Below are 51,714 nucleotides of genomic sequence, written 5' to 3'. Positions count from 1 at the left end.
TTCTTATATCCCTTATATGGTTCAATTTTTTAAATCCTATAAGGCATGTAAGTGCACATAAGTATTTTCGCGCACCCTTCCATGTTCTTATATCCCTTATATGGTTCAATTTTTTAAATCCTATAAGGCATGTAAGTGCACATAAGTATTTTCGCGCACCCTTCCATGTTCTTATATCCCTTATATGGTTCAATTTTTTAAATCCTATAAGGCATGTAAGTGCACATAAGTATTTTCGCGCACCCTTCCATGTTCTTATATCCCTTATATGGTTCAATATTTTAAATCCTATAAGGCATGTAAGTGCACATAAGTATTTTCGCGCACCCTTCCATGTTCTTATATCCCTTATATGGTTCAATATTTTAAATCCTATAAGGCATGTAAGTGCACATAGGTATTTTCGTGCTCCCTTCCATGTCCTTATGTCCCTTATGTGGTTCAATTTTTTAAACCTTTTAAGTGCGTGTAAGCTGTTTATACCCTACCTTCACCTCCATGTTATGGGTTACCTGTGCGGTCATCCGCAATTCACAACATCAAATTCTGGCGGTGCAACGGTCCGAAAAGATGCGCATGCCCCTCAAATGGGAATTTCCCGGTGGAAAAGTGGAAGCGGGAGAGACCGAGGAAGAAGCCCTGATCCGGGAAATTCAGGAGGAACTGGGGCTGAACATCCAAGTGGAAAAAAGAATGCAGCCCGTGCACCACGATTACGGAGACCTTGCCATTTGCCTGGTGCCCTTTTGGGCAAGAACCCGTGCCGTAGCTCCCATCCTGATGGAACATACCGCTTATCGCTGGATGCCGCCAGAGCTCCTGCCGGACCTGGACTGGGCAGCAGCAGATATACCAATAGTAAGACAGATTCAGGAAGCAAAGGCTTGGCTTTTTTAAGGAAAAATAGGTAACTTTTACATCGGTACCAACAAACCTCAACCAAACCCCCTTCCCATGGATCCCTACACCTCTTTCCAAATTCCTTCCGGAGATCGACCCAAATACACGGGCAAAAAACTGGTCATGCTTTCCCCTGACACCAATATGAAAAAGATCGATGAGGAAGCCACAGGAGCGGCCCTTCGGCTGGCCCCCTCCAGTGCCTATCGTAGCCATGAGGAAGATTATCAGAAAGCCTTTACAGAAGGAGACGGAATCGTATTCGAGAAGTTCAGGGTAGCCGTAATCAACGCCAACCACGACGAGCAGATCAAATCCCTGCTCTACTCTCAAAGAAGTTTTCAATACGAGGAACCCGAACGCTATTTGTATGCCCTGGAAAGAGCGCGCAGCAGTAGCTTATTGTGGCAATTTATATGCCGAATCTTTGGGATAAAGAAAGATCCACCCGTTGCTGACCCCGGTCCCATACCCAAAGACCCGCCTCCGGAGCCGCCTCCGATTTTTGAAAATACAGGAGAAGCTTATTGGGGTTTAAATGCCCTCGGGGCCTTGCCTGGTTCCTTTACCGGCAAAGGGGTAAAGGTAGCGGTGCTGGATACCGGCATGTACCTGGCCCACCCGGACTTTGCGGGAAGAGAGGTCGTGGCGAAATCCTTTATACAGGGAGAAACAGTGGATGATGCGCATGGCCACGGGACCCACTGCGCCGGTATCTCTGTCGGAGGAGTTCGGGGCAATAGCGGCATCCGCTACGGGACCGCCTCGGATGCTGGCTTGTACGTAGGGAAGGTGCTTTCCAATGAGGGGGTAGGCAGTGATAGCGGTATCCTGGCAGGAATGGAATGGGCGGTGTCAGAGGGCTGCAGCGTGATCTCCATGTCTCTGGGTGCTTCGGTAGAGGAAGACAGCCGTTATTCCAATATTTACAACGAGCTTGCTGGTATAGCCATGGATATGGGTACCCTGATTATTGCCGCTGCCGGAAACGACAGCCGCCGCAGTCAGGGACTGATCCGGGCTGTCAATCATCCGGGCAACTGTCCCAATATCATGGCCGTAGGGGCCTTGGACCGCCGTTCGAATGTAGCCGATTTTTCCTGTGGGGGCCTGAACCCCGATGGAGGGCTGGTGGATATTGCCGGGCCCGGAGTAGAAATATTCAGTTCCTGGAAACTTCCCCAGGAATATGCCATTATTAGCGGTACCAGCATGGCCACCCCCTTTGTTGCGGGTGTGGCGGCGCAGTTGCGGGAGGCCTTTCCCGAAGCTACTGCCCGGGAGATATGGGACAAGCTGGTAAGCCAGGCCAGGCCTTTGCCCTTACCCGGACGTGATGTAGGGGCCGGTCTGGTACAGTCTCCCCTGCAAAATGAGGAACAGCCATGAAGCGAAACTTTATCGCATCTATCGAGCGCGGATCGGAGTCACAAATAGAGCAGATCGCAAAAAGCCTGCAGGATAGGGGCTGCACCATCCATCGCATTTTGAAGCTGGCGGGTATCATCAGCGGCTGCAGTTCCGGAATGGAAAAAGACCTACAGGAACTCAAAATCCAGGGCATCCGCCATATCGAAGAAGACCGGCAGGTCCGGGCTTTGGGAGGGGAGGAGTAATCCCGGCGATGTTTTTTTGGCTATTTCTTACCGAAATGGATGCCCTGGGCCATATCGCTTTTCTGCCGGCAGTTTCATGGCTACCTGGAGCGGTAATCATTTTAGCATCCCACCGTATCCAGGTGGTGCTGGTTGCCATAGGATGGATGCTACACGCGAAAAAGGGACCCTCCCTTATCCTGAAATACCTTAGTAAAGGAAAATGAAAATAGTAGTTGGCCTCCTCTGGATTTTATTTATATTTAGGGAGTTTCGGTATAGATCCATAAGGAAACTAACCGCAATGGCTCCGATTAGCCACTAGTGATGTGGCATTTAAAACCAATAAAATTGACAAGACTATCAAAAACATTTTTCATTTTCATTTTAGTGACCCTAGCGACTGCTTGCGGAAATTCAGAAACTGAATCGAATGAACCACAGAATTCAGAAACCACAAACATAGAGATTCCGGATCGTCTGGGTTTCACCTTTTCTCCAGACAGGTCACCAATTTGGATTTACGATCATAACAAAAGTCTTCCACAACAAAACAGAAAAGTTGACTCCGATACGCTTCAACCACAGGTACTGATCGACCTAATCAATTCAACAAAAGGAGGTGATACAGTCCGACTTGAACTTAAAGGAATTTCGAACGATACGGTGTTTCTAAAAATCCATAATAGCGAAATACTGACTCAACAAATGGGATCAGCAGGGGCAGACGATTATCTTTCTACGGCCACATTCACCTTGACCGAATTAGAAAAGGTGAAATATGTGAACTTCGACTTTGAGGTTGGTGATCATGCTTCACCAGGAACCTACAGTAGAGAATACTATATTGATCGACATGAAAGAAATGAAAAATTAAAAACGCCACAACAAATAAACGCAAGTCGGCACTAACCCTGCTCTGGTAGACGGAGAAACTTTTCGTTTCTTTGCAACACCAAGGACGAAGCCGCTCTAAGTCTTATTCAAACTGTTGACAACAAGCAAAAAAAGAATAAATAGGTATAATTTTAAAAGGAACGATGAAAATCAACGTAAGACACACAATTTTGGTACTATTCTCAGCAGTACTTTTTAGTTGTGAAAATGAAGAAATTCCTTCAAATACACTTTTTGTGAAGGAGATAAGTGATCCTACATTTTATAAAGATTTGTTCGAATATGAAAATGGCTACCTGGTAAAATTCAACAGACTTTTTGGTGAACGGATTGAAACCACTACTCAGTTTCAATATTCAGGCCACCAGTTATCGAGAGTTGAAATAAAAAGAGATCAAGGCTTGGAACAGATTATTGAGTTATCTTATGGAGAGAATGGTTTCAGAAAAGAAGAAAAGGCGACGACGAAGCAAAATGGTGATATCACAGAAATCAGAGTTGGGTTATTTAGCTATAAAGATGGAATGATTAAGTCAATCAAGTATTCTTATGAGGGTGTCGATCATAAAGCAACAGAAACCGTATTCGAGTGGATCAATGGCAATATTACTCAGATGGATTTTTATTTAATTGATGGTGAATACACTTATCTGACGAGCAGTAGAACGATGACTTATGATGATAAAAGGAATTTTTCTAACCAAGATATAGGCTTTATTTACAGGGTAATGAGCGGGGAGGAAACCATTGTTTCAAAAAATAATGTAATAGAGGAATTTGAAGATGTCGGGGATTTAATTATTAACAGAGGAAGATACAACTTCACGTATAACAATGAAGGATATCCGATTGGATATATCCAGACAGTTGGTTCGCAAGAATATAACCCTGTTCAAATAAACTATAAATGATTAAGCCTGATAGTGGTGAATGGCAATTGTTTTGCACCATTTGGACATAAGCTGACGGGTAGTCATAATTTTGCTTCCTGGTTTTGTTGAACCAGTTTGCTGGTGGCCCCTTTTAGTCAAAATATATCCCCCTACTGATCCGCAACACTCACGGTTGCCTAACCAAACATTTTTCTCCTTACCCGCCCTTTCCTGATGACATTTTACGCGCTTTTCGATGACTAAGTAAAGTTGTTCTAATTCGCTGAAATGATGATAAAAATGGCAACAAAATTACAATGGAAATGGAAAGGCCTTGTGCTGGCCAGCCTGATAAGTGTTAGCTGTGATACCGAAGATAGGGACCCTGAGCATCAGGGCGAGGTGACGCTCTCTTCGCCTACGGTCGAACCGGACGGAAGTCTCTCGCTCAATGCCACTGCAGGGTTTGAAGCGGAAATTACCGGCCTGGAGGGCAGCCCATCTCTTCGTTACGAATGGTCCCTGGCAGCCGGCAGGAGCACATTGATCGTGGAAAATCAAGAAATGGGCCACCAATGAAATTTACCGGCCATCAGATTACCGTTTTGAAAAGTGAAAATAAGGCGGCATATTCAGGATCAAAATACCAGCAATATGAACCCAATACCTCTCTTTCTCTTCCTTGTACTGATTTCTCTGCCCTGTTTTAGCCAAAACCCCCTTGTTATCGACGATACCCACAAGACCGAAACGATCGTCGAGACCATCCCCATTGATTCCGTTTGGGCAGGGCATCCGGTAGGCTTTTCCCTGCTTACCCATAAGGACAGGCAGTATATCGCCTACTACAATGCCAACCGCAACATGGTCGTAGGTCAGCGAAACCTCAGCGATCCGGAATTTGACCTGCACGAGATGCCGGCCACCTCCCGGAAAACGCATGGAGGTACCAGTACCGTGCTGGGCTGGGATAGTCATAATTCGGTGACCCTCGGCATCGACAAGGAGGGATTCATCCACTTGTCGGGAAACATGCACGTCCATCCCATCACCTATTTCCGCAGCACTAAGCCAAACGATATTTCCACTCTGCAGCAACACATGGAGATGGTGGGCGAAAATGAAAAAAGGGCCACCTACCCGCATTTTATGAACACCAAAGAGGGCGAGTTACTTTTTCATTACCGGGATGGAGGCAGTGGTAACGGCAACGAGATCTACAATATTTACAACTGCGGCACCAAAGAATGGACGCGTTTACTGGACACCCCGCTAACGGACGGGCAGGGAGACATGAACGCCTACCAGAGCCAGCCCACCTTGCTGAAGGACGGTTGGTACCATGTCTACTGGGTCTGGCGCGACACCCCCGATTGCTCCACCAATCATGACCTTTCCTATATGAAAAGCCCGGACCTGAAAAACTGGTACAACGCTTTCGGGGAACAGATCGCTATGCCTGCCACCCTTGATAACAAGTCCCTGATTGTGGATCCCATTCCGGTGAAAGGGGGGATCATTAACCTGGCCGCCCGGATGGTGCTGGATGAAAACAACCTGCCCGTTTTCGCCTATCACAAATACGATACCCAAGGTAACCTGCAGTTTTACACGGCCCAACTAAAAGCAAATGGCTGGAATTACCGGCAGATTACCGAATGGGATTACCGCTGGGAATTTTCCGGGAACGGTAGCATCAATAGCGAAGTGCGTATCAAGGACTTTAAGAAGCGTGCCGATGGGTATTACGAATTGGGATACTGGCATATCAAGCACGGTCATGGTACGATCTTGTTAAACGATAATTTTGAAAATGTGGGGAAGGTACTGAAACCCGCACCGTTTGACGAGCAACTGGAGGTAGCAGGCACTTTCCCAGGGCTGGAGGTGCGTACCGGTGGAGATATCGGGCAGGCAGCAGAAAAGGGTATTCGGTATGTGTTGAAATGGGAAACCCTGAACCGGAACCGCGACCGCCCCCGGGAAAAACCCTGGCCAGCACCCAGCCAGCTTTATTTATACAAACTAAAGCAAAGCGATTAAAGCCGGAGGGGTACTCACCAGGTATCCCAAAGGACTTCTGAACCCAAGCATCCGGCCTCGGAACCCCTGCACTTCGATCCGAAACTGCAAGGATCAGCCTTGGAGGCTCTCGTTCGAATAAAATAGATTTTAATTAGTTGCGTTTGAGGAGGAAGTTGATTTGTGCGTAAGCAATGAAGGAAAAATAATTTCGTGAAAGGTCTTCCTCCTACCCCTGTATTCATTTATTGATTTCGGTCCAGCTCGATCTTTTTTATTTCCAACCGAAAATCTTCTGCCTTTTTATTTCCTATCAAAAACCGTATTTCCTGAATGGTATCGGCAGAAAAGTTGGGCAAATCCAGTTTTTTCCCACGAAATACCGGTTCCATTTCATTCAAGGGAACCTCCACGGTTTCCCAGTCCCCGGTGGTTTGGAAAGTGTATATATAAGAAGCTTTGTCTTTTAGACTGGATTTCATCCTAAATTGATAGGCCTTTCCATCCCCCTTCAATAAAACAAGTGCTTTTTTATATCCTTTAATGGTTTTTGTGGAAAAATGATATTGCAGGGAGGCAAAGCCACCGTTGTTTTCCAGGGAGACCGTTCCTTTAAAAATAGCATTACCCTCAGGGCTTCTTTCAAGCTTACTACTGGAATTACCCCCCATCACCCCATCGTTCTCTATTTCCCAAGCCGACCAGTCATCGGAAGCACTAAAATCAAATAAAAGTAATTTGCTCACCATCATTGCCATTAATACAAGTTGCCACATTTTTTCTTTTAAAGTTAAGGTATATTCCAGTAAATCAAGATCATTATGCAGGAATCCATGCAAATCGGGCAACAGTGGGGCATGAAACCCGGAGAGAAAATCACAAAAAAATGAAGGAAAAGGGAATTCTGTTATGACCGGCATCAATAACCTTTGAATTTATGGCCTTTTTTCTTATATTAATTTTACTCGTTTTAATAAAGAATCATAAGTAATAAAGAATCATAGCTAAAACTTGATTTTACGAATACTTTGAAATCATTTCTTACCCACCCACCAGGATATGGATCTGTATGAATTACAATTATCGAATCCGAAGCTTTTTCCTCAATTTTCTGTAAAAGATACGCTCGTTTTATATTACACTTGCCCCCAGCGAGATGAGATAATGCAACTCTACTCCAAGCATACCCAGATCCTTTTTACATTAAGCGGGAAACGGATTCAAAAACACGGTGATCAATTATGGGTTCACAGTTCTGAAAAAGGCGGGTTGGTAAAAAAATGTGCTTTTTTACAGGAACTACCTGCCGATTATAGTGGATGGGACACATTGGTGTTTTACATGAAAGATGATTACCTCAGGTTTATATTTGAGGAGTTCAGATCCTATTTGTCCCTGACTGATTTACCTGAACCAGGTAAGGAAATGATCGAAATGTTTGAGATAGACGAGCAAATCAGGAGTTGTTATACCAGCTTCCTCCCCTACTTTGGAAATAATAAACCAATTCCGGAGAGTGTACTTGAAAATAAGTTCAAAGAATTACTTTTTAATATTTTCTCCAACCCAAAGAACAAACATATACTCGCCTATATCCTGAAAATTGTAGATCGCTATCAAACTCCGATTTGGGAAGTGATGGAAGAGAACTATTGGTACGATTTAAAAATGCAGGATTTTGCCAACCTTTCCAACAGAAGTTTGTCCACATTTAAGCGTGACTTTAAAAAGCACTACCAAACTACCCCGGGAAAATGGCTTACAAACCGAAGGCTGGAAAGAGCAAAAGCTTTTTTGGAAACCACCGATAAAACAATTGGCCAGGTAGTCTATGAATGCGGATTTGAAAATATATCCCATTTCAGCAGGGTTTTCAAGAAAAAATTCAATATCTCTCCTTCAGCGTTTCAGAAGCAAGGGCCCAATTAAGTAAAGATTCTGAACTTTTCGGAAAAGCCTCGAAATCGGAGAGCGTGGACGGCTAAGCAAAGATTTTGATCTTCTGAGAAAAGCCTGTATATCATTGATTTATTAAATTACAGACTGAAAAGGTAACCAATCATTGGGAATTCCTTCCCAAGATCAACAAGGTTGATTTTAAATTAGGGGTTCTCGTTTGAAGGTGCCTCTATAAATTGATCTTTAACTTTCTAAATCGGGGCTGCCAGAGTAATATTGGATATATGTCCATAAGAAGGAGAGGCAAGTTATCTATGGTGCCTGTATATGTAAGGATTCAGGTCTGTTTACTAGGATACACTATCAGTTGAGAGACAGAGGTTAAAAACCAACGGGATAGTGGCCAGGGTCTCTAGTAGGATTTTTTACCTAAGTACACCAGGCTTTTCTGGATCATTCAATCACAGACTTGTCAGCGTCCAATAAATAAATTACAAACAATATCAAACCAGTATAACTATGAAATCTACCATATCCATCAACCGTTTGGAAGAAAAACTAAACGGAGAGATCATCCTTCCAGCGGATGATAATTACGATGAGGCACGTACCATTTACAATGCCATGATTGACAAATATCCTTTAGTCATTGTGAAATGCAAAAACAAGGATGATGTAATCACATCGGTAAATTATGCCCGGGAAGAAGGGATAGAAGTATCCATTCGCGGCGGCGGGCACAGCGGCCCTGGCCTTGCACTGGTAGATGACGGACTGGTGATTGATCTCTCGCCTATGAAAGGTATCCAGGTTAATGCCGAAAATAGAACAGTCCGAGTGGAGCCCGGCTGTACCTGGGGAGAAGTGGATGCCGCCACGCATGAGTTCGGTCTGGCAACGGTGAGCGGGGTCAATTCTACAACCGGTGTGGCAGGACTGACACTAGGCGGCGGCCACGGATACCTCACCCGTAAATATGGCCTCACCATTGATAACCTCATCAGCGCGGACGTAGTGCTTGCCAATGGAAAAATTGTGCATGCAAATGAAAGGGAAAACGCAGATCTATTTTGGGCATTGCGTGGTGGGGGCGGCAATTTTGGAGTTGTAACTTCATTTGAATACCGACTACATCCCGTGAAAAATGTAATTGCAGGACCCATGTTTTGGCCCATAGACCAGCTTGAAACCACCATGAAGTGGTACCGCGACTGGCTGCCTGAAATGCCGGATGATCTATATGCTTTCTATCTAATAGCGGAAGTGGCAGCCGGTGATCCTTTTCCGGAAGAGATTCATGGTAAAAAAGTGTGCGGCCTGTTGTGGAGCTTTACCGGCCCGAAGGACCAGTTTGAAGGATATGTGCAACAGGCCCGTGATGTAGCCAAGCCTTTGTTTGAATTTACCGGAGAAATGCCTTATCCCGCCCTTCAATCCATGTTCGATGGCCTTTATCCCACGGGCCACCAATGGTATTGGAAAGGTGATTTTGTCAAAGAATTGAGTGATGAAGCCATTCAAGAACACCTGAAATTTTCCAATGTCCCCACTCCTCTATCTACCATGCATCTCTACCCAATAGACGGTGCTGTACACAGGGTTGGAAAAGATGAAACGGCCTGGAGTAAGCGTGATGCACAGTGGTCGATGGTGATCGTGGGTGTAGATCCCGATTCTGAAAATGCTCAAAAAATAAAAACCTGGGCACGGGACTATTGGAAAGCAGTGCATCCACACACACTTGGCGGATCCTATGTCAATTTTATGATGGAAGAAGGTCAGGATCGTGTTGAGGCTTCTTACGGTGATAACTACAAGCGACTGCAGAAAGTTAAAGCAAAATATGACCCTGATAATTTTTTCCACATCAACCAGAATATCAAGCCGGGGTAAACCATAATAAGGATATGGATATGATCATAAAAACAGTAATTGCAAAGTCACTTCTCACTGTGCTAATAATCATTTCAGTCAATTTGGAGCAGGGTGCAGCTCAGTCAGCAGATTGCATTTCTGATATTTACACTGCAGAAATCAACGATACGTCGTTTCACTACATAGAATGCGGTGAAGGAGAACCGGTGGTATTGGTGCACGGAACCCTGGGAGATTACAGGACATGGATTGGTCAAATACAACCTTTGTCACAGAATTACAAAGTGATTTCCTACAGTCGGCGCTACCACTATCCCAATCCCTGGCCCATAGATGCCTCAGATTTTTCGGTAAACATTCATGCCGAAGACCTTGCCGCTTTCATACAGTCATTAGATCTGGGTAAAGTCCATCTGGTTGGTCATTCGTATGGAGCGTATACGTCGCTGATGGTTGCACGGGATTATCCAGAACTCGTTCGCAGTGTGACGCTGGGTGAACCTCCCGTAATGCCTTTATTAAACTCAACATCTCATGGGAAATCTGTTTATCAAAACTTTATAAAAAATTCAGTAATCCCCTCCCATAACGCATTTCAAAACGGGGAAATAGAGGAGGGTGTTAAGCTCTTTATCAACGGGGTTCTGGGAGAAGGTGCATACACAAATATTCCGCCTATTGGCCATATCACTATGCTTCAAAACGCCAGGGAATTGATGGGGGAAATGAATGGTATTAATACAAAAGATGAAGATTCTTTCCCGGTTTTTACGTGCAATGAAGCTGAACAAATGACGATGCCGGTCCTGTTAGTGGAAGGAGAAAGAAGTCCCGAAATGTTTGGTTTAATTCATGATCACCTGGAGCGGTGCTTCCAGGACGTTGATCGAGCTTTCATTCCAGACGCTTCACACGATTTGAAAATCCAGGAGCCTAATGCTTTTAGTGACATTGTTATAGCACATTTACAAAATCTTAAAATGCAAACCGAATGAAAAGGATTACCCTCTTATTAACGATATGTTTTCTTTCCAATTTTGCTGTAGCGCAGCAGCCTGAAGGAAAAGTTGTTATTGAAAATCTTTACTCCAACAATTTAGAAAATTCTGATGGAAATAATCCGACCAGAAGAGTCAGTGTTTATCTGCCAGCCGGATATGACGAAAGTAATCAGAACTATCCTGTCATCTATTACTTACATGGCTTCACTCAAAGTGATAGTCTTTCCTATGTTGGGTATGATATAAAAAATCAATTAGATAAGGCGATAGCTATTGGTAAGATTCGACCCATAATATTTGTTATCCCTGATCAGAAAACTAAAGATGGGGGTAGCTTTTACAAAAACTCTTCACTAAAGGGAAATTGGGCAACTTTCACATCAAGAGATTTGGTAAAGCTTATTGATGAAAACTATCGAACTATCCCCGATCGAGATAACCGGGGTATCACAGGCTTCTCAATGGGAGGATTTGGAGCTTTGAAGTTAGGAATGCAATATCCAGAGGTATTTGGGGCAGTATATTCACTATCAGGCGGTGGTGGGTTTTTAGAGGGGGTGTTTGGTGTACATGGAAATGCATGGAGAATAATATCAAATTTGCAATCTTTAGAAGAACTGCAATCCTTTAACGAATATTTTACTGATGAATTTTATGCAAAAGTATTAGTCGCTATGGCACGTTCCATATCTCCTAACCCTTCCAACCCCCCATTTTATGCCGACTTTCCTTACACATATGTAAATAATCAGTTGTCAGTTAATTTTGATGTACTAAAAGTATGGGAGGAAAACTTTCCATTAGGAATGGTTGACAAATATATTGAAAACGTAAAAAAATTGAATGCTTTGAAAATTGATTGGGGAAGAAATGATGAAGTTGATAATGTCATTATTACCAGCAAACTATTTAGTAAGAAGCTCGAACGATTGGGGATTAATCATTACGCTGAGGAGTTTATAGGAACTCATGGAAACAAGCTTTGGACTGATGATGGAAGAGTGTTGAATGACATGCTTCCGTTTTTCGATCGCTACTTGGAATTCGAATAAACTGAAGGTTATAACGCTTCAGAAAATCCCAAACACCCTTAAAGGACCTACGCTTCTTATACTCGGGGTTATGGAGCAAATATTGTAAAACCTTAAAAATTTGAAAAAATGAAGTGGTTAATCATTATAGCTATTTTACCTATTCTTGGTTGTAGTCAACCATCCGAACAATTATCTATGGGTGAAATCGAACAAATAAAAGGCGATATCATTGAGCGTTCGGAAAAACATGCAAGTGATTTGGAAAATATGGATTTTGAATCTGTTATGACATTTTATGCAGAAGACCTTATAGGCTTTGGAGATGGGTATTACTGGGGAGACTATTTGACGATGGACGGAATCTGGAGAGACCTTCTTGGAGAAGGGGGCTGGAAGAAAATATTGAAATGGGATTTACAAACCCATAAAGTTCATGTGTTTTCAAGAGATGCTGCTTCCTATTTGGTTGAATTTGACCATGAGCATTTAGACGATAAAGGTGATACGGTCCGGAGTAGCGGTTGCTTTACTTACGGAATGCAGAAAATTGATGGAGAATGGAAAGCAGTGACTGCACATGTTTCCCATACTCCTTTTAGAACGGATGATGATAAATGGTGGTCAAAATACGCACCTTCGAATAGGGATAAATAGAAATGAAACCAAAAGACCTTTTACGGCATTTTAAAAAAAATAGCGTATGAAAAAGCAATTTAAAATTATGGGAATCCTGATTTTCGCTATATCCATAATTTATGGATTCAAGAGCCTAACCAGCCCTGTTGAGGTAATGTCTATTGGAGTTATTGTTTCTGATTTAGATGAATCCTATAAATTCTATACCGATATTATTGGGATGGTAAAAGAGGACACGTATCACCAGTCGAGTGAAACATCTACTAAATATGGGGTTAATAGCGGAAAGGAGTTTAATATTATTAATTTGAGAATGCAGTGTGATGGTTATTCCTTAAAATACAAACTCAATAAAACCAAAGGTAACTTGCCGGAGATCCCATTTAGCAATGAAAAAGAATATTATGGTTTTGAAAGAATAGGTTCAAGTTATTTCTCTATTGATGTCAAGAATGTTGAGCCTTATATTGAAAGATTAGACAAAAATCATATTAAATATAAGTTAGCCGTCCTTCCGAATGATCGGAAAATCATCCTTGTTCATGACCCTGATGGCGTGCTTTTGGAAATAAGAGGATTTTAGGTGATCCAATGATGATAAAATGAACCATTTTGAATCAGTTATGGAAGGGAAAGTGGTAAAAATGGCAGTCCGGATTTTTGTTGGACCGAAAAGCAGTCCGTTTTTGGTGAAAAAGGGCATTGTTTAGGTTCAAAAATCGAGTTCCGAACTGGAACGTTGAATAAATAACTCAGGTTTAAAAGTGTTGTCTTTTGCCATTGCAAATGGTCTTTTGAAGATTGCGTTACTCAGTTAGTGTAGATTCTCAAACAGAAGGGTGAAGTGAATACTAGCGCCAGCGGAGTCTCTTCTGTCAATCTGCGGTCGATCGCGTGACCCAATCTACAGAAGCGGTAAGCTTGCTTGGTATGCCATTCAGGTCCAACCCCTTCCAACGACCATTCACCACCTCATTTCCATGTGGTTTACCAGGACAATGAAGCCTTGATTGACATTAAAACGTTAGAAATATTAGAAGGTCATTTGCCGAAAAGAGCCAAGACCTGAACGATTGAATGGGCAATAGAACACAGAGATGAGTTATTAGAAAATTGGCAAAAAGCCAGAAGTCGTGAGCCGCTAAATAAAATTGAACCGTTAGATTAAAATTTTATAGATATGATAAGTATAACAAAATTTAAAATACTGGATGGTAAAAAAATTCATTTTAATTTCAGCGATCAATCGGAAAAAACCATCGATTTCGCCCCGTTTATCGGAGAAGATAAGTTAAGTAAACCCCTGTCAGATCCAGATTATTTCCGAACGGTTGCGCTTTATGAGCATGGAGCGAATTGAATCCGGGGACATCCAAAATGACAAATACTTAAACTAGTAATCAGGCCATCAGCCCTAAAGCATAGGAATTGATTCACCAACCTGCATTCCTTAAAACCAACTAACCCTAACGCTTCTTCCCATTTAAATCGTATTTGAAATTTATTTTTTTATGCTTCATTTTCTTTTTATTATTAAATTTTATCCTTAAAATTACCATCTCGTCAAGCAGCAATTATACCTAAAACCGGCTATTTCTCAGAATTAGTAGATTAATTCATCATTTTAGTATTCTGGCATTCATATTCCAGCAATAGGAGGAAATCTATGTCTTGTCCTATAAATATTTTAATCCTTACATTTAAAAAATCATTTAATTGGAAAAGAATGTAAAATATATTAATAAGATAAAAAACACTCTTTTCAGCAGGTATGATTTAGTATAAACATCGTTAAAGATTATTTTTTATGCTATTTGAAGAAACTCAGTTCAAAAATAATTAATCAAATAGTTAAAATTGCAGGCCTATGTAAAAAAGTCTCATCTGTAAAAAAGGCGTCGTAAACTAGATGCCCTTTTCCACAAGCCAGGCCAACCATGCCTGAAGATCTATTTGCCTTTTAAGTGTTCACTTTAAACAAACTTAAATTCTACCACATCATGAAAAAACCACTACTCAGGGAGTATGTTTCAAGCCTTGTATTGCTGATGGCTTTACAGCTGTTCTACCCCTTTTTACCTAAAAGTCATGCCCATACCGTTTTTGAGGAACTAAACGGCTCGCTTGTTTCGCTCGAACGAAACGGTCTGAAAGGGCAGCAAATGGCCGATGTTACGGTCACGGGTACCGTGTCGGATCCTAACGGAGACCCCATTCCCGGGGCAACCGTTTCTTTGCCCGGAACGACCATCGGAACCGCCACCGATTTGGATGGAAACTATTCATTGACCGTACCTGAAGGCTCTGAAATTGTATTTTCCTTTATTGGTTTTGAGAGCCAGCGGGTCGCTATCGGTGATCGTTCTATCATCAATGTAACCTTGGTGGAGTCCACGTCTTCCCTGGAAGAGGTAGTGGTAGTAGGCTTTGGTACCCAAAAGAGAGCCAATGTCACTGGTGCCGTAAGTACCGTCGCAGGCGAGGATCTGGCCAGGCGTCCGGTGTTGAATACCGCAGCGGCCCTGCAGGGCACCACACCTGGATTGAGCATTCAGAATAATGGCGGAGCACCGGGAGATGAAAGTACCAGCATTCGGATCAGGGGAGTGGGTACGCTAAATAACTCCAACCCACTGGTTTTGGTAGACGGTGTAGAGCAATCGCTCAGCACGGTGGAACCCACCAATATTGAAACCATTACGGTGCTAAAAGATGCCGCCTCCTCAGCCATATATGGATCCAGAGCAGCCAACGGCGTGATTCTGGTGACTACCAAAAGAGGGGCCGAGAGTGGGGTCTCTATCAACTACAACAATTTTGTAGGCTGGCAAAACCCGAATTTCTTCCCCGAGCCAACAGATCCCGTGACCTGGATGAGGTTAGAAAACGAGGCCCAGGCCAATGTAGGAGCGAACCCCACCTACAGCGAAGAGTATATTGAAAATGTAGCTGCCGGTACCAATCCGCTGGAATTCCCATTTGCAGACTATGAGGGAGGTATTTTTAATCCAAATGCCTTCCAGCAAAGACACTCCCTGTCGCTTTCCAGCGGTGGTGAGACCGGAAGGGTATTTGCTTCCATCAATTATGCCGATACAGATGGTATCCTCCAAAACTTTAATAATAAGCAGGTCACCATGCGTATCAATTCTGACTTGTATGCTACGGACAAGCTGACAATAAAGACCAATCTGATGTATCGGAATCGTGGCTTTAGCGGCCCGGGTTTTACAGGCCAGCGGATCACGCAGGCATTACTCCACATTAACCGAAACATTGTCATGGAATACCCGGACGGGACGTATGATTTGGTATCGGGTCAGTGGAATGCCCGTGCCATGGCAAAAGAGGGAGAAACCAGCCGGATCAGTGATGATGTTTTTGGTCAGTTGGGATTTGCCTATACAATCAATGACGCCTTGTCTCTGGAAGGAAACGTAACGCTCAATACCACGGCAACCGATGGGTTTGTGTTTCAGAATAGCCTTGCCGGTATGCGAAATTACGTGACCGGTGAATTGGTAAATGTGGGGGGCTGGTTTGCCACTTCCGTGCTCACCGAAAGTCAGGAAAACCGCAGAGAGCTTAGTCAACGTTTGTACCTGAATTATGACGAGTCATTTGGTAAGCACAGCATTCAGGGCACGGCGGGGTATGAGGAAATTTACAACCGGTATAAAGAAATTTCCGCCTCCCGGGATAATTTTTTCAGCAATGACCTCCGGGATATCAATGCCGGAGACATCCAAAACCAACGAACCGGAGGCTATTCCGAAGAGTGGAGGCTACGGTCTTTCTTCGGTAGGGCTAACTACACCTATGATGACCGATACATGTTCCAAGCCAACGTCAGGTATGATGGATCCTCCCGATTCGGAGAAGGAAACCGATGGGGGATTTTCCCTTCGTTCTCTGTGGGATGGCGGATTTCTGAAGAAAATTTCATGAGAGATCAGGGTTTATTCAGCGATTTGAGATTACGAGGATCCTGGGGACAGCTAGGAAATCAACGGATTGGCCTCTACAGGTACCTCAACACTTACAACCTGAATAACGGGTACCAGTTTAACAATAACCTGGTACCAGGTACCGCTATCACCCGGGCAGGGAACCCCGATATTACCTGGGAAACAACCACCATGAGCAATGTAGGCTTGGATATGGGTTTTCTGGATGACCGGATCGAGGTCATCGCAGAGTATTTTTACAAATACACCGACGATATTCTGATCGAATTACCCATACCCAGGACCATTGGATACAGTCCGCCCGTACAAAATGCGGCAGCCGTTTCCAATAAGGGCTGGGAACTTGCGGTTAACTATAATAGCATCCCCACGATGGATAATGGCTTTCAATATTCGATTGGGTTAAACTTTTCGGACGTAGTTAATAAGATTGAAGACCTGAAGGGAACGGGCCCCTTTTTCCCGGACAAATTTACCGTTTGGACAGAGGGTGAATCCATCAATTCCCTGAGGGGTTTGAAATCTCCGGGCATTTATCGTACCCAAGAGGATTTAGATAATTATCCCGCCACGATTTTCCCAACGGTGACGATCGGAGATATTATTTATGAAGATTTAAATGGAGACGGGGTGATCTCCCAATCCCTCTATCCCGCAGGTGACCAGTATATTATGGGGAATGAAGATCCGCGATACGAGTTTGGGGTTCGGTTTAGTGCCTCTTACAAGGGTTTTGATTTCTCCATGTTTTGGCAGGGAGTGCTTCGCCAGCAGCATTCGCTTGACGGGGCATTGATGGAAGGACCGAATTATACGAATTTCATTCCGGTGACCATGGCCAGAGAGGCCTTTCACCCGGAAAGAAATCCCAACGGTACCTGGCCCATGGTGAGATCGGGTAATTCTGCCAATTTAATGGAGTCCGATTTCTGGTTGCAAAACACCAGTTACCTACGACTGAAAAATTTTCAGCTCGGGTATACCATTCCTCAAAATCTCGTCGCCAATCTGCGGGTGTACATTTCGGGTGAAAACATGCTGACCTTTACGGAAACAGAGTTGTTTGATCCGGAAACCCCCAGGGGCAGGAGTCAATTTTTCCCGCATAGCAGACTTTTCAGTGGTGGCGTAACCGTCGGATTTTAATCTTAAAAGCGAAAAGAAATGAACTTACTAAAAAATACTATAAAATATATTGGGCTGGGCTATTTGGCCTTAGGTATGTTTAGTTGTGACCAGGGGCTGGATTTGCTTCCTCCCGGGGAGGTCTCCGAGCTTATTTACTGGCAGCAGGAAAAGGATGCCCGACTTGCCGTTAACGGAATCTACGTGGAGCTGGATGGGCAATTGATGGTCAAGGAGCTGGATGGGGTTACGGACATTGGGTTCCGTGCTCCTTCTGGACCAGGTTCCCTTCACGATGTGTCCATGGGATCCTTTGATCCGGTTAATGCAGCCATTGGGTCTACCTGGGACAGGTATTTCCGGGGCGTGCAGCGTGCCAATAATGTCTTGGCAAATATTGATCGAATAGAACAGGGAAATGCGGAATTATTGGCCAGGTATGAAGCGGAGGCCCGATTTCTGCGCGCCTACTTTTATACGCAGTTGAGTAGCCTTTGGGGGGATGTGCCCTTGATTCTGGAACCGCTGGAAGTGACTGCACAAGTCGGCCGAACGGCCCGCTCAGAAGTGGTCGATTTTGTCATTGCTGAATTGGATCAAATCATTCAGGGTGAGCAATTGCCGCTGAGCTATGATCAGGATATCGGGAGAGCCACACTGGGAGCTGCTATGGCACTTAAAGCCAGGGTGGCTTACCGAAACGAAAGGTATGCGGTCGCCCGGGATGCTGCTCAAGCGGTGATGGATTTAGGGATTTATGAGTTATACCCGAACTATGAAGAATTATTTCAATACGCCGGCCAAAATTCTTCAGAAGTGATTTTTGACAGGCAGTACACGGTGGGTGGAGATACGTACAATGCCTTCTCATTTTCGGCCGCATCTATTGGAGGTGGATCCGTCGTGGAGCCCGTTCATAATTTGTTTTTAAAGTATGGGTATAAAGGCCCCGAAAACCCCGATGATCCCTTCGAAAACCTGGATCCCCGCTGGTCTTATACGAGCTACTATACCGGACAACCTATTGGTACGAGTACGTTTAATTCCCTTCCGGATAGCCCAACGGCTGACCGGGTAAGGTCTACGGAATTCTCCACCGTTCATGGATATAATCTCAAGAAATGGGTGGATTATGATGCGGATGAAAGCAATCCGAATACTGGTTCGATCAATATGATTTTAATCCGATATGCGGACGTGCTGTTGATGTATGCGGAATCAAAGATCGAATTGAATGAAATCGATGACTCTGTCTACGAGGCAATCAATAGCGTGAGGCAACGGCCAACCGTTGAAATGCCTCCCATTACTCCGGGCAAATCACAGGAAGAATTACGGGCCATCATCCGGGATGAACGAGCGGTAGAGTTGGCTTTTGAAGGCTTACGGCTGTTTGACATGAACCGATGGGAAATCGGAGAGGATAAAATTGGTTCCGTAGAAGGCCTTTACTACTTCAATGAGGAGAGTGGGGAATGGGATACCATAAACAGTGGTCTAAATCGCAATTTCCGGCCTGAAAGGGATTATTTATGGCCAATTCCACAGGCTGAAATGGATATTAATGATGTGATCACACAAAATCCCAACTATTAGGGGCATCCAAAAATACCCTGATTAAAACGGGGGATAAGCTAGATTAAAAAGCCACAAATGATCCATTTGTGGCTTTTTATATTGTATGATGACAGGTTTTAGTTCATTGCAGGCGGTGCCGGAAGCATGTATGCTAGAGATGGAAGGATAAATCATTTCGGTAAAGCAAAGCAGTAGGCAATTGATGATAGGGAACCCTAGGCTTTATTTTGGTATTCAATAGCTTTACGAAGGGCAATGATTTCGGCTCTCAATTCTTTTATATCCCTGGAACCGGCAACCGGAGCATCTTTTTCCTCGGCATCACGACCGATGAAATAGGAGGCAAAAGTCGCCGTAAAATAGCCAAAAATGCTAAAACCAAAAACGGAAATTAAAAAACCCAAGCCGCGGCCTTCGGTAGTCATCGGACTGAATTCGTTGCCTGCTGTGATCACTTGTGTTGCGGTCCACCAGAGCGCAAGCCAATAACTGGAAAATCCCGGGTTTGGATTTTCTAATGCATACATTCCGGCCGCTCCGGAAAAGGTTACAAACAGGGTCGTAATCATCACATAGCCAAAGGCCCTGCGCTGCATGGTTTTGCCCAAGCTCCGCAGGCTTCTATTGAGCGAAGATACAATTCGAACGATCCGTATGCCCCGAAGACTACGTAACAGTCGCACAAAGCGGAAAACCCGAAATACCCGTAATGCGGGTATAAACAAGGAGATCGTAGTAAGCCAATTTTTTTTTAGGAAGGAGCGTTTTTCCGGGGCGAGTGAAATCTTTACCAGGAAATCAATAATAAATATGCCCCAAATACTAAAACTTACATACTCAAGAAACCTGTTTCTTCCCCATACCAGCTCAGTCACCAGTAGGACAAGCCAAACGAATCCTAGAAAAATCATTGGGCCATCAAGAAATCGTTCTACCGATTTGAGTAACCTATTCCGTTCATTTTTTATTTCGGCTTTCATACTTATGGTTTGTCTGATAAATAGAAGAACTAACGTTGTAACGTTTTAAACAGCTAAGCCCATGCCAGTGCCAGATTCATTAAGGTCAAATGGCAACAATCTCCGGCAGATCGTACCATAGCATTTTTAGTTATCCCTTACCGAATGACTACCAAGCATTGATAAAATTCCATTTTTTAACTAATTTAATTCCGTAATCCGGACAGAAGAATTGATGCAGGGAGAAGCGAAAATGTAAAAAAATACTAGTGATCTTGTCGATAGTTGCCAGAAGATTGCTATCAGGAAGACGTCAGACGCTACGGAAAACTAAAATTCAATAAAAATGGCTGAATTAAAGACAAAACAAAATGAGGATGATGTTCATGAATTTATTCACGGTTTTGCCGCTACCGAACAGAAGAAAAAGGACAGTTTTGAACTCTTAAAATTAATGCAGGATTTTACCGGCTTTGAACCCAAAATGTGGGGCAGTTCAATCATTGGATTTGGGAAATATCATTATAAGTCTGAAAGAAGCCGGCAGGAGGGTGACTGGCCGCTGGTGGGGTTCTCACCACGAAAAACCGCCATCTCCCTCTACGTTTATTCCGGTTGTCAGGGTCAGGAGGAATTGCTAAAGGGTTTGGGAAAATTCAAAATGGGAAAGGCCTGTATATATGTCAAGAAGCTCTCGGACATCAATCAGGAAACACTTAAAAAGTTGATCCAATCCACCATAGCATTCCTTCAATCCAAGCACGGTACCATGCCATGAAAAACAGTATTGTCCGCCCCCATTTATCAAAAGTGATGAAACCTGAACACTAAGAAGAACAAGACTCCCAAAGCGGAATGTTATAACAAATAATATTAAATTTGAAGTCAAATAAATAAATCCAGGTATGTCAATAACCAAAGAATTTGACTGAAAAGAACGGCATATGGAATTAGAAACGGTTGACAAAAACAAAATGATTTCACGATTTATTACCTACCTACCCCTGCATTTCTTGCTGCTGGGGAGCTTTTCATGCGCCGAAAAACAGCAGGAACCCTTCTCTTTTGTTCAACTATGCGATACGCAACTTGGAATGGGAGGGTATGAACACGATATCCAAACGTTCAAACAGGCTGTCAGCCAGATAAATGAATTGGAGGCGGATTTTGTGGTGATTTGCGGTGACCTGGTGCACAATGCCAGCGATAGTTCCTATACCGATTTTAAAACCATTCTGACCGGCCTAAACATCCCCAGTCATCTGGTTTCAGGAAATCATGACGTGGGTAATATCCCAACGGATACTACCCTTCAGTATTACCGGGAAACGATTGGCGATGATTACTACCAATTTGACCATAAAGAGCATTCATTTATGGTGACGAATACGCAACTTTGGAAAGTCGAGGTGGAAAATGAGTCGGAAAAACACCATACCTGGTTTGAAGAAACCCTCAATAATCTAGGCGAAAAGGAGAACCCCGTGTTTGTTTTAGGTCACTATCCTTTATACACGGAACGTCCGGATGAGGAAGATCACTATTATAACCTGCCAATGCCGACCCGAAAAAGAATATTGGAATTGTTTATGGAAAACAATGTAGTGGCCTACCTATCCGGGCACACGCATAAGTTGACGAAGAATACCTATGAACACATCCAACTGGTAAGTGGGGAGACCACGAGTAAGAATTTTGACGACAGACCGTTTGGCTTTCGGATTTGGCAGGTTTCTTCGGACAGCCTATCCAATCACTTTGTCCCCTTGAAATCGGTAGAAAGCGATTCGATACGGGTATCCCCGTCTAAATAGTTTGGCCGTCTTCCGATTGGCTTAGGGTGACCAAAGTTAGGGTCCTGCGCCTCGGTAAAAAATGGCTTACCTTCGCTGAATCCAAAAACTTTTTTTTGACAACTATCAGGAAAGAAATGAAGATCATCCTACAATCAATCGTCACTTGCCCGAACTGCGGACATCAGAAAGAAGAAACCATGCCTACAGCCGCCTGTGACTTTTTTTATGAATGCGAAAACTGTAAGGAATTAGTAAAGCCAAAACCAGGCGACTGTTGTGTCTATTGTAGTTATGGGACAATTAAGTGTCCACCCATACAGGCGGGTACAAATTGCTGCTAATGACGATGAATACGTTTCGATTTAAACGACGAAATCTGATTTCTGGCCCCCATCTATTGGGCTCACTGCTGATAATGGCGGGTTTGGTAGTCTTGATTAGTCCGGTCTTTTTCAGCACAGAGGATCCTTTGGGAAGGGTTTTCGCAGTAGGAGTTGGGGCTATACTTCTTGGACTCGTAATCGTTTCCTCATACAGAGGAACGCTTATTGATTTTTCAAGAAAGCGGACCAAAGACTATTATTCCATTTGCGGTTTTAAATTTGGTGATTGGACGGCGCTCCCGGATATTCTGACAGTAGAAGTTATTTCAGCCCACAAAAGGATTTCGAATACACCCAATGGAATAAGTCCAACGCTATCAGGGAAGGTAATCGAATTCCAAACGTTACTCTATTCAACAGCTTTTCAACCGCATCTTTCATTTGTTTATACAAATAGGAGGGAAGCCGTCAAGCAGGCAGGGAGGTTGGCTGCTGGTTTGAATGCCAATATGGTGCTTCGTATTCCCGAAAGATCCTAGGATACTAAAATTTTAACTAATCAGGCGAAAGAGAGACGGTTCGTTCTCTGGCTGCCAAGGGAAGCTTTTTGCCTTTTCTGAAACCAAAAGTCGAGTTAGAGAGTAAGTAGCATGCAGGAATTAATTAACTGGAAAACTGGATTAGATGCAATAGACAGGTTACCGCCGGGAAAAATCCTTTTATCTGAAAAATAGCCAAACTAGCTAAACATGAAAACGAAGTTCATAATAATATCACTTTTAGTTCTTTCCATAACGGTTCCTGTTAAATCACTTTTGGCAAAAAGGGCCCTAAATCCCAAATCAGCGCCAAGCTATACAAAACCCAGGGAAGTATTGAAAAGTACAGCAATTGCAGGTTCAACCATTGAGCTACATGCAAACGGATCCAACGATCCGGATGGGGATTCATTAATCTATTCCTGGTCATTTTATGAGGAACCTAGTTCCTATGATGGCACCCTCGCCATTCAAAATAGATCTTCTGAAAAGGTTAACTTGGAAATCCCAGAAGATGCAGCTGCAAAGGATATCCATATACTATTAGAAATTCATGACGATGGAACCCCCAGTTTAAATGCCTATCGCCGTATGATTATTCATGTAGAATCATAAAATTAGCGATTGGTTTCTTTGCGGTTTAGGAAAGCGTTGAAACCGCGAGGCACGCTAATAATCCATAATTCCCGCCAACATAAAGATAAAAAAAGGCGCCCATTTGGGCGCTTGGTTTTGTATCAATTACCTTCTTCCGGTTGATAATCGATATTCATATCGATATCTTCGGGACCAATCTCCATAATTTCGGGTACATCTATTTCCAGCACTACCTCCCTACGGACCAATTCGGCCATTACATCCATTTGCTGGGCAAAGGGAGCTTCTTCATCTTTCAAGGTGTTGAAGCGTTCCATCAACTCATCGTCATTGTATTCAGCATACCTTTCCGTGCGATTCTTTTTGATCTGCTCTTTTTTCGCCATTAGCAGTGAATCCTCTCGCGCCTCCAGATTTTCCCGGTATTGGGTCATCATTTTTTTAAATTCCTCACTTCCTGCAAAAGGAGTACTGCTTACGGTTACCGGTTCTGAAACCCCGTCTATATGCACCACGGTCATGGTGTCAAGATTTTTGAAATAATACTCATCTCCCGTTTCGGAATCCAATACCCGGTCAGTTTCGTAGATATACCTCTCTTCTTTTTCTGATGAACAAGCGGCCGTTATCAAGATTAAAGTAAGTATCGTAATTATATTTTTTGTAAACATTATCTTTTGGTTTTATGGTAATTCGTTGATTTATCAGTGTCGGGGCACTCTTTGAATACCCAATTAGTAGTAGCACAAAAACCATGACAAAGCGTGCCAAAACGGCTTCTGGGTAGCGGAATATTCTAGAAAACCTAAAAAAACAACATAGAAATCCACTATAATACAAAAAAAAGCAGCCGGAAGGGCTGCTTTTGCTGGTTCAGAAAAGAACGGTGAATTATTTTTGGTAAGTAACCGATTTGACGGCTTCTATAGTGCGCTTTACATTGGGCAAGGTAGCTTCAATATAGGCAGGAGAGTAACTCAGCGGGATATCCATGGAGTTGACTCGCAGTACCGGGGCATCCAGGTAGTCAAAGGCATGCCGCTGAATGGTAAAGGCCAGATCGGTAGAAATGGAGGCTACCGGATTGGCTTCCTCGACGATCACGCAGCGGTTCGTCTTTTTGACAGACTCAAGCACCGTTTTGTAGTCAATAGGCTTTACGGTACGCAGGTCAATAACCTCTGCCATGATTCCGTCTTTGGCTAGCTGGTCCGCCGCTTCAAAAGCGATTTTCATCATTTTCCCGAAGGATACCAGAGTTACATCATCTCCTTTTCTTTTGACTTCGGCGATTCCAAGTGGAAGCAGATATTCGCCTTCGGGAACTTCTCCCTTATCGCCATACATCACTTCGGATTCCATAAAGATTACTGGATTGTCATCTCTAATGGCAGCTTTCAGTAAGCCTTTGGCATCGTGGGGATTGGAAGGGACCACTACTTTGAGGCCGGGTGTGTTGGCAAACCAGTTTTCAAAGTTGGAAGAGTGGGTAGCTCCCAACTGTCCTGCATTTCCGGTAGGACCCCTAAAAACGATTGGAACCGTATATTGACCACCGGACATGGCTCTCATCTTTGCCGAGGAGTTGACCAATTGATCCATTGCCACGAGGGAAAAGTTAAACGTCATGAATTCTATGATGGGTCTCAGCCCGTTCATGGCTGCGCCCACGCCTAATCCTGAAAAACCAAGCTCCGAAATGGGCGTATCGATAACGCGTTTCGGGCCAAATTCATCCAGCATTCCCTGGCTGGCTTTGTAAGCACCATTATATTCTGCTACTTCTTCGCCCATGAGAAACACGGTTTCGTCGCGTCTCATTTCTTCGGACATGGCTTCCTTTATTGCGTCTCTGAATTGTATTTCTTTCATTTATTCACAAAATTATCTATCGTCGTAAAAATAGAAAGGAATCTTACAATTACCAAGCATGGGTTATGTTTAAGGGTGTTTAATTCCTGGAATCTGCTTTTACAGGCAGTGCGGCCCATGTGTCTTCCCGTAGGTTATTTTTAAGTCTTCTCAGGCAAGAAGGGTTTGGAGGCTTTCTCGTTAAGTCCCTACCTTTGTAGCATGATTAAAGTAGCACTGATTAGTGACACCCACGGCGATTTGCCGGACAATGCATTGGAAATACTCCGGCAAGTGGATGAAATCTGGCATGCTGGAGATGTGGGCCATACAGAAGTACTCACCAAACTTCCTCCCGGGCCCATTCAGCGGATTGTCTATGGAAATATTGACGATTACGAGCTGAGTAGGCAGCTTGAAGAAGAGCTGTTTTTCAAAACTGGCGGGGTAAAGGTACTGATGCTCCATATCGGAGGGAAACCTCCTGCCTATGCAAAAGGAGTCAAAGCTAAAATAAAAAGGTTGCAGCCAGATCTATTTGTTTGTGGACACTCCCACATTTGTAAGGTGGTATTTGACAAGGCCCTGAACTGCTTGTATATGAATCCCGGTGCGTTGGGTAATCAGGGGTTTCATCAGGTAAAAACCCTATTAACCTTCGAACTGGATGGGAAGATAAAAAATCTGAATGTGGTAGAACTGGGAAAAAGGGGGAAATTGTAAAAAAAAACCCAACATACGTCGGGTTAATCTCAGGTTCTTATTTTTTAGAGAATTCTTTTTTGATCTCCTCTACGTCCACGTTTTTAATGACGGGCTTAGCGTTCAATTGTTTGATTTTCAAAGTTCTGGCATTTTGAGCCTGTCTTTTTCTCCTTAACTTTCTTTTTAAAGTAGTAACAGCCATGATATCTTATAATTTATGTTGTTTTCTAAAATCGAAGGGCAAAGGTAAAAAAAATATCCTGAAAAACACTCCAATCTCCTCAAAGAAGTTTGTTGATATCCCTAAATATAAGGAGATTCAAGGCTTTCAATCCTGTATTATTTATAACTTTGCGGAAAATTCCAGCCCATGAGCAAACAAAAACCAATCATACCAAAGGGAATGAGGGACTTTGGCCCAACTGAAATGGCCCGGAGGAATTATATTTTGGATACCATTAAAGATACCTTCCGTCTGTTTGGATTCGACCAGTTAGAGACCCCGGCCATGGAAAATCTAAGCACCCTCACCGGCAAATACGGGGATGAGGGAGATCAGCTTTTGTTTAAGGTGCTCAATAGCGGGGAGTTTTTAAAAAAGGTCTCGGTAACGGAATTTAATAAAGGCGAAGGCGAAGTGCTACCGCTAGTGGCTGAGAAGGGCTTGCGATACGACCTGACGGTACCCTTTGCCCGGTACGTGGTCATGCATCAGAATGAGATCAGTTTCCCTTTCAAGCGTTTTCAAATGCAGCCAGTATGGCGGGCAGACAGGCCCCAAAGGGGCCGTTACAGGGAGTTTTACCAATGCGATGCCGATGTGGTAGGAACGGACAGCTTGATTTGCGAAGCGGAAATTATCAGCATGATCAAACGGGTAGTTGCCGCTTTTGGCCTGAACGAGTACACCATACATATAAATAACCGCAAGGTGCTAAGTGGCATCGCCCAAGTGGCCGGAGAAGCCGGTAAGGAAAGCGAATTATGCGTTGCCATCGATAAGTTGGATAAAATTGGCCGGGAAAAAGTGGAGGAAGAGCTTTCACAACGAGGCTTTACAGCAACGGCCCTGGCCGCTTTGGCCCCCATTCTGGATTTGCCAGAACGTACCAACCGTGAGTGGCTGGTCTTTTTGCGGGAGTATCTGGCACCGAGTGCCGTGGGAACAAAGGGATTGGATGAACTGGAAGAAGTACTTTCGTTTCTTTCCCTGTTGGGTGAGGACGAAAACCATCTTAAGATTGATCCGGTGTTGGCAAGGGGTCTTTCCTACTATACCGGGGCGATTTTTGAAGTAAAAGTGGGAGGCGTAGGAATCGGTTCCGTGAGCGGAGGGGGCCGATACGATAACCTCACGGGTGTTTTCGGATTGCCGAATATTTCCGGTGTAGGGTTTTCCTTTGGGGTGGACCGGCTGTATGACGTGCTGGATGCGTTAGACCTTTTTCCGCAACACCAACCGGATAGTACACAGCTCCTTTTGGCTCATTTTGGGGAGGACGAAAGAAAACAGGGCGTGAAGTTCCTGGCTGCCTTTAGAAAAGCAGGGATCGCTTCTGAAGTCTATCCTGATTTGGCTAAAATTAAGAAACAATTCAACCACGCCGACAAAAAGAACATTCCTTTTGTGGGGGTCTTGGGATCCGAAGAACTGGCCACAGGAATGCTCAGTTTAAAGGATATGAAAACCGGCAAGCAGGAGATCCTTAGCCTGGAAGAGGCGATCTCCAGAATAAAAGGAGAAAGTGTGGACCCGGTTAATCAATTTTGAAAATGGACGAAATGGGGATCGTGATACCGCCTTTCAGGGAGATGAATTTTTCTCCTACTGCCCAGATGGTGGTATTTATCCTGTAGGGTTGACCGTTAGCCGTTTCGAAATAGATCCAGACTTTCGCATGGGAAATATTGCCTAGAATTTGTGATTTTTGCAATTCAAGTAACCGTAATTTTTTGGCTTCAGGATCGGCCACTACTTCTCTTTGGGAAAAAAGCAGTGTGGGAACCTTTTCTTTTTGGATGGTTACCATTTCTTTTTCGAGTGTTGTCATGTTGGTATGTAATTAGCTCAAACAATGGGAGTTAGTTTTTTTAAAAACGGAAACGATTCTCGTGAGGTTTTCTTTTTGGGAAACTTTTTTTGAATTTGGTTCAAGGTTTAGTGTTGGACGAATGATTCGTTTTGAAAGAAGAATCAACTTAGGAAAGGGAGCTTCGTTAGATTAACCATTATATTTGTAAAATTATCAAAAGAAGAACGTATGATGGATTTCATGAACATGATGAATAAAGTAAAAGAGGCCCAGGCGAAAATAAAGGAAACCCAGGCAGAACTTGTTCATTTAAAGGCGGAGGGCGAAGCTGGAGCCGGAATGGTAAAAGTGGTGGTCAACGGGCATCGAAAAGTCCTGGATATGGAGATAGACAAATCCCTGGTGAATGAGAAGGATCATGATATGATGAAAGACCTGATCGTGGCGGCCACCAATAAAGCATTGGAAAACATTGATCAGAAAATAAAAGAGAAAATGAGCTCGGCTACCGCTGGAATGATGCCCAACATTCCCGGAATGGATTTTGGCAACATGGTTTGATGAAAAAAGCCGCAATTGTCATTTTGAATTTTAATGGGAAAGGCATGTTCAAAAAATACCTTTCCCAGGTAGTTCATCACTCTTCCTATGAGATAATAGTAGTGGATAATGGCAGTACTGACGGATCCATTGATTACCTATCCGCCCATTTTCCGGATATAAAACTGGTGCTGCTGGGGAAAAATCACGGGTACAGCAAAGGGTACAACCTGGGATTGACATCCATTCGTGGCCAATACGATTATTACTTGTTGCTAAATTCGGATGTGGAGGTCCAACAAGACTGGGACCTGGCACTTGTACACTACATGGAAGGTAAGCCGGGAGTCGCGGCCTGCCAGCCCAAAGTTCTTTCGCTAAGGCAAAAGGGGTACTTTGACTATGCCGGAGGTGCGGGAGGCTACCTGGACAGCCTTGGTTATCCCTATTGCCGGGGAAGGATCTTGCATAGCCTGGAAAAGGATAGCGGGCAATACGACCAATCCATGGAGATAGATTGGGCCTCTGGGGCCTGTTTTTGCGTTCGGGCAGCATTGTTTCACGATTTCGGGGGTTTCAATTCGGCCTATTTTTCACACATGGAAGAAATAGAGCTTTGCTGGCGATGGCGGAATTCCGGATTTAAAATTCACCATTGCAGGGAAGCCACCGTTTACCACCTGGGAGGAGGGACGTTGGCGCAAACCAATCCATTTAAAACGTATCTGAATTTCCGGAATAGCCTTTTCATGCTGTATGCAAACCTGACCGTACTCGGTTTTTGGCGCGTTTTCCTTTTACGGTTTTTTTTAGATGCGGCTGCAGCGATACACCTTTGGTTTGGCAGCGGTTCTGCACATGGCAAGGCAGTGGTAAGAGCCTATCGTGACTTTTGGTATCAAAAAAAGAAGAAAGCACCTGGAAGTCTGATCCGGGCAAAGGAGGTTCGTTCAGAAAAAACACCGCCCGTTTTCTCCATTATTTTTCACTATTACTTATTGGGGAAACGAAAATTCACAGCTCTTGATTAATCAAAAAGGATGGGATTGTTCATTCTTCGGAAATAAGTTCTTAGTTTCATTAACATGGCCAGGCTCACGTATACAATGATCGGAGAACCCAGCGTGATAAAGGAGCTGTAAATAAAAAACAACCGGATGCTGTCAATTGGGAAATGAAGTTTTTCTCCTAATTTTGAACAAACGCCGAAGGCGCTTTCCTGGAAGAATAATTTTACCTTTTCCATCCTATTAGCCTGTTTAAATTTGCGGGAAACCTTTGAAAGAACAACTTACTGATATTAACCGGATTACCCTATGATTATTGAAAAAAAAATATATGCTGTTATCGGTGTATTAGCTGCTATGTTTTTTAATTCCTGTAACAGCGGGCAAGTTATAAAAAAAGCCGAAAACCAAAAAGTTTTTATGGAGCCCCAGGTTTTATCCCGATTGGGTGATTCGGTTCGGTTTTCGATTAACGCCCTACTTCCGAATGCCACACTCTCCCGGAATGAAACGTATTCCCTGCGTCCTAAATTCGTATATGGCAATGAAATCCTTCGCTTCGAAAAGAAGTTGGAGGTGCGTGGCGATACCCTGGACCCTTATGAGCCGGTGGAGTTGCAGGGTTCCTTTAGCATGCCTTTTAAAGAGGGGATGGAAAAAGGAGCCTTGTACGTCGTGGCGGAATTTGGCAAAGGTAGGAAAAACCTTCCGGTAGGAAATTCCGAGGAATTGTTGTCCAGAGGGGTAATTACTACGGCTTCCCTTGCGCAGATTGGTCAATACAGGGGTCAGGATGAGATTCCGGTTTTAGGGATTTGGCTTTCTCCCGACTCTCTGGAAATGACCGGAATGGGAACCAACGGCTGGCAGGAACTGGAAGACAGGCTTTCCGGATACAGCAACCTGCCGTTTTCAAGCAAATCACCGTTTCTGGAGGTGCTAAAAGGCCCGGGGGATTGGAGTTATAAAAAGTGGAAAATGACCGGAATACCCCATTATCCGGAAATTAACCGCGCTGTTTTTACCCGGTTTGAGCGAGATATTCGGCGACAAGCCGCAAAAGAACCTGACATTTCGGAGGTGCAACTTTCCATTTTGGCGAGAAATATCCGGCAGGGCACGGTACCAGCCGATACCCTGAGCGAAAGGGAATTGGCGGAAGCGGTCGCGCGGGAGCCGGGATGGAAAGAGCAGGAACAACTGTTGCTAGCCATGGAGAAGGTATACCCTAGTGCCTGGGGTTATAGTAATTTGGGAATGGTTTTTCTCAATCAGGCACACCGAACGCAGGCAGTCCAGAAAAAAAACCAATTGCTGGAAAATGCCCTTTTTGCCCTTAACCGATCCAATGCCGTTTACGAAAACCCCGTCGCCGTTTATAACCTTGGCCTGGTATTCTGGCTTTGGGGGGATAAATTCAGTGCCTATAATAATTTTTACAGAGCACTCGCCCTTACCCGCTCGGATGAACTGAGGAAGGTTTATGAAGCGGCCCTGGGAGCAGTATCCATTTTTAATGGTGATTACCGGTTGGCATCCATACACTTGAATAATGCCGAAGCCGATCCGATCAACCTTTTCAATCAAGGGCTAGCCAATGTCCTGGCCAAAGACTATTACAATGCTACCTTAAAGTTTGAGGAAAGTGCCATCCAGAATATGTCAAACGGGTATCCGTTTTACGGCCTGGCGCTGGTGGCGGCCAGGAATGGTGAGGAAACGAAATTATATGAAAACTTAAAGAAGGCCGTATCCAGAAATGATTTTCTGAAAAGCAGGGCGGCTACCGACCGGGAATTTTTTATGTATCATGACAGGGAAGGATTTAAGGAAATCCTTCGTGCAGCTAAATCGGAATAAGTATGGGGCATTTGATAGGAGTAGATATTGGAGGTTCGCATATTTCCGCAGGAATGATTACGGCAGATGGAAAAGACATTGCTCCGGGTAGCGAGGTCAGGATGCCGGTAAATTCGTTGGGAAGCAAGGAAGAAATTTTGGACCTGTGGACCGATTGCATAAAAGGACTTGAGCTGTCCTCGGATAGCCTTTTGGGCATCGCCATGCCGGCTCCATTTGATTACGAGAACGGTATTTCGCTCATGGTAGACCAGGGAAAATACCTGGCACTTTTCCAGGTGAATGTAAAATCGGAACTTTCAGACAGGCTGGGTATCCCTGCTGAGAACATATTGTTTTTAAATGATGCTGCGGCATTTCTTCAAGGAGAGGCCGTAGCAGGAGCCTGGGATAACCGGCAGCACTTGATGGGGCTAACTTTTGGGACGGGCCTTGGTGGGGCTTTCAAATCCGGGGAGCTGGCCGAAGACGGAGCGGTATGGTCGATTCCTTTCAAAGAGGGCATTGCCGAGGACTATCTGAGCACTGCTTTTTTTAAAAGCTGGGCAAAAAAAAGGTTCGGCAAAACCGAAACGGGTTTGAAGCCTTTGTTGGATTCCTGGGAAACCCGGGAGGCTACGCTTGAAATGCTTGCCGTATTTGGTCGAAACCTGGCCGAATTGATCCACATGCAGACGGAAATCCGAAAAGTCGAAGTCGTAGTATTGGGCGGTAATATAATCAAGGCGGCGGATCATTTTCTTCCTCTGGTAAAGAAGCTTCTGGAGGAAAGAAATATCCAGGTAGAAATTCGAATCAGCAGGTTGGGAGAAAAGGCTGCGATGATAGGTGCTGCCAGTATTCATCACGGCCACGGTAAAAAAAAGTAGTATGTTGTGCATAATTAATCCATAATCGATATATTTTGTTTTTTATTTAACCATAGTTTGTAATGATCGTAGAAAAAGAGTTGACTAAAACTGCCATTTTTAAGAAGGTGAGTGAATGGCTGGATAGTTACGACTATCAAATAGTAAGCAAAGACGAAAACCGTCCCTGGGGAGGTTTTTTTGTGATTGATGAGCGCCAGATAAAGCAATTCAGGGAGCAATTTTTTTCCGAAATTGAGCTTACGGATGCCCAAATGAAACATAAATTGAGTCCGAAAATTTTATTGGCGGGGCCTGGAAAGCGCCTTTCCTGGCAATACCATCATCGGCGGGCTGAAATCTGGAAATTAGTCGCAGGAGAGGGAGGCGTTATTACCAGCGATACCGATCAGGAAGGCGCTCTGAAAACGCTGGCAATTGGCGAGGTGGTTCGTCTGCGGCAGGGAGAAAGACACCGGCTGTTGGGTTTGGGGAATTGGGCCGTGGTGGCGGAAATATGGATGCATACCGATCCGGAAAATCCCTCGGATGAAAGCGATATCGTGCGGGTTCAGGATGATTTCGCGAGAAAATAGTCCCCTTTGATGAAACTGCAATCTGGCCAAACCCGAAATCATGCCATCGATGTTTTTCGGGCACTTACGATGATGTTGATGATTTTTGTCAATGACTTATGGACCCTGGAGGGAGTGCCCGAATGGCTGAAACACGCACCGGCTATGGTGGATGGAATGGGCTTGTCGGATGTGGTATTTCCGGCTTTTCTATTTATTGTAGGCTTATCCATTCCTTTGGCCATCGGCAATCGCTGGAAAAGGGGTGAAAAAAATACCCGGATCCTGATGCATGTCCTCAGCCGTTCACTGGCACTTCTAATCATGGGGGTATTTCATGTGAATCTGGAGACCTACCAGCCCGAAGCGGCGCTTTTGCCAAAAGCGGTATGGCAAATACTGTTGACCCTTTCATTTTTTCTAATTTGGCTGGATTATCCAAAAGATCCGGAAAAGAAGCAAATAAAATGGATCGGAAAAATACTGGGATGGGGACTGCTGGTTTTTTTGGCGGAGGTATACCAGGGTGGAGACCTGGCCGCTCCGGTTTGGATGGGTTTTTATTGGTGGGGAATCCTGGGATTAATCGGATGGGCCTATCTGATCGCGTCTCTTGTGTTTATAGCGGTAAACGGAAAACAGCTTTGGGTAGGGCTGGTTTTTTTGGCCTTCATGGCCTTCAGTGCCTTGTCTAAACTGGGGATGTTGGCGTTCTTACAGGAGATAAAGCCCTATTTTTGGCTTATTGATGACGGGGCAACCCCCTCTTTTGCCTTGGCTGGTATTTTAGTCACCGGCTTTTACCGATCCTGGTTCCAAAAAGGACTTACTTTACACTTTTGGCGGATTCTAATAGGCCTGGTGGTGGCTTTACTGGCCATTGGCCTTGTTAGCCGGCCTTTGTGGGGCATTCATAAGATAGGGTCATCTCCTTCCTGGGTGTTTATCTGTATCGGTATCAGCATGCTTACATTTGGCTTACTGATTATTCTGGTTGAGATAAATAACAAGAAGCATTGGTTTGATGGGATTCGGCCGGCGGGTACTAGTACACTGACCTGTTACTTGTTGCCTTACATTCATTACGGGCTGCTTTCTATCACGGGGATCGTATTACCGCTGGCACTCAGAACAGGTTTACCTGGTATTCTTAAGTCTCTGCTATATGCCTGGATCATCATTCAAATAACGGGATTGCTTGAAAAAAGAAAGTTACGTTTAAAAATTTAGTGTTAACCTAATCCAGAATATGAGCTTTTCGAAAAGTAAATTCTATAGGGCAATACCTTATCTGTGGCTGCTGGTCTTTTTTGCTGGCCCGCTTCTGTCCCAGCAGGAAAATACGGCCATCTTGCCTGCAAGAGGTCTTTCCATTGCGGCCCCCCAAAAAGGAGAGGTGGACAAATTTGTCGACTTTGTAGATCAGCAACAGCCTTGGGTAACCTTTGATCGGATGTTTGAAAAAATAAAAAACCTATCCGGCTCTTAAATTTACGAATGGTGGTAAGTACAAGTACACTCATAACTAGTGGATCCAGGTATCAATCGCTGGATGTGTTGCGCGGACTAACCGTGGCGCTGATGATCATTGTGAATACTCCCGGTAGCTGGAGTACTAATTTTTCCCCTTTTTTACATGCTCCCTGGCACGGGATTACGATCACCGATTTAGTTTTTCCCTCCTTTTTATTTGTTGTGGGGAATGCCATGGCCTTCAGTCTGACAAAGCTTAGAGAGAGGGGCCCCCAGCTTTATTTTCAGAAAGTCATTAAAAGGACCTTGATCATTTTTTTAATAGGCCTGCTATTAACCGCTTTTCCATTTTTCCGGATAGCCGATTCGGGGCTGGTTCCGTTCGATTTCAGTAAGATCCGGATCATGGGTGTACTGCAGCGGATTGCGCTTTGTTACGGATTAGCGGCCACCTTGGTCTATTTTTTCAAACGTAGGGTTTGTATGGGAATTGGAGCTGCGCTGTTACTTATGTATTGGGGACTCATGTACTTTTTTGGCGATCAGGGCCCGGATCCTTACTCCCTGGAGGGCAATGCTGCCAGAAGGCTGGACCTATGGTTGATAGGTGCCGGTAACCTCTACCGAGGGGAAGGGATTCCTTTTGACCCTGAGGGTTTGTTAAGCACCTTACCTGCTATGGTAAATGTCCTGGCTGGATACGGAGTGGGTAGCTATATTCGGCAGAATGGTGGAAATAGTAAAACCGTGCGCCAGTTATGCTTTCTTGCCCTTATATTATTGGTTTTGGGGTATGTTTGGGATGTTTTTTTCCCAATCAATAAGAAAATCTGGAGCAGTTCTTTTGTTTTAGTTTCGGTGGGCTATGTTACCGCCCTGTTGGGAGTGCTTGTTTTGGTACTAGAACTTAAAAAGCTGAAGGGATGGGCCTATTTCTTTGAGGTTTTTGGCAAAAACCCGCTGATCCTTTACGTCCTGTCCGGGGTACTGGTCCGGGTCATGTTGATGATTCCCGTGGGAGATGTTTCCCTTAAATCCTGGATCTACGAACAGTTTTTTTCTTATTTTTTGCCTCCCAAAATGGCAAGTTTAACATTTGCGATCTCCTTTATGCTCCTTGTCTGGTTGGTGGGCTGGGTGATGGATAAGCGGAAATGGTACATTAAGGTGTAGCATTCCTAGGTTAATAGTCATCCGTATTTTTCATCAATTGATTTATACCTTAAATCAGCTACATAATCCCCTATTCAACTGATAAAGAAAAGGGAAAAACCTCACAGGTTTGCGGATATTAGGTTATAACAATAAAACAGTTTCATCCATTTTCCACCATTTGTGTGAGACGGTTACCTGGGAGTGAGGTAAAGTGGCATGATTTTTACGCTCAGAAACAGGTACGTTGATAACCATTTTAGAGATGAAAAAGAAAGATAAATCTTTAATCCGATCCATTGCCATATCCGGGTTGACCATCGCTGGCGGCTACCTTACCCGAAAATTATTGGAAAAATCCTGGGAAAAATCCACTGGAAAGACGCCACCTACAAGTCCTTACAGGGAGGAAAACTCCATGAAGGAGGTTTTAGTCTGGACGGTTGCCACGGGAATTTTGGTAAGTGTATCGAAAGTACTCCTGGACTGGACCTTCTCAGCAGGAGCCGACCGGCTTTCAGAAAGCTAAACTCTCATAAAAAAGCAGTGGAAGAACTGGGAATAATCAAAAAAAAGCTGTATTATTAACTGTAATTCAGGTAATTACTTCTTTTCGGATGGGTATTCATAAGGTGAGCAAGAGGGAATTGCTGAATTAGAATCAGTCTTGATTTGAATGCATCCTCTTTTAACCCTGATATGCCTTATGAAAACGTTCCTGGCTATTCTTCTCCTATCGGGTAGTATATTCCCATTGTTAGCACGGCAGATTCAGGTCGAGGAGCCCGAATTTTCCGGTATCGTTCTTCTGATGAGAAACGACCAGCAGGCAGAACCGCTGGAAAAGCAAAAAGCTTCTTCCGGGTCCAAAGCCAACATTGGAGCCGCTCTGTTTGGAGTGGCAAAAGCTCGGGGGATGAATCTGGTGGATGGGGCCAAAAGTCCGGTCAGGGTTAGTGGAGTTGACAAAGTCAGGTTACTGGTTAAGGCCGATGGAAATAGCCGGGATCCGGTCGAAATGATCAATGTTTTTTTGCTAGAGGCCGATCCGGATAAAAACCGCCGGATTATCACCACCGGAACGGTTAATTTTAATAAAACCACCGCTGCAGCTATTGATTTTATTCCTTTTACCGGATCAAAATACCGAGAATCATCTTATTTATTGGAATTAGATCCATTGCCACCCGGTGAGTACGCAGTTACCCTGGAAGGCTCCCGTGATGTATTCAATCTTTTTGGTGTGGATCCGTATTAAATCTAATTCCTAGCGCTTGAAGGCTGCAAATTCAGGTATTCCGTTGGGTTACTTTTATGAATGTTTCCGCATAATTACCCTGGAAATAGAATGCGACAGGCGGGTATATTTTTTACCTTTGCATAAACCAACATTTAGTATGAGATACCAACCGGCTCCCGCCACCTTATATAAAAAGAACCGAAAAAAAATTGTCCATAAACTTCCCTCCAGGTCGATTGCAGTGTTTCATTCCAATGACATCCTGCCTACGAATGCGGATGGAACGATGAAATTCAGGCAAAATAATGACCTGCTGTACCTTTGTGGGATCGATCAGGAAGAAACCATTTTGGTAATTTGTCCGGATTTCCCAGACCCTTCCCTGCGGGAAATCCTTTTTATTAAACCAACCAGTGAGCATATTGCTATTTGGGAAGGCAATAAGTTTACGAAATCGGAGGCATCCTCCCTTTCGGGTATTGGTACCGTAAAATGGACTACCGAATTTGAGGCTGTTTTCCATAAGCTGATGGCTTTGACCAAGCATGTTTTTTTGAATACAAACGACCATTTGCGGGCAGATGTCACCGTAGAGACGCGGGATGTCCGGTTTATTAAGGAATGCAAAGCAAGGCATCCCCTGCACGAATACCACCGGATTTCTCCCATCATGCATGCTTTTCGGGGATTAAAGGAAGTGGAAGAAATTGTTCAGATTCAAAAAGCCTGTACCATTACTGAGAAGGCATTCAGAAGGGTATTGGAGTTTGTCAAGCCCGGTGTTAAAGAGTATGAAATTGAGGCGGAATTTGTTCACGAATTCCTTAGATCAGGAAGCAGGGGCTTTGCTTATGAACCGATCATTGCCTCCGGCAGAAATGCCTGTGTGCTACACTATATAGAAAACAACGCTATTTGCAAGGATGGGGAAGTAATCCTGTTTGACGTAGGGGCCGAATACGGAAATTACAATGCCGATATGAGCCGTGCCTTACCGGTAAACGGTCGCTTTACCAAACGGCAACGGCAGGTCTATGATGCCGTATTACGGGTACAGCGGGAGGCAGCGAACTTGCTGAGGCCAGGGGTGACCATACAAGCCTATCACAAAGAAGTAGGGCTGATCATGCAATCCGAATTAGTGAACTTGGGCCTGATCGACCAAACCGATATAAAAAATCAGGATCCGGAAAATCCGGCTTACAAGAAATACTTTATGCACGGCACCTCTCACCACCTGGGGCTTGATGTGCATGATGTGGGCACCGTGTATGAGCCCATTCAGGCCGGAATGGTTTTTACAGTGGAGCCGGGCATTTATATCCTGGAGGAGCATCTTGGCATTCGTCTGGAAAATAATATCGTCATCGGAGATCGAGGCAATACCGATTTAATGGAAACCATACCCATAGATCCGGAAGAAATCGAAACCCTTATGAATACATAAACTGAAGAAGGTTTCGATATGCCATTTTTTATAGAAAATTCACCTACTGCAATACGCCGTTTCAAGGCTGACCTGAAAAAGGACGCCCTCTGTAGGATCCACGAAAACCTCAACGACTTGAATGCCCAGTTTTCGGCGTTGAAGGAAGCTTCGTCAGGAGAAACCAAAAGCAGTGCAGGTGATAAATACGAAACCGGTAGAGAAACTATCCGGCAAAGTCGGGCTTTGCTGGAAAAGCAACTGCAAACGATCCGTCAATGGGAATCAAAAATCCAGCAAATACCGTTAGAACCGGTGTCGGATATCAGAGAAGGAGCCGTGGTTTTACTGGATTTGGGCTGGATATGGGTATCTGTTTCCTTTGGAAAATTAGTTATGCAAACCAACGAAATTCAAGGCGTTTCTGTGGCATCTCCCTTAGTGCTGGCCATAAAAGGAAGGAAAAAGGGAGATGTAGTCACTTTTAGAGGTAGAAAAATTGAAATCCTGGATATTTTATAGAATTCGAATAAAAAATTGAGTCTTATAAATAAATTTAATTTTTTTTTTAAGTCAATCCCTGTAATGGAACAGTTCTTGGACTTTTTCACTCAGAATTAAATGACAGCAGTTCAATTGGTTAAGAAACCGTTGAAACGTTCAATGATAGATAATTTCAACTTGGTTTCGCAACCTTTAATCGGAACTGCATTGCCAGATTACGTATCTGTTATCTGGTTTCTTAGAATCGATTTTCAAACAAAAAAGTGATTTGTTATGAAACCTTTAATTAACCCAGTAAAACTAGTATCCATATCGTTTATATTTTCTATTCTTTTGACACAAATTCCGGCCCTACACGCCCAGGATGATGGGTTATCCGGAAGTGAATTGGAAAAGTTGCAAGATAGAAATATGGACTATATGGTTCAAATTAATGAAATCGTCAAAAATTATCCTGCTTTTTCCTATTCCTACAAGATGGACGATGGAAAAATACAAGATGTGCAGGTAACTGGAGTAGATAATGAGATAGACCGGAAAAAACTCGAGGTCGTTCTTTTCGACCTTAAAAGCAACCGAAACAAAATGAAAAGTACGGCCAACCGTGTAGGTGTCTTTTACTCTGTAGACGAAGAGGCCGCGTTTGAAGGTGGTGAAGAAGCACTGAGAACGCAAATTGTAAGTAACCTGAAATATCCCGAAACAGCAAAAAATTGGGGAATGGAGGGGACCATATTTGTGAAATTTGTAGTAGATGAAAACGGTGAAATTCCATTTGCTACGACTTCCAGCAATATTGAAACGTCTGTTGAACGTTACCTTAAAGATTTAGAAGAGCAAGCCATTAAGGCTATTAAAGCGACTTCCGGAGAATGGGAGCCGGCAGAGGTAGAGAATGTGGAAGTAGCTTCCCTTTCGGTACTACCGATTACTTTTGATTTTGAAAAAAATCCTACCCTACCTGCTTTGATAAGGTAATAATAAGTTAAAATAGAAAGTAAGACTGACCGGAAAGGTAGTCAAGTGAGGGCGATTCTTTAATTGCCCTCACTTTTTTTATCGAAAAATTTTTAGGAGAACCTGCCTGAAATCCGTATTTTTAAAAGAATGAAACCAGACAAAAACCATCTAGCGTCGCAACCCTCCAATCCCCTTCATGGCATACGTCTGGTAGACATCGTGGAATATTTGCAGGAAAAGTACGGCTGGGAGGAATTAGGCAGCCGGATTCGAATTCGCTGCTTCACTCACAATCCGTCTGTAAAGTCCAGTTTAACATTTTTGAGAAAAACACCCTGGGCCAGAACAAAAGTGGAGGAACTTTATCTCCGTTCAGTAAAGTCGGATAAAGAAAATTCGGGAGAGCAGTGGTAGCATTTCATCCCGACATGGTACCATCTATGGAATTTCATTCATCATGAATTGCCGGAAACCGTTAAAAAAAGTATACTCAGGAGACAAAGCGTATAAAATATTCTCAATTTTAGATACATTACCTAATTGTCCAATTAACAATTTAAAAAAACCATGAATTCACCAAAAAAAGAAATGTCGGATCCCGGCAGGCGATCGTTTATTAAAAACGCAGCCATAGCCTCTTCCATTATTTTTGTTCCCAGGCATGTGTTGGGAGGAGTGGGGTACACCGCTCCCAGTGATCAGCTGAATTTGGCAGCCATCGGGGCCGGAGGCAAAGGTGCCAGCGATATCAAGAACGCTTCAGTCAATGGGAGGGAAAGAGTTGTTGCCCTTTGTGATGTAGATTTTTCGGGATCTGCTTCCCGGTCTGTTGAAAATTTCCCTAATGCCAAACGGTACAGTGATTACCGGGAAATGCTGGATAAGGAAAAAGACATCGATGCCGTTACCATTTCCACACCGGATCATGTTCACGGACCGGCGGCAGCCTATGCCATGGAGCGGGGGAAACACGTGTATGTGCAAAAACCCATGACCCATAATATCCGTGAGGCCAGAATGCTAACACAAATGGCAAGGGATAAAAAAATCGTCAGCCAAATGGGTAATCAGGGAGGGTCCAATCCCTTGCTCGATATGGTTCAAAAATGGATCGACGAGGACAAAATTGGAAAAGTAGCTAAAGTGCAGGTGTGGACCAATCGCCCCGTTTGGCCTCAGGGAATTCCATTTCCGGAGCCTGCCCCATCCAAAAAACCGGACGACCTGCACTGGGATCTTTGGTTAGGTCCAGCCGAGCACATTCCTTTCACTCCCGACCTGCATCCCTTTAACTGGAGAGGCTGGTGGGATTATGGAACGGGAGCTTTGGGCGATGTAGGCTGTCACCTTATTGATATTCCTTTTCGTACTCTTGGACTGAAATACCCCACCGATGCGGAATGCAGTGTTGCCTCCATCTATACGGATATGTGGACTGCAGATTATTACCCCAAAGGCTGCCCCCCTGCTTCCTTCATCACGCTTCATTTTAATGAGACAGTTAAAAGCAGATCGCCCATTGAGATGACCTGGAGTGATGGTGGTATTCGTCCTTCTCACCCGGACATCATTCCGGCTGACGACGATATCGGCGGAAACAACAGTGCCAATGGCGTATTGATCATTGGAGAAAAAGGAATTATTTCCACTAATATAAACGATAGTTCCCCACTTATGCCCAAGCTATACCTGAATGACGGTACTACCGAATTTGGGCCGGAGGTTGAGGAAAACGAGGAGCCTGAATACGGGCACCAACGAAAGTGGGTAGATGCCTGCAAAGCGGGATTCAACAGCACGGAACATAAGGGCCTTACCTCCTCCTTCGATTATGCAGGCCCCATGACCGAGACGGTATTAATGGGTAATCTGGCTATCAGGAGTTACATGTTGAGACGGGAAAATAGCCGCGGACAGGCAGAATTCTTCGGTCGCAAGAAGCTGTTATGGGATGGTGAAAACATGCGCATCACCAATTTGGAAGAAGCCAATCAATTTGTAGGCAGAACCTACCGCGAAGGATTCAAGGTGTAAGAAACCGACCTGAAAAACACCTAAAAACCACCAGCAAAGCGCTGGTGGTTTTTTTAATACCCGGTAATCTCACGCAGTAGGTTAAAATAGGCTGTTTTTCGTTCTGACCGGATACCCCAATCCACCGGTACACTTTGGTAGCCTTGTTCGAAGCCCTCGTCTTTCATTCGAAAATCAAAGAAGCCCCAGGAGGCATAGGAAGACACCGCGGCAATACAGTTGTTCCAGTCTTTGTCAAAGTCAAAATGATCATCTTCATTGAATAGGATGGGCATGTCCCGATATCCTTCGACTGATTTGGTCTCATTGACCATTTCCACAATGCGGTCTGGGTCCGACACACCATTCCCGTGGAGGAGAATAAAATCTGCCGCTTTTACCACGTTTGGAAGTGGTATGAACCCCCCGCCATAGCTGGTACTTGCCAGGTACCTAAACCCGTTTTTTTCATTGGACTTGACCCTTAAGATGAGTTCGTGAATCCGTTCCGGCTGAAGGATTTCGTGCGTATACCGCACATTACACTCGTTATTTACCTCGATGATGAGGTGCTTGTAGGATTGGGCATGCAGCCAGTTGAGTACGTTGTCCACTGCCCGGATCACCGCCTCTTCATCTTGAAGCCGCTGATCCTGTCCAAAATAGAAAAGACCTAAGATGGGTACCATTTCCAGGCGATCGGCTTCGTCCAGGATTTTTTTTAACCGCTGCATGTAGGCAGGTCGCAAGTCTCCGGAGGCGGTAAAAGCAGAATTATGCCAGGGTTGGTTTTGACTATAGCCTTCCGGACTTCCACCTTGTAAATTTATGGTGAAGGAGAGCATGCCATGCGCTTTCCATTCGGACATGTTTGCCACAAATTCACGGGTATTCCGTTCGGGATCCCATTTCCCGGTATCTGGGTATTTCCAAAGGTCCACGGTTTCCGGATTGAGATCGTCAAAAACACCTTGTACCAGTCGGGCATTCATTAGCAAACCCTCAATGGAATTCCCTTTCCAGGTTCTGTCGGGGTAGGTGGGCTTACCGTTGATATAGAATTTTTTTCCTTTGATCTCAACCTTAGTTTGCGCCAGGGAAGAGGAGGTAAATACGGATAGCAAACAACAGATGGCTAGACAAACGGCGGAAGTAAATGTGGGGAAGGCAGTACGAAGTATCATGGGTTTTTGATTGAGGTGGAAAAGAAAGGCCCGTCCACAGGGAACAGGCCTTTCTTTTTAAACAAAATTGGGATCCGGATGCTGAAAAGGAGCTCGGTAGGGTCTTCTCAGTAGTCGGGTAGCTTCTTCATCATTGACGATAATTCTTTTTTCGGGATCGTAGACCAACGGTCTGCCCAAGGCCATGGACATGTTGGCCATGATACAGCTGGCTGTAGAAATATGACCTTCTTCTATGTCGGCAACAGGCCTTCCACCTTGTTCAATAGCTCGGAGAAAATCCCGCATATGATCTCTGGTGGCCGGGGCTGCATGAAGTTCTATGTCTTTTTCGTTCAGGTCTTCGGGGTATTCCTCCCTTTCGTACACAACATCACCTTTGATGATTTCATCCCCTCCGTGTGGAACGAATTCGTATTTGGTGACGGATGCTTTGAGCGTACCCTTATCACCATAAATCTTGTAAGCCCAGGGATATTCAGGATCCTGTGGGGTTCCCCAGGACCGGTGGGTCCAGACGCAATCCAGCTCATCGTAATGGAATGTGGCGGTCTGGGTATCGGCAATGGTGGATTTTCCGCCTTTTTGCACGTAGATCCCCCCGGTAGCAAAAACGCTTTTGGGCCATCCCAAACCCAGAGTCCACCGCACTGCATCAAACATGTGTACACACATGTCACCGGTGATCCCGTTGCTGTATTCCATCATGGTTCGCCACCAGCGACGGTGAGGAAGACCGTCAAAAGGACGCATCGGTCCAGGGCCTACCCATAGGTCATAATCAAAAAAATCCGGAACAGGTTCTACCTCCGGATCGCCATTGGCCCGCATGTGGTAATAGCAGCACATTTCAGCATGAGAAACCTTTCCTAACAAACCTTTGTCTACAATATTTTTTTTAGCCTCCACCAGGTGAGGGGTGCTTCTTCGCTGAGTACCAATCTGAACTACTTTATTGTGTTTACGGGCAGCAGCAAGGATTGCTTCGCCTTCAATGACATCCACGCTGATGGGTTTTTGCAGGTATACGTGGGCTCCCGCCTGTATGGAATCGATGGCCTGCAGCGCATGCCAGTGATCAGGACTTCCTACCAACACAATGTCCAGCTCGTTTTCCTCCAGCATCTGCCGGTAATGCGTGTATTTTTTAGGGGTATTGCCAGACTTTTGTCGCTGACTGACGAGTTTTCCCGCTTCATCCAATAAGTTCTGGTCAGGATCGGCGAGAGCAATTACTTCCACTTCTGCCACTTGAATTAGCCGGAACAAATCACTTTTACCGTACCAGCCGGTGCCGATCAGGCCGACGTTGTACGGGACTTTTCGATCCGACCAGGGCATGGCCTGCACCCCAACGCTGCTTAGTGCCATCAGTGCGGTACCTCCTTTGATAAATTTTCTTCTGTTAAGTTTTAAAGGCTTCATTGAAATTTTAGGTTTATCCACATTAAGCCTTCAATATATAAAAATAATCCCTCAGAGAAAGGGTTTTTGCATGGATTGGGTACATTTAAGTAGATTTTCTTTTAAAGCGTAAAATCTTAATGTATTTTACACCAAACCACCGAATAAACCCACAATGAAACCAGTTGTTGCCCTTTTAAATGCGATATTACTAGGAACTTTTTTGATCAACCCTTTAAAGGCACAGGAGGACCGTACTTTTTTAAATCCACCCGAGGTGCTTATGAAAAGGCAATATACATCCGGGCATCAGCTTCAAAACCGAAAGTTTACGGGCATTCCCAGTCTGGCAGTGAGTAAGGACGGGCAACGAATGTGGTCCGTTTGGTATGCCGGAACAAGCCCGGGAGAAGATGAGAATAATTATGTCGTCCTGGCCCAAAGCCTCGATGCAGGTGAAACCTGGGAAGAGGTATTGGCAATAGATCCGGATGGTGCGGGTCCGGTGCGGGCCTTTGATCCGGAAGTTTGGATAGATCCTACGGGTAAATTATGGGTGTTTTGGGCCCAAACCATCGGCATGAATGGAACCGAGGCAGGTGTATGGGCAATGACTTCCGATGGGGATTCCGAACCGGGAGTTAAATGGTCCGATCCAAAGCGGCTGACAGATGGCATCATGATGTGTAAGCCGACGGTATTGAGTAGCGGGGAATGGGCCTTGCCCGCCTCGACCTGGAGGCTAACGGATCACAGTGCCCGTATGGTGGTTTCCAGGGATCAGGGAAAAACCTGGGAGGTAAAGGGAGCCATTCAGGTGCCCCGGGAAAACCGGGTGTATGATGAGCATATGTTTGTGGAAAAAAAGGATGGAACAATTTGGGCATTGATCCGAACCAATTATGGGATCGGTGAAAGTTTTTCATCTGACCAAGGTGAAACCTGGTCTCCATTACAACCTTCCTTGTTTGCGCATCCCAGTGCCCGGTTTTTTATACGGCGACTTCACTCAGGTAATTTACTACTCGTAAAGCACGGACCGCTCAGCATGCGTACCGGTCGGTCTCACCTAATGGCGTTTGTTTCGAGCGACGATGGCCTTACCTGGTCCAGAGGACTATTACTTGACCAGAGGGAAGGAGTTTCCTATCCGGATGGGCAAGAGACAGAAGATGGTACATTACACATTGTGTACGATAGGGACAGGACCGGAGACAGGGAGATTTTACTTGCTACTTTTACTGAAGAAGCTATTTGGCACAGTGCTTACGATGAGAAAATGGTTGAAATCGCCAGGGATAGAAAAACCATCAGCAGCAAACTCAAAGGAGAATGAGGTTTAGTGCTATTGTTTTTCTGAAACAAAAATTGAAAATAAAAAGACAACTATGAAAATGATACTTTTTATCGGCCTTCTTTTCATGCAAGACCTTGTTTTTTCCCCATCGATCGCCCGGCAGGATGCTACTTTCCTGAACAAAGAACCTTGGAAACGGCATACCATTGATGACAATTCACTGGGGGCCGATGGCACCAAAATCGCTGATGTAAACGGCGATGGAAAAATGGATTTAGTAGTGGGTTGGGAAGAAGGAGCTGTATCCAGGTTGTATATCCAGCCGGATGATCCCAGGAAACCCTGGCCCTTCCTGGAAGTACCTTCACCGGATGTGGAGGATGCTTTTGCTGTAGACCTGGACGGTGACAAGCAAATGGACTTGGTAACGTTTTCGGAAGGAGCTCACCAGCGGATCACCATCCATTGGGCACCCGGTAATCCTGCTGACTACCTCAATCCCAACGCCTGGAAATCGGAGGATATTCCGGCGACCATTGGAAAAACCCGGTGGATGTTTGGAAGAGCGGTGGATATGGATGGGAAATACGGGCCTGACCTGGTAGTAGGTTCCAAAGATCCTGACGGAACCATCGGCTGGCTGCAGGCACCGGAGGATCCGCGAAAGGTTTCGGAATGGGTCTACCACGAAATTTCGGCCGCCGGCTGGATTATGTCCATAGAACTCCTGGATATGAACGGGGATGGTAGAAAAGACCTTTTGATCACCGATCGAAAGGGAGAACTTCGCGGATTGCGCTGGTTGGAAAATCCGGGTAAACAAGGGCTTGAAAAGCAATGGGAATCCCATTTATTGGGCCTGGAGGAGGGAGAACCCATGTTTTTAGGAATAATTGGAAATGGTGCCGGGGAGCTGCCTGACCTGATCGTACCAGACTTACTCAGGGGTTGGGTTCTGTTTCAGCGGCGGGGAGACCGCTGGGATCGGGACTTGATTCCGTACCCGGAGGGATCGGGAACCCGAGGTAAATCAGCACTTGTTGCAGATGTGGACCAGGACGGGAATATGGATTTAGTAGCCTCTTTTGAGGGAGCATTGGGGAAATCCGGAATCGTCGCATTGATGGATTATCAGGGTACTTTCCCAGGTGTAATAGATATCAGTGGACCGGAAGGAGTCAAATACGATTTTGTTTCCCTGATCGACCTGGACGGAGACGGAGATTTGGATATAGTGACCTCGGAAGAAACAGCCGAGGATGGATCTAAAAGGGGGCTGGGTGTCATCTGGTATGAAAACCCATTTAAATAAAGGAACGCCCGGCTGTATTTTTTTTGATCATGAATGGGCCTGATTGAAAGAAATCAAAGTAGTACTTTACAGGCGAAGCCTACAAATGCCGCTTTGCCAGCCAAAAAAATAATAGTAACCAGCAAAACCTAAAATACCAGGGGATAATGATACAAGAAGTTTACCTGATTGCAAGTGGGGATTTGAGATTATCTGCCAACCAAACCTGTTGGCAGGCACAGGAAGCCATGGAATCCCGCCTAAATAGGGTTTTCAGCGACCTGGGGGTTACGGTAATCCGTGCCCACCCATACGATGAAAGCAAAAAGCATGGTTTCATTGATTCCCAGAAAATGGGCATGCAGGTCTTTCGGGAACTGGATCCCGGAAAGCCACTGGTCGTGGCGGAAAGCGTTTGGCAATATTCACATCACGTATTAGCCGGACTCACCACGCATAAGGGGCCGATCTTGACAGTGGCCAATTGGGAGGGGCAATGGCCTGGCCTGGTGGGTATGCTGAATCTAAACGGTTCGCTAACGAAAGCAGGGGTTTCTTATTCCACGCTATGGAGTAGGGACTTCACGGATAATTTTTTTCTTAAGGGGCTGAAGGAATGGATTCATTCCGGAAACGTGGTGCACGATATCCGTCACGTAAAAGATTTTGACCCCTCGTCTTCAGTTTCGGCACAAGCACTGGAAACAGGCCGTCTTTTTGCCCGGGAGTTTAAACAAAGAAAAGCCATCATGGGGGTGTTTGATGAGGGCTGTATGGGCATGTTCAATGCCATCATACCGGATCATTTGTTACATGCTACGGGAATTTTCAAGGAGCGATTGAGCCAATCCACCTTATATGCAGCGATGAAAACCGTGACGGAAATGGAGGCAAACGCAGTATTGGATTGGCTTTTAGACCGGGGAATGACTTTTTCCTGGGGAACCGATCCGAAATCAGAATTAACCCGGGAGCAGACGCTTGAACAATGTAAGATGTATATTGCCGCCCTGCGGCTGGCTGATGAATTTGGTTGCGATACGATTGGCATTCAATACCAGCAAGGACTAAAGGATCTAGCTCCTGCCAGTGATCTGGCAGAGGGACTTCTGAATACGACTGAAAGACCTCCCGTATTCACTAAGGACGGCCGGGAAATCATATCCGGAAAGGCCCTGCCCCATTTTAATGAGGTAGACGAATGTGCCGGATTAGATAGCCTGCTTACTTACCGGCTTTGGGAAAAATTGGGGTTGGAAGGCGATAATACCTTGCATGACTTGAGATATGGAGAAGAATACACCATTGACGGCAAAGATGAATTTGTTTGGGTATTTTTGATCTCGGGCGCTGCTCCGGCCTCCCATTTTATCGATGGGTACCGGGGAGCGAGTAGCGAACGCCAGCCTCCCATGTACTTTCACCTGGGAGGTGGGAGTCTCAAAGGGATCAGCAAGCCGGGCCACATCGTATGGAGCAGGGTGTATATCATGAATGACCGGCTGCACTGCGATTTGGGAACTGGAAAAGTAGTGGAATTGCCCGCAGCAGAAACCCAAAGAAGGTGGGAAATGACCACGCCCCAATGGCCCATCATGCATGGGGTATTGGATGGAGTTAGCCGGGATCAAATGATGGGCAGACACAAAGCCAATCATATACAGGTGGTGTATGCCCCCACTAAAGAAGAAGCAAAAGCGGCCTGTATGGCAAAGGCTGCCGCAATGGAAGAATTAGGAATAAAAACAGCATTATGTGGAATAGAACAAAATTGAATTACGCACCGGTTGCAGGACTTGTGTTTACAGCCCTGACATTCGTTGGCTGTGGCGGGGGAGGAGAAAGTAGCTCCCAATCCGATAATCAGGATGCCAAAAAACCAAATGACATCACCGGCAACTATTATTTGCCAGAGAAAGCAACGGTAGGAGAAGGAGCACTGTTACATGCGGAGTTGATCTATCCGCTGGATGACAGACCGACTCCACAGGTGCATGCCTCCACATTGGTGGAAACGGAGGATGGTATTGTAGCTGCCTTTTTTTCCGGGACCCATGAGCGAAATCCCGATGTGGGTATTCGGGTGAGTCACCTGGAAAATGGGGAGTGGACCTGGCCGGAAGAGGTGGTCAATGGGGTTCAGAATGATACCCTACGGTATCCATGCTGGAATCCGGTCCTTTTCCAGCCGCAAGAAGGGCCTTTGATGTTATTTTACAAGGTAGGTCCCAACCCCAGAGAATGGTGGGGCATGCTGATCACTTCCGAAGACAATGGAAAAACCTGGTCCGATCAGGTTAAATTGGGTGAGGATCCTGCTATAGGGCCCCTGTTGGGTCCGGTAAAAAACAAACCGGTACAATTACCGGACGGCACCATCATCAGCCCCTCCAGTATTGAGAGAGAGCGGGATGGGGATGTTTTCTGGCAGGTACATTTTGAAATCAGCAAAGACCACGGGGAGACCTGGCAGGTAGTAGGGCCAATTAATGACGGGGAAACCTTTGATGCCATACAACCTAGCGTATTGACTCACGAAGATGGCAGGCTGCAGATGCTGTGCAGGACCCGGCAGGATGTAATTGCCGAGAGCTGGTCGGATGATCAGGGGCAAAGCTGGTCGGAAATGGCAGCCACTTCCCTGCCTAATCCTAATTCCGGGACCGATGCCGTGACCCTGGCTGATGGTCGACACCTTTTGGTGTACAATCACAGTACGAAGGAAGGTGAGGAGCCCAAAGGCAGAAACATTCTAAACCTGGCCATTTCCGATGACGGAAAAACCTGGAATCCGTTCATGACGCTGGAAAATGAACCCAACAATGCTGGCTACAGCTACCCGGCGATAATCCAAAGTACCGATGGGAAGGTACATATTACCTATACGTATGACCGGATATCCGTAAAATATGTGGTTATCGATCCTGCGAAAATTTAATTTCAGTTTCCAGGGCATTTTAGTTTTTCGCTTATCCAGATACATTCAGTACTAAACACAAAACATGCAAAGAGATTTAAAAAAGCAGCCTCTGAGGGGAATTGTTCCTCCGATGGCGACTTTACTTTTAGATGACACTCAGTTGGACACGGAGGGTACTTCCAAACTAATCAACCATCTACTGGAAGGAGGAGTGCATGGAATATTTATCCTGGGCACCACGGGGGAATGCACCAATATTTCCTATAAGTTGAGAAGGGAATTGATTTCATTCACCTGTAAGGAAGTAGATGGAAGGGTTCCTGTATTGGTGGGAGTAACTGATACCTCGTTTCATGAAAGCCTGCGGTTGGCAGGTGTTGCCAGGGATGCTGGTGCAGATGCCGTCGTTGCCGCACCACCTTATTACTATGGACTAGGAGAAAAGGAAGTATTGACGTATTTCCAAAAGCTGGCCGACGAGCTGCCGCTTCCACTGTACCTTTACAATATGCCCTCTCATACCAAAACCATGCTCAGCCAGGATACGGTACTGACACTTTCCAGGCATTCAAATATTTTGGGGTTAAAGGATAGCTCAGGCCAGGCGGTTTATTTCAATGCCATGGTTTATGCTTTCCGGGACAACCCCGAATTTACCTTGTTGGTAGGACCGGAGGAGATGTTGGCCTCCTCGGTTTTAATGGGGGGACATGGTGGCGTTAGTGGAGGAGCGAATATGTTTCCAAAATTATATGTGGATCTATTTCATGCTGCAGAAAAGGGTGATTTATCCGACGTGGCCCGCCTGCAAGCGTTGGTAATGGAAATTTCAGCAGAAATATACGGTTTGGGTAGCTACGGGTCGAGTTTCCTGAAAGGCTTGAAAGCAAGTATGAATGTGTTGGGATATGGTAATGGTCACCTCGCATTTCCGCTGACACCTTTTGAGGAAGAGCAGTTCCAGGAAATTAAAGAAAGACTTCCCCGGTTGGGTGCTTATAGCTATGGTCAAACGAAATAAGGAATATAAAAGATAGGTATAGGATGAGTCTCCCCATTATTGATTTAATTGTTTTTTTAGTTTACATGCTGGCCATTGTTTTGTTTGGAGCCTCTTTTTATTTCAAAAAGCGGACCTCAAATGATTTTATTACCGGAGGAGGGAAGCTTCCTTCCTGGGCGATTGGCATGTCCATATTCGCTACTTTTGTCAGCAGTATCAGTTTTCTTGCGTTACCTGGAAATGCTTACCTCTCCAACTGGAATGGGTTTGTTTTTAGTCTTTCCATTCCCATCGCTGCTATCCTTGCCGTGAAATTTTTTGTACCCCTCTATCGGGGTATAAAAAGCCCCTCAGCTTACTATTACCTGGAAACCAAGTTTGGTAGTTGGGCCAGAACCTATGCTTCCATCTGTTATTTGTTAACCCAATTAGCCAGAATGGGCGCGATTATGTATTTGCTGGCATTGCCTATGAATGTGCTTTTTGGTTGGAGTATTCCGGTCATCATTGTGATAACCGGTATCAGCGTATTGATTTATGCGATTATGGGTGGTTTTGAAGCCGTTATCTGGACAGATGCCATACAGGGTATCATTTTGATTTCCGGTGCTCTTGCCTGTTTGGGGATCATCTTTTTCTCCATGCCGGAAGGTCCCGGGCAGGTTTTTACCATCGCTTCGGAAAATAATAAGTTTAGTTTAGGGAGTTTTGGATTTAGCCTTTCTGAAGCTACTTTTTGGGTCATTCTGATCTATGGCCTTTTTATCAATTTACAAAATTTCGGAGTGGACCAAAACTATGTACAGCGTTAT

53 protein-coding genes (1 of these 53 only partly in view) are annotated in these 51,714 nt (G+C 44.8%); 45 read left to right on the top strand and 8 right to left on the bottom strand.

Annotation, left to right across the window (positions count from 1 at the left end):
• Nucleotides 1-462: 462 nt before the first annotated feature.
• The 7 genes from GJS45_RS17515 (at nucleotide 463) to GJS45_RS17485 (ending at nucleotide 6,307) form a co-directional block, all read left to right on the top strand.
• Entirely contained in the window at nucleotides 463-897 is a 435-nt protein-coding gene (locus GJS45_RS17515; protein ID WP_202928114.1) for a (deoxy)nucleoside triphosphate pyrophosphohydrolase, read from the top strand.
• 57 nt (nucleotides 898-954) lie between these two features.
• Entirely contained in the window at nucleotides 955-2,289 is a 1,335-nt protein-coding gene (locus tag GJS45_RS17510; protein WP_162343150.1) for a S8 family serine peptidase, read from the top strand.
• A complete protein-coding gene (locus tag GJS45_RS17505) occupies nucleotides 2,286-2,516 on the top strand; it encodes a hypothetical protein (RefSeq protein WP_162343149.1) in 231 nt (76 codons plus the stop codon). The genes GJS45_RS17510 and GJS45_RS17505 overlap by 4 nt, the downstream gene beginning before the upstream one ends.
• A gap of 330 nt (nucleotides 2,517-2,846) precedes the next feature.
• Nucleotides 2,847-3,407, top strand: a complete 561-nt coding sequence (locus GJS45_RS17500) for a hypothetical protein (protein WP_162343148.1) — start codon at nucleotides 2,847-2,849, stop codon at nucleotides 3,405-3,407.
• A 128-nt stretch (nucleotides 3,408-3,535) separates the two neighbouring features.
• The gene (locus GJS45_RS17495) at nucleotides 3,536-4,303 is read left to right on the top strand and encodes a hypothetical protein (protein WP_162343147.1); all 768 of its coding nucleotides are present in this window, start codon (nucleotides 3,536-3,538) and stop codon (nucleotides 4,301-4,303) included.
• A 261-nt stretch (nucleotides 4,304-4,564) separates the two neighbouring features.
• The gene (locus tag GJS45_RS17490; RefSeq protein WP_162343146.1) at nucleotides 4,565-4,843 is read left to right on the top strand and encodes a hypothetical protein; all 279 of its coding nucleotides are present in this window, start codon (nucleotides 4,565-4,567) and stop codon (nucleotides 4,841-4,843) included.
• A gap of 75 nt (nucleotides 4,844-4,918) precedes the next feature.
• Nucleotides 4,919-6,307 carry a BNR repeat-containing protein gene (locus GJS45_RS17485; RefSeq protein WP_162343145.1) on the top strand — a complete coding sequence of 463 codons (1,389 nt, stop codon included), beginning with the start codon at nucleotides 4,919-4,921 and terminating at the stop codon, nucleotides 6,305-6,307.
• Between the two features lie 224 nt (nucleotides 6,308-6,531).
• Here GJS45_RS17485 and GJS45_RS17480 read toward each other — a convergent pair whose 3' ends face one another.
• Nucleotides 6,532-7,062 carry a CIA30 family protein gene (locus GJS45_RS17480; protein ID WP_162343144.1) on the bottom strand — a complete coding sequence of 177 codons (531 nt, stop codon included), beginning with the start codon at nucleotides 7,060-7,062 and terminating at the stop codon, nucleotides 6,532-6,534.
• A 388-nt stretch (nucleotides 7,063-7,450) separates the two neighbouring features.
• Here GJS45_RS17480 and GJS45_RS17475 point away from each other — a divergent pair, with 388 nt between their 5' ends.
• From GJS45_RS17475 to GJS45_RS17430, 10 genes are all read left to right on the top strand, one after another.
• Nucleotides 7,451-8,215 carry a helix-turn-helix domain-containing protein gene (locus tag GJS45_RS17475; RefSeq protein ID WP_162343143.1) on the top strand — a complete coding sequence of 255 codons (765 nt, stop codon included), beginning with the start codon at nucleotides 7,451-7,453 and terminating at the stop codon, nucleotides 8,213-8,215.
• A 489-nt stretch (nucleotides 8,216-8,704) separates the two neighbouring features.
• Complete coding sequence (locus GJS45_RS17470; protein ID WP_202928113.1) at nucleotides 8,705-10,078, top strand: FAD-binding oxidoreductase; 1,374 nt, start codon at nucleotides 8,705-8,707, stop codon at nucleotides 10,076-10,078.
• Between the two features lie 14 nt (nucleotides 10,079-10,092).
• Nucleotides 10,093-11,055: an alpha/beta fold hydrolase gene (locus GJS45_RS17465; RefSeq protein WP_162343142.1), complete on the top strand. Its 963-nt coding sequence runs from the start codon at nucleotides 10,093-10,095 to the stop codon at nucleotides 11,053-11,055.
• A complete protein-coding gene (locus tag GJS45_RS17460; RefSeq protein WP_162343141.1) occupies nucleotides 11,052-12,113 on the top strand; it encodes an alpha/beta hydrolase in 1,062 nt (353 codons plus the stop codon). The genes GJS45_RS17465 and GJS45_RS17460 overlap by 4 nt, the downstream gene beginning before the upstream one ends.
• A gap of 108 nt (nucleotides 12,114-12,221) precedes the next feature.
• Nucleotides 12,222-12,749 carry a nuclear transport factor 2 family protein gene (locus tag GJS45_RS17455; protein WP_162343140.1) on the top strand — a complete coding sequence of 176 codons (528 nt, stop codon included), beginning with the start codon at nucleotides 12,222-12,224 and terminating at the stop codon, nucleotides 12,747-12,749.
• Between the two features lie 46 nt (nucleotides 12,750-12,795).
• A complete protein-coding gene (locus GJS45_RS17450; RefSeq protein ID WP_162343139.1) occupies nucleotides 12,796-13,314 on the top strand; it encodes a VOC family protein in 519 nt (172 codons plus the stop codon).
• 342 nt (nucleotides 13,315-13,656) lie between these two features.
• The gene (locus GJS45_RS23970) at nucleotides 13,657-13,800 is read left to right on the top strand and encodes a DUF4160 domain-containing protein (protein ID WP_262887946.1); all 144 of its coding nucleotides are present in this window, start codon (nucleotides 13,657-13,659) and stop codon (nucleotides 13,798-13,800) included.
• A gap of 111 nt (nucleotides 13,801-13,911) precedes the next feature.
• On the top strand, nucleotides 13,912-14,091 hold the full coding sequence (locus GJS45_RS17440; RefSeq protein ID WP_162343138.1) for a DUF2442 domain-containing protein: 180 nt from the start codon (nucleotides 13,912-13,914) through the stop codon (nucleotides 14,089-14,091).
• Nucleotides 14,092-14,731: 640 nt separating this feature from the next.
• A complete protein-coding gene (locus GJS45_RS17435) occupies nucleotides 14,732-17,845 on the top strand; it encodes a SusC/RagA family TonB-linked outer membrane protein (protein WP_162343137.1) in 3,114 nt (1,037 codons plus the stop codon).
• 18 nt (nucleotides 17,846-17,863) lie between these two features.
• A complete protein-coding gene (locus GJS45_RS17430; protein ID WP_162343136.1) occupies nucleotides 17,864-19,420 on the top strand; it encodes a RagB/SusD family nutrient uptake outer membrane protein in 1,557 nt (518 codons plus the stop codon).
• A gap of 197 nt (nucleotides 19,421-19,617) precedes the next feature.
• On the opposite strand, the gene GJS45_RS17425 is transcribed toward GJS45_RS17430, so the two are convergent.
• Nucleotides 19,618-20,382, bottom strand: coding sequence for an ion transporter (locus GJS45_RS17425; RefSeq protein WP_162343135.1), 765 nt, complete (start codon nucleotides 20,380-20,382; stop codon nucleotides 19,618-19,620).
• Nucleotides 20,383-20,707: 325 nt separating this feature from the next.
• Here GJS45_RS17425 and GJS45_RS17420 point away from each other — a divergent pair, with 325 nt between their 5' ends.
• The 5 genes from GJS45_RS17420 (at nucleotide 20,708) to GJS45_RS17400 (ending at nucleotide 23,634) form a co-directional block, all read left to right on the top strand.
• Complete coding sequence (locus GJS45_RS17420; RefSeq protein WP_162343134.1) at nucleotides 20,708-21,139, top strand: DUF1801 domain-containing protein; 432 nt, start codon at nucleotides 20,708-20,710, stop codon at nucleotides 21,137-21,139.
• A 166-nt stretch (nucleotides 21,140-21,305) separates the two neighbouring features.
• Nucleotides 21,306-22,175: a metallophosphoesterase gene (locus tag GJS45_RS17415; RefSeq protein ID WP_162343133.1), complete on the top strand. Its 870-nt coding sequence runs from the start codon at nucleotides 21,306-21,308 to the stop codon at nucleotides 22,173-22,175.
• Nucleotides 22,176-22,291: 116 nt separating this feature from the next.
• Nucleotides 22,292-22,498: a GDCCVxC domain-containing (seleno)protein gene (locus GJS45_RS23845; protein WP_162343132.1), complete on the top strand. Its 207-nt coding sequence runs from the start codon at nucleotides 22,292-22,294 to the stop codon at nucleotides 22,496-22,498.
• The gene (locus GJS45_RS17405) at nucleotides 22,498-23,019 is read left to right on the top strand and encodes a hypothetical protein (protein WP_235954837.1); all 522 of its coding nucleotides are present in this window, start codon (nucleotides 22,498-22,500) and stop codon (nucleotides 23,017-23,019) included. The genes GJS45_RS23845 and GJS45_RS17405 overlap by 1 nt, the downstream gene beginning before the upstream one ends.
• Nucleotides 23,020-23,229: 210 nt before the next feature.
• Nucleotides 23,230-23,634, top strand: coding sequence for a PKD domain-containing protein (locus tag GJS45_RS17400; protein ID WP_162343130.1), 405 nt, complete (start codon nucleotides 23,230-23,232; stop codon nucleotides 23,632-23,634).
• A 122-nt stretch (nucleotides 23,635-23,756) separates the two neighbouring features.
• Here GJS45_RS17400 and GJS45_RS17395 read toward each other — a convergent pair whose 3' ends face one another.
• On the bottom strand, nucleotides 23,757-24,287 hold the full coding sequence (locus tag GJS45_RS17395) for a hypothetical protein (protein WP_162343129.1): 531 nt from the start codon (nucleotides 24,285-24,287) through the stop codon (nucleotides 23,757-23,759).
• A gap of 220 nt (nucleotides 24,288-24,507) precedes the next feature.
• The gene (locus tag GJS45_RS17390; protein WP_162343128.1) at nucleotides 24,508-25,488 is read right to left on the bottom strand and encodes a pyruvate dehydrogenase complex E1 component subunit beta; all 981 of its coding nucleotides are present in this window, start codon (nucleotides 25,486-25,488) and stop codon (nucleotides 24,508-24,510) included.
• 201 nt (nucleotides 25,489-25,689) lie between these two features.
• Between GJS45_RS17390 and GJS45_RS17385 the strand changes: the two genes are divergently transcribed.
• Both GJS45_RS17385 and hisS read left to right on the top strand, forming a co-directional pair.
• Entirely contained in the window at nucleotides 25,690-26,190 is a 501-nt protein-coding gene (locus GJS45_RS17385; protein WP_162343127.1) for a metallophosphoesterase family protein, read from the top strand.
• A gap of 352 nt (nucleotides 26,191-26,542) precedes the next feature.
• Nucleotides 26,543-27,943 (top strand): histidine--tRNA ligase, encoded by a 1,401-nt coding sequence (hisS, locus tag GJS45_RS17380; protein ID WP_162343126.1) that lies wholly within the window; start codon nucleotides 26,543-26,545, stop codon nucleotides 27,941-27,943.
• On the opposite strand, the gene GJS45_RS17375 is transcribed toward hisS, so the two are convergent.
• Nucleotides 27,930-28,223: a hypothetical protein gene (locus tag GJS45_RS17375; RefSeq protein ID WP_162343125.1), complete on the bottom strand. Its 294-nt coding sequence runs from the start codon at nucleotides 28,221-28,223 to the stop codon at nucleotides 27,930-27,932. The genes hisS and GJS45_RS17375 overlap by 14 nt on opposite strands.
• 210 nt (nucleotides 28,224-28,433) lie before the next feature.
• Between GJS45_RS17375 and GJS45_RS17370 the strand changes: the two genes are divergently transcribed.
• A complete protein-coding gene (locus GJS45_RS17370; protein ID WP_162343124.1) occupies nucleotides 28,434-28,766 on the top strand; it encodes a YbaB/EbfC family nucleoid-associated protein in 333 nt (110 codons plus the stop codon).
• Nucleotides 28,766-29,776: a glycosyltransferase family 2 protein gene (locus GJS45_RS17365; RefSeq protein ID WP_162343123.1), complete on the top strand. Its 1,011-nt coding sequence runs from the start codon at nucleotides 28,766-28,768 to the stop codon at nucleotides 29,774-29,776. Before GJS45_RS17370 ends, GJS45_RS17365 begins: the two co-directional genes overlap by 1 nt.
• Here GJS45_RS17365 and GJS45_RS17360 read toward each other — a convergent pair.
• Entirely contained in the window at nucleotides 29,773-29,991 is a 219-nt protein-coding gene (locus GJS45_RS17360) for a PspC domain-containing protein (RefSeq protein WP_162343122.1), read from the bottom strand. The genes GJS45_RS17365 and GJS45_RS17360 overlap by 4 nt on opposite strands.
• A gap of 70 nt (nucleotides 29,992-30,061) precedes the next feature.
• On the opposite strand from GJS45_RS17360, the gene GJS45_RS17355 reads away from it, so the two are divergent.
• From GJS45_RS17355 to GJS45_RS17295, 13 genes are all read left to right on the top strand, one after another.
• The gene (locus GJS45_RS17355; protein ID WP_162343121.1) at nucleotides 30,062-31,612 is read left to right on the top strand and encodes a hypothetical protein; all 1,551 of its coding nucleotides are present in this window, start codon (nucleotides 30,062-30,064) and stop codon (nucleotides 31,610-31,612) included.
• Nucleotides 31,613-31,614: 2 nt separating this feature from the next.
• Nucleotides 31,615-32,481: an ROK family protein gene (locus GJS45_RS17350; protein WP_162343120.1), complete on the top strand. Its 867-nt coding sequence runs from the start codon at nucleotides 31,615-31,617 to the stop codon at nucleotides 32,479-32,481.
• A 62-nt stretch (nucleotides 32,482-32,543) separates the two neighbouring features.
• Nucleotides 32,544-33,056 carry a cupin domain-containing protein gene (locus GJS45_RS17345; protein WP_162343119.1) on the top strand — a complete coding sequence of 171 codons (513 nt, stop codon included), beginning with the start codon at nucleotides 32,544-32,546 and terminating at the stop codon, nucleotides 33,054-33,056.
• Nucleotides 33,057-33,065: 9 nt separating this feature from the next.
• Nucleotides 33,066-34,265 (top strand): DUF5009 domain-containing protein, encoded by a 1,200-nt coding sequence (locus GJS45_RS17340; RefSeq protein ID WP_162343118.1) that lies wholly within the window; start codon nucleotides 33,066-33,068, stop codon nucleotides 34,263-34,265.
• A gap of 19 nt (nucleotides 34,266-34,284) precedes the next feature.
• On the top strand, nucleotides 34,285-34,524 hold the full coding sequence (locus GJS45_RS17335) for a hypothetical protein (protein WP_162343117.1): 240 nt from the start codon (nucleotides 34,285-34,287) through the stop codon (nucleotides 34,522-34,524).
• Between the two features lie 8 nt (nucleotides 34,525-34,532).
• A complete protein-coding gene (locus GJS45_RS17330) occupies nucleotides 34,533-35,681 on the top strand; it encodes an acyltransferase family protein (protein WP_162343116.1) in 1,149 nt (382 codons plus the stop codon).
• A 244-nt stretch (nucleotides 35,682-35,925) separates the two neighbouring features.
• Complete coding sequence (locus tag GJS45_RS17325) at nucleotides 35,926-36,189, top strand: DUF4235 domain-containing protein (RefSeq protein WP_162343115.1); 264 nt, start codon at nucleotides 35,926-35,928, stop codon at nucleotides 36,187-36,189.
• Between the two features lie 177 nt (nucleotides 36,190-36,366).
• Entirely contained in the window at nucleotides 36,367-36,918 is a 552-nt protein-coding gene (locus GJS45_RS17320) for a hypothetical protein (RefSeq protein WP_162343114.1), read from the top strand.
• Nucleotides 36,919-37,057: 139 nt separating this feature from the next.
• The gene (locus tag GJS45_RS17315) at nucleotides 37,058-38,347 is read left to right on the top strand and encodes an aminopeptidase P family protein (protein WP_162343113.1); all 1,290 of its coding nucleotides are present in this window, start codon (nucleotides 37,058-37,060) and stop codon (nucleotides 38,345-38,347) included.
• 18 nt (nucleotides 38,348-38,365) lie between these two features.
• Nucleotides 38,366-38,848, top strand: a complete 483-nt coding sequence (locus tag GJS45_RS17310) for a GreA/GreB family elongation factor (protein WP_162343112.1) — start codon at nucleotides 38,366-38,368, stop codon at nucleotides 38,846-38,848.
• Between the two features lie 255 nt (nucleotides 38,849-39,103).
• Nucleotides 39,104-39,808 carry an energy transducer TonB gene (locus tag GJS45_RS17305; protein WP_162343111.1) on the top strand — a complete coding sequence of 235 codons (705 nt, stop codon included), beginning with the start codon at nucleotides 39,104-39,106 and terminating at the stop codon, nucleotides 39,806-39,808.
• 129 nt (nucleotides 39,809-39,937) lie between these two features.
• On the top strand, nucleotides 39,938-40,204 hold the full coding sequence (locus GJS45_RS17300) for a VF530 family protein (RefSeq protein WP_162343110.1): 267 nt from the start codon (nucleotides 39,938-39,940) through the stop codon (nucleotides 40,202-40,204).
• Nucleotides 40,205-40,357: 153 nt separating this feature from the next.
• The gene (locus GJS45_RS17295) at nucleotides 40,358-41,824 is read left to right on the top strand and encodes a Gfo/Idh/MocA family protein (protein WP_162343109.1); all 1,467 of its coding nucleotides are present in this window, start codon (nucleotides 40,358-40,360) and stop codon (nucleotides 41,822-41,824) included.
• Between the two features lie 53 nt (nucleotides 41,825-41,877).
• Here GJS45_RS17295 and GJS45_RS17290 read toward each other — a convergent pair whose 3' ends face one another.
• Nucleotides 41,878-42,987, bottom strand: coding sequence for a hypothetical protein (locus tag GJS45_RS17290; RefSeq protein ID WP_162343108.1), 1,110 nt, complete (start codon nucleotides 42,985-42,987; stop codon nucleotides 41,878-41,880).
• Nucleotides 42,988-43,044: 57 nt separating this feature from the next.
• Nucleotides 43,045-44,412, bottom strand: a complete 1,368-nt coding sequence (locus GJS45_RS17285; protein ID WP_162343107.1) for a Gfo/Idh/MocA family protein — start codon at nucleotides 44,410-44,412, stop codon at nucleotides 43,045-43,047.
• 154 nt (nucleotides 44,413-44,566) lie between these two features.
• Here GJS45_RS17285 and GJS45_RS17280 point away from each other — a divergent pair, with 154 nt between their 5' ends.
• From GJS45_RS17280 to GJS45_RS17255, 6 genes are all read left to right on the top strand, one after another.
• Nucleotides 44,567-45,727 (top strand): sialidase family protein, encoded by a 1,161-nt coding sequence (locus tag GJS45_RS17280; protein ID WP_162343106.1) that lies wholly within the window; start codon nucleotides 44,567-44,569, stop codon nucleotides 45,725-45,727.
• A 52-nt stretch (nucleotides 45,728-45,779) separates the two neighbouring features.
• Nucleotides 45,780-47,000 (top strand): FG-GAP repeat domain-containing protein, encoded by a 1,221-nt coding sequence (locus tag GJS45_RS17275; protein WP_235954836.1) that lies wholly within the window; start codon nucleotides 45,780-45,782, stop codon nucleotides 46,998-47,000.
• A gap of 146 nt (nucleotides 47,001-47,146) precedes the next feature.
• Complete coding sequence (locus GJS45_RS17270) at nucleotides 47,147-48,754, top strand: fucose isomerase (protein ID WP_162343105.1); 1,608 nt, start codon at nucleotides 47,147-47,149, stop codon at nucleotides 48,752-48,754.
• Complete coding sequence (locus tag GJS45_RS17265; RefSeq protein WP_162343104.1) at nucleotides 48,733-49,917, top strand: sialidase family protein; 1,185 nt, start codon at nucleotides 48,733-48,735, stop codon at nucleotides 49,915-49,917. The genes GJS45_RS17270 and GJS45_RS17265 overlap by 22 nt, the downstream gene beginning before the upstream one ends.
• Nucleotides 49,918-49,981: 64 nt before the next feature.
• Nucleotides 49,982-50,920: a dihydrodipicolinate synthase family protein gene (locus GJS45_RS17260; protein ID WP_162343103.1), complete on the top strand. Its 939-nt coding sequence runs from the start codon at nucleotides 49,982-49,984 to the stop codon at nucleotides 50,918-50,920.
• 23 nt (nucleotides 50,921-50,943) lie between these two features.
• Nucleotides 50,944-51,714 carry the 5' portion of a sodium:solute symporter gene (locus GJS45_RS17255; protein WP_162343102.1) on the top strand. The gene runs 708 nt beyond the window's last position, so 771 of the gene's 1,479 nt are visible here — the first part of the coding sequence; the start codon lies at nucleotides 50,944-50,946; the stop codon falls past the right edge of the window.

Origin of the sequence: Cyclobacterium salsum, assembly GCF_010119245.1 — a bacterium.
Classification (GTDB): domain Bacteria; phylum Bacteroidota; class Bacteroidia; order Cytophagales; family Cyclobacteriaceae; genus Cyclobacterium; species Cyclobacterium salsum.
Note: the sequence above shows the minus strand (reverse complement) of the source record. Positions and strands in the feature narration are given on the sequence as shown.

Coding starts and splice junctions, on each gene's coding strand:
- GJS45_RS17295 (WP_162343109.1), top strand. CDS start 40,358: ATGAATTCACCAAAAAAAGAAATGTCGGATCCCGGCAGGCGATCGTTT.
- GJS45_RS17405 (WP_235954837.1), top strand. CDS start 22,498: ATGACGATGAATACGTTTCGATTTAAACGACGAAATCTGATTTCTGGC.
- GJS45_RS17310 (WP_162343112.1), top strand. CDS start 38,366: ATGCCATTTTTTATAGAAAATTCACCTACTGCAATACGCCGTTTCAAG.
- GJS45_RS17395 (WP_162343129.1), bottom strand. CDS start 24,287: ATGTTTACAAAAAATATAATTACGATACTTACTTTAATCTTGATAACG.
- GJS45_RS17280 (WP_162343106.1), top strand. CDS start 44,567: ATGAAACCAGTTGTTGCCCTTTTAAATGCGATATTACTAGGAACTTTT.
- GJS45_RS17265 (WP_162343104.1), top strand. CDS start 48,733: ATGTGGAATAGAACAAAATTGAATTACGCACCGGTTGCAGGACTTGTG.
- GJS45_RS17460 (WP_162343141.1), top strand. CDS start 11,052: ATGAAAAGGATTACCCTCTTATTAACGATATGTTTTCTTTCCAATTTT.
- GJS45_RS17425 (WP_162343135.1), bottom strand. CDS start 20,382: ATGAAAGCCGAAATAAAAAATGAACGGAATAGGTTACTCAAATCGGTA.
- GJS45_RS17420 (WP_162343134.1), top strand. CDS start 20,708: ATGGCTGAATTAAAGACAAAACAAAATGAGGATGATGTTCATGAATTT.
- GJS45_RS17305 (WP_162343111.1), top strand. CDS start 39,104: ATGAAACCTTTAATTAACCCAGTAAAACTAGTATCCATATCGTTTATA.
- GJS45_RS17430 (WP_162343136.1), top strand. CDS start 17,864: ATGAACTTACTAAAAAATACTATAAAATATATTGGGCTGGGCTATTTG.
- GJS45_RS17485 (WP_162343145.1), top strand. CDS start 4,919: ATGAACCCAATACCTCTCTTTCTCTTCCTTGTACTGATTTCTCTGCCC.
- GJS45_RS17505 (WP_162343149.1), top strand. CDS start 2,286: ATGAAGCGAAACTTTATCGCATCTATCGAGCGCGGATCGGAGTCACAA.
- GJS45_RS17470 (WP_202928113.1), top strand. CDS start 8,705: ATGAAATCTACCATATCCATCAACCGTTTGGAAGAAAAACTAAACGGA.
- GJS45_RS17455 (WP_162343140.1), top strand. CDS start 12,222: ATGAAGTGGTTAATCATTATAGCTATTTTACCTATTCTTGGTTGTAGT.
- GJS45_RS17275 (WP_235954836.1), top strand. CDS start 45,780: ATGAAAATGATACTTTTTATCGGCCTTCTTTTCATGCAAGACCTTGTT.
- GJS45_RS17320 (WP_162343114.1), top strand. CDS start 36,367: ATGAAAACGTTCCTGGCTATTCTTCTCCTATCGGGTAGTATATTCCCA.
- GJS45_RS17325 (WP_162343115.1), top strand. CDS start 35,926: ATGAAAAAGAAAGATAAATCTTTAATCCGATCCATTGCCATATCCGGG.
- GJS45_RS17440 (WP_162343138.1), top strand. CDS start 13,912: ATGATAAGTATAACAAAATTTAAAATACTGGATGGTAAAAAAATTCAT.
- GJS45_RS17400 (WP_162343130.1), top strand. CDS start 23,230: ATGAAAACGAAGTTCATAATAATATCACTTTTAGTTCTTTCCATAACG.
- GJS45_RS17370 (WP_162343124.1), top strand. CDS start 28,434: ATGATGGATTTCATGAACATGATGAATAAAGTAAAAGAGGCCCAGGCG.
- GJS45_RS17345 (WP_162343119.1), top strand. CDS start 32,544: ATGATCGTAGAAAAAGAGTTGACTAAAACTGCCATTTTTAAGAAGGTG.
- GJS45_RS17335 (WP_162343117.1), top strand. CDS start 34,285: ATGAGCTTTTCGAAAAGTAAATTCTATAGGGCAATACCTTATCTGTGG.
- GJS45_RS17385 (WP_162343127.1), top strand. CDS start 25,690: ATGATTAAAGTAGCACTGATTAGTGACACCCACGGCGATTTGCCGGAC.
- GJS45_RS17465 (WP_162343142.1), top strand. CDS start 10,093: ATGGATATGATCATAAAAACAGTAATTGCAAAGTCACTTCTCACTGTG.
- GJS45_RS17495 (WP_162343147.1), top strand. CDS start 3,536: ATGAAAATCAACGTAAGACACACAATTTTGGTACTATTCTCAGCAGTA.
- GJS45_RS17340 (WP_162343118.1), top strand. CDS start 33,066: ATGAAACTGCAATCTGGCCAAACCCGAAATCATGCCATCGATGTTTTT.
- GJS45_RS17415 (WP_162343133.1), top strand. CDS start 21,306: ATGGAATTAGAAACGGTTGACAAAAACAAAATGATTTCACGATTTATT.
- GJS45_RS17290 (WP_162343108.1), bottom strand. CDS start 42,987: ATGATACTTCGTACTGCCTTCCCCACATTTACTTCCGCCGTTTGTCTA.
- GJS45_RS17300 (WP_162343110.1), top strand. CDS start 39,938: ATGAAACCAGACAAAAACCATCTAGCGTCGCAACCCTCCAATCCCCTT.
- GJS45_RS17390 (WP_162343128.1), bottom strand. CDS start 25,488: ATGAAAGAAATACAATTCAGAGACGCAATAAAGGAAGCCATGTCCGAA.
- hisS (WP_162343126.1), top strand. CDS start 26,543: ATGAGCAAACAAAAACCAATCATACCAAAGGGAATGAGGGACTTTGGC.
- GJS45_RS17475 (WP_162343143.1), top strand. CDS start 7,451: ATGCAACTCTACTCCAAGCATACCCAGATCCTTTTTACATTAAGCGGG.
- GJS45_RS17315 (WP_162343113.1), top strand. CDS start 37,058: ATGAGATACCAACCGGCTCCCGCCACCTTATATAAAAAGAACCGAAAA.
- GJS45_RS17450 (WP_162343139.1), top strand. CDS start 12,796: ATGAAAAAGCAATTTAAAATTATGGGAATCCTGATTTTCGCTATATCC.
- GJS45_RS17435 (WP_162343137.1), top strand. CDS start 14,732: ATGAAAAAACCACTACTCAGGGAGTATGTTTCAAGCCTTGTATTGCTG.
- GJS45_RS17330 (WP_162343116.1), top strand. CDS start 34,533: ATGGTGGTAAGTACAAGTACACTCATAACTAGTGGATCCAGGTATCAA.
- GJS45_RS17375 (WP_162343125.1), bottom strand. CDS start 28,223: ATGACAACACTCGAAAAAGAAATGGTAACCATCCAAAAAGAAAAGGTT.
- GJS45_RS17480 (WP_162343144.1), bottom strand. CDS start 7,062: ATGTGGCAACTTGTATTAATGGCAATGATGGTGAGCAAATTACTTTTA.
- GJS45_RS17285 (WP_162343107.1), bottom strand. CDS start 44,412: ATGAAGCCTTTAAAACTTAACAGAAGAAAATTTATCAAAGGAGGTACC.
- GJS45_RS23845 (WP_162343132.1), top strand. CDS start 22,292: ATGAAGATCATCCTACAATCAATCGTCACTTGCCCGAACTGCGGACAT.
- GJS45_RS17350 (WP_162343120.1), top strand. CDS start 31,615: ATGGGGCATTTGATAGGAGTAGATATTGGAGGTTCGCATATTTCCGCA.
- GJS45_RS17355 (WP_162343121.1), top strand. CDS start 30,062: ATGATTATTGAAAAAAAAATATATGCTGTTATCGGTGTATTAGCTGCT.
- GJS45_RS17510 (WP_162343150.1), top strand. CDS start 955: ATGGATCCCTACACCTCTTTCCAAATTCCTTCCGGAGATCGACCCAAA.
- GJS45_RS17490 (WP_162343146.1), top strand. CDS start 4,565: ATGGCAACAAAATTACAATGGAAATGGAAAGGCCTTGTGCTGGCCAGC.
- GJS45_RS17260 (WP_162343103.1), top strand. CDS start 49,982: ATGCAAAGAGATTTAAAAAAGCAGCCTCTGAGGGGAATTGTTCCTCCG.
- GJS45_RS17270 (WP_162343105.1), top strand. CDS start 47,147: ATGATACAAGAAGTTTACCTGATTGCAAGTGGGGATTTGAGATTATCT.
- GJS45_RS17365 (WP_162343123.1), top strand. CDS start 28,766: ATGAAAAAAGCCGCAATTGTCATTTTGAATTTTAATGGGAAAGGCATG.
- GJS45_RS17360 (WP_162343122.1), bottom strand. CDS start 29,991: ATGGAAAAGGTAAAATTATTCTTCCAGGAAAGCGCCTTCGGCGTTTGT.